This window comes from Halioxenophilus aromaticivorans, assembly GCF_042850945.1.
Classification (GTDB): Bacteria; Pseudomonadota; Gammaproteobacteria; order Pseudomonadales; family Cellvibrionaceae; genus Halioxenophilus; species Halioxenophilus aromaticivorans.
Window position 1 is genome coordinate 4,088,138 of the sequence record NZ_AP031496.1, and the last position, 57,671, is coordinate 4,145,808.

General features: G+C 50.2%; 53 protein-coding genes (2 of these 53 running past the window's edge). 18 read left to right on the forward strand and 35 right to left on the reverse strand.

Annotated features, from left to right (window positions below; genetic code table 11):
- Together ACGHM3_RS17530 and ACGHM3_RS17535 are read right to left on the reverse strand one after the other, a co-directional pair.
- Positions 1–832: the 5' portion of an aromatic ring-hydroxylating dioxygenase subunit alpha gene (locus ACGHM3_RS17530; RefSeq protein ID WP_345425769.1), read on the reverse strand. It extends 563 nt beyond the left edge of the window; only the first 832 of its 1,395 coding nucleotides appear in the window; it begins with the start codon at positions 830–832; its stop codon lies off the left edge, out of view.
- A 59-nt stretch (positions 833–891) separates the two neighbouring features.
- Complete coding sequence (locus ACGHM3_RS17535; protein ID WP_345425772.1) at positions 892–1,881, reverse strand: fumarylacetoacetate hydrolase family protein; 990 nt, start codon at positions 1,879–1,881, stop codon at positions 892–894.
- A 230-nt stretch (positions 1,882–2,111) separates the two neighbouring features.
- Here ACGHM3_RS17535 and ACGHM3_RS17540 point away from each other — a divergent pair, with 230 nt between their 5' ends.
- The 3 genes from ACGHM3_RS17540 to ACGHM3_RS17550 all read left to right on the forward strand — a co-directional run bounded on the left by ACGHM3_RS17540 (position 2,112) and on the right by ACGHM3_RS17550 (position 4,604).
- A complete protein-coding gene (locus ACGHM3_RS17540) occupies positions 2,112–2,510 on the forward strand; it encodes an OB-fold domain-containing protein (protein WP_345425775.1) in 399 nt (132 codons plus the stop codon).
- Positions 2,507–3,700 carry a thiolase family protein gene (locus ACGHM3_RS17545; RefSeq protein WP_345425778.1) on the forward strand — a complete coding sequence of 398 codons (1,194 nt, stop codon included), beginning with the start codon at positions 2,507–2,509 and terminating at the stop codon, positions 3,698–3,700. Before ACGHM3_RS17540 ends, ACGHM3_RS17545 begins: the two co-directional genes overlap by 4 nt.
- Positions 3,701–3,779: 79 nt before the next feature.
- Positions 3,780–4,604 (forward strand): SDR family NAD(P)-dependent oxidoreductase, encoded by an 825-nt coding sequence (locus ACGHM3_RS17550; protein ID WP_345425781.1) that lies wholly within the window; start codon positions 3,780–3,782, stop codon positions 4,602–4,604.
- A gap of 1,763 nt (positions 4,605–6,367) precedes the next feature.
- Here the strand turns inward: ACGHM3_RS17550 and ACGHM3_RS17555 are convergent.
- A complete protein-coding gene (locus tag ACGHM3_RS17555) occupies positions 6,368–7,381 on the reverse strand; it encodes an NADP-dependent oxidoreductase (protein WP_345425784.1) in 1,014 nt (337 codons plus the stop codon).
- A 516-nt stretch (positions 7,382–7,897) separates the two neighbouring features.
- Between ACGHM3_RS17555 and ACGHM3_RS17560 the strand changes: the two genes are divergently transcribed.
- The gene (locus ACGHM3_RS17560) at positions 7,898–10,330 is read left to right on the forward strand and encodes a TonB-dependent receptor domain-containing protein (protein WP_345425787.1); all 2,433 of its coding nucleotides are present in this window, start codon (positions 7,898–7,900) and stop codon (positions 10,328–10,330) included.
- Positions 10,331–10,436: 106 nt separating this feature from the next.
- Here the strand turns inward: ACGHM3_RS17560 and ACGHM3_RS17565 are convergent, their stop codons facing one another.
- Positions 10,437–10,766 (reverse strand): Rieske 2Fe-2S domain-containing protein, encoded by a 330-nt coding sequence (locus ACGHM3_RS17565; RefSeq protein WP_345425790.1) that lies wholly within the window; start codon positions 10,764–10,766, stop codon positions 10,437–10,439.
- 287 nt (positions 10,767–11,053) lie between these two features.
- Between ACGHM3_RS17565 and ACGHM3_RS17570 the strand changes: the two genes are divergently transcribed.
- The 3 genes from ACGHM3_RS17570 to ACGHM3_RS17580 are packed head-to-tail and all read left to right on the forward strand — an operon-like array spanning position 11,054 to position 13,902.
- Positions 11,054–12,841, forward strand: coding sequence for an FAD-dependent oxidoreductase (locus ACGHM3_RS17570; RefSeq protein ID WP_345425793.1), 1,788 nt, complete (start codon positions 11,054–11,056; stop codon positions 12,839–12,841).
- A 5-nt stretch (positions 12,842–12,846) separates the two neighbouring features.
- The gene (locus ACGHM3_RS17575) at positions 12,847–13,284 is read left to right on the forward strand and encodes a hypothetical protein (RefSeq protein ID WP_345425797.1); all 438 of its coding nucleotides are present in this window, start codon (positions 12,847–12,849) and stop codon (positions 13,282–13,284) included.
- A 39-nt stretch (positions 13,285–13,323) separates the two neighbouring features.
- On the forward strand, positions 13,324–13,902 hold the full coding sequence (locus ACGHM3_RS17580) for a TetR/AcrR family transcriptional regulator (protein ID WP_345425800.1): 579 nt from the start codon (positions 13,324–13,326) through the stop codon (positions 13,900–13,902).
- Between the two features lie 87 nt (positions 13,903–13,989).
- On the opposite strand, the gene ACGHM3_RS17585 is transcribed toward ACGHM3_RS17580, so the two are convergent.
- The 11 genes from ACGHM3_RS17585 to ACGHM3_RS17635 form a co-directional block, all read right to left on the reverse strand.
- Entirely contained in the window at positions 13,990–15,162 is a 1,173-nt protein-coding gene (locus ACGHM3_RS17585; protein ID WP_345425803.1) for an SRPBCC family protein, read from the reverse strand.
- 38 nt (positions 15,163–15,200) lie between these two features.
- Positions 15,201–15,527 (reverse strand): putative quinol monooxygenase, encoded by a 327-nt coding sequence (locus tag ACGHM3_RS17590; RefSeq protein ID WP_345425806.1) that lies wholly within the window; start codon positions 15,525–15,527, stop codon positions 15,201–15,203.
- A 180-nt stretch (positions 15,528–15,707) separates the two neighbouring features.
- Complete coding sequence (locus ACGHM3_RS17595; RefSeq protein WP_345425809.1) at positions 15,708–16,562, reverse strand: TIM barrel protein; 855 nt, start codon at positions 16,560–16,562, stop codon at positions 15,708–15,710.
- 8 nt (positions 16,563–16,570) lie between these two features.
- The gene (locus ACGHM3_RS17600; RefSeq protein ID WP_345425812.1) at positions 16,571–17,020 is read right to left on the reverse strand and encodes an SRPBCC family protein; all 450 of its coding nucleotides are present in this window, start codon (positions 17,018–17,020) and stop codon (positions 16,571–16,573) included.
- Positions 17,021–17,042: 22 nt separating this feature from the next.
- Entirely contained in the window at positions 17,043–17,858 is an 816-nt protein-coding gene (locus tag ACGHM3_RS17605; RefSeq protein WP_345425815.1) for a ThuA domain-containing protein, read from the reverse strand.
- Positions 17,855–19,321 (reverse strand): FAD-dependent oxidoreductase, encoded by a 1,467-nt coding sequence (locus ACGHM3_RS17610; protein WP_345425818.1) that lies wholly within the window; start codon positions 19,319–19,321, stop codon positions 17,855–17,857. The genes ACGHM3_RS17605 and ACGHM3_RS17610 overlap by 4 nt, the downstream gene beginning before the upstream one ends.
- Before the next feature lie 56 nt (positions 19,322–19,377).
- Complete coding sequence (locus tag ACGHM3_RS17615) at positions 19,378–19,740, reverse strand: EthD domain-containing protein (protein WP_345425822.1); 363 nt, start codon at positions 19,738–19,740, stop codon at positions 19,378–19,380.
- Positions 19,741–19,775: 35 nt separating this feature from the next.
- A complete protein-coding gene (locus tag ACGHM3_RS17620) occupies positions 19,776–20,792 on the reverse strand; it encodes an NADP-dependent oxidoreductase (protein WP_345425825.1) in 1,017 nt (338 codons plus the stop codon).
- Positions 20,793–20,814: 22 nt separating this feature from the next.
- Positions 20,815–22,677, reverse strand: a complete 1,863-nt coding sequence (locus ACGHM3_RS17625; RefSeq protein ID WP_345425828.1) for a PQQ-binding-like beta-propeller repeat protein — start codon at positions 22,675–22,677, stop codon at positions 20,815–20,817.
- A 156-nt stretch (positions 22,678–22,833) separates the two neighbouring features.
- The gene (locus ACGHM3_RS17630) at positions 22,834–25,068 is read right to left on the reverse strand and encodes a TonB-dependent receptor (RefSeq protein ID WP_345425831.1); all 2,235 of its coding nucleotides are present in this window, start codon (positions 25,066–25,068) and stop codon (positions 22,834–22,836) included.
- Positions 25,069–25,176: 108 nt separating this feature from the next.
- Positions 25,177–25,590, reverse strand: coding sequence for a nuclear transport factor 2 family protein (locus ACGHM3_RS17635; protein WP_345425834.1), 414 nt, complete (start codon positions 25,588–25,590; stop codon positions 25,177–25,179).
- Positions 25,591–26,207: 617 nt separating this feature from the next.
- On the opposite strand from ACGHM3_RS17635, the gene ACGHM3_RS17640 reads away from it, so the two are divergent.
- Positions 26,208–26,672 (forward strand): nuclear transport factor 2 family protein, encoded by a 465-nt coding sequence (locus tag ACGHM3_RS17640; protein WP_345425837.1) that lies wholly within the window; start codon positions 26,208–26,210, stop codon positions 26,670–26,672.
- A gap of 125 nt (positions 26,673–26,797) precedes the next feature.
- Here ACGHM3_RS17640 and ACGHM3_RS17645 read toward each other — a convergent pair whose 3' ends face one another.
- A complete protein-coding gene (locus ACGHM3_RS17645) occupies positions 26,798–27,370 on the reverse strand; it encodes a nuclear transport factor 2 family protein (RefSeq protein WP_345425840.1) in 573 nt (190 codons plus the stop codon).
- Between the two features lie 14 nt (positions 27,371–27,384).
- A complete protein-coding gene (locus ACGHM3_RS17650) occupies positions 27,385–29,610 on the reverse strand; it encodes a TonB-dependent receptor (protein ID WP_345425843.1) in 2,226 nt (741 codons plus the stop codon).
- Between the two features lie 399 nt (positions 29,611–30,009).
- Between ACGHM3_RS17650 and ACGHM3_RS17655 the strand changes: the two genes are divergently transcribed.
- The 3 genes from ACGHM3_RS17655 to ACGHM3_RS17665 all read left to right on the forward strand — a co-directional run bounded on the left by ACGHM3_RS17655 (position 30,010) and on the right by ACGHM3_RS17665 (position 33,303).
- The gene (locus tag ACGHM3_RS17655; protein ID WP_345425845.1) at positions 30,010–31,425 is read left to right on the forward strand and encodes an aromatic ring-hydroxylating dioxygenase subunit alpha; all 1,416 of its coding nucleotides are present in this window, start codon (positions 30,010–30,012) and stop codon (positions 31,423–31,425) included.
- 3 nt (positions 31,426–31,428) lie between these two features.
- Entirely contained in the window at positions 31,429–31,893 is a 465-nt protein-coding gene (locus ACGHM3_RS17660) for a VOC family protein (RefSeq protein WP_345425848.1), read from the forward strand.
- A gap of 63 nt (positions 31,894–31,956) precedes the next feature.
- Complete coding sequence (locus ACGHM3_RS17665) at positions 31,957–33,303, forward strand: aromatic ring-hydroxylating dioxygenase subunit alpha (protein WP_345425851.1); 1,347 nt, start codon at positions 31,957–31,959, stop codon at positions 33,301–33,303.
- A gap of 333 nt (positions 33,304–33,636) precedes the next feature.
- Here the strand turns inward: ACGHM3_RS17665 and ACGHM3_RS17670 are convergent, their stop codons facing one another.
- From ACGHM3_RS17670 to ACGHM3_RS17710, 9 genes are all read right to left on the reverse strand, one after another.
- The gene (locus ACGHM3_RS17670; RefSeq protein WP_345425852.1) at positions 33,637–34,239 is read right to left on the reverse strand and encodes a nuclear transport factor 2 family protein; all 603 of its coding nucleotides are present in this window, start codon (positions 34,237–34,239) and stop codon (positions 33,637–33,639) included.
- Between the two features lie 91 nt (positions 34,240–34,330).
- Positions 34,331–35,119, reverse strand: coding sequence for a glucose 1-dehydrogenase (locus tag ACGHM3_RS17675; protein ID WP_345425854.1), 789 nt, complete (start codon positions 35,117–35,119; stop codon positions 34,331–34,333).
- A gap of 216 nt (positions 35,120–35,335) precedes the next feature.
- Positions 35,336–36,079, reverse strand: coding sequence for an SDR family oxidoreductase (locus tag ACGHM3_RS17680; protein ID WP_345425856.1), 744 nt, complete (start codon positions 36,077–36,079; stop codon positions 35,336–35,338).
- A 5-nt stretch (positions 36,080–36,084) separates the two neighbouring features.
- Complete coding sequence (locus ACGHM3_RS17685) at positions 36,085–36,855, reverse strand: SDR family oxidoreductase (protein ID WP_345425859.1); 771 nt, start codon at positions 36,853–36,855, stop codon at positions 36,085–36,087.
- 81 nt (positions 36,856–36,936) lie between these two features.
- Complete coding sequence (locus ACGHM3_RS17690; RefSeq protein WP_345425861.1) at positions 36,937–37,698, reverse strand: glucose 1-dehydrogenase; 762 nt, start codon at positions 37,696–37,698, stop codon at positions 36,937–36,939.
- A 69-nt stretch (positions 37,699–37,767) separates the two neighbouring features.
- Positions 37,768–38,553: an SDR family oxidoreductase gene (locus ACGHM3_RS17695; protein WP_345425862.1), complete on the reverse strand. Its 786-nt coding sequence runs from the start codon at positions 38,551–38,553 to the stop codon at positions 37,768–37,770.
- A gap of 32 nt (positions 38,554–38,585) precedes the next feature.
- Positions 38,586–39,341 (reverse strand): glucose 1-dehydrogenase, encoded by a 756-nt coding sequence (locus tag ACGHM3_RS17700; protein ID WP_345425865.1) that lies wholly within the window; start codon positions 39,339–39,341, stop codon positions 38,586–38,588.
- Between the two features lie 101 nt (positions 39,342–39,442).
- Positions 39,443–40,204 (reverse strand): SDR family oxidoreductase, encoded by a 762-nt coding sequence (locus ACGHM3_RS17705; RefSeq protein WP_345425868.1) that lies wholly within the window; start codon positions 40,202–40,204, stop codon positions 39,443–39,445.
- A gap of 36 nt (positions 40,205–40,240) precedes the next feature.
- A complete protein-coding gene (locus ACGHM3_RS17710) occupies positions 40,241–41,050 on the reverse strand; it encodes an SDR family oxidoreductase (protein WP_345425871.1) in 810 nt (269 codons plus the stop codon).
- 406 nt (positions 41,051–41,456) lie between these two features.
- On the opposite strand from ACGHM3_RS17710, the gene ACGHM3_RS17715 reads away from it, so the two are divergent.
- Positions 41,457–42,494, forward strand: coding sequence for an NADP-dependent oxidoreductase (locus tag ACGHM3_RS17715; RefSeq protein ID WP_345425874.1), 1,038 nt, complete (start codon positions 41,457–41,459; stop codon positions 42,492–42,494).
- 28 nt (positions 42,495–42,522) lie between these two features.
- Here ACGHM3_RS17715 and ACGHM3_RS17720 read toward each other — a convergent pair whose 3' ends face one another.
- The 9 genes from ACGHM3_RS17720 to ACGHM3_RS17760 all read right to left on the reverse strand — a co-directional run bounded on the left by ACGHM3_RS17720 (position 42,523) and on the right by ACGHM3_RS17760 (position 51,672).
- Complete coding sequence (locus tag ACGHM3_RS17720) at positions 42,523–43,290, reverse strand: autoinducer binding domain-containing protein (RefSeq protein ID WP_345425877.1); 768 nt, start codon at positions 43,288–43,290, stop codon at positions 42,523–42,525.
- Positions 43,291–43,348: 58 nt separating this feature from the next.
- A complete protein-coding gene (locus ACGHM3_RS17725; RefSeq protein WP_345425879.1) occupies positions 43,349–44,008 on the reverse strand; it encodes a TetR/AcrR family transcriptional regulator in 660 nt (219 codons plus the stop codon).
- A 52-nt stretch (positions 44,009–44,060) separates the two neighbouring features.
- Positions 44,061–44,819 carry an SDR family NAD(P)-dependent oxidoreductase gene (locus ACGHM3_RS17730; protein WP_345425882.1) on the reverse strand — a complete coding sequence of 253 codons (759 nt, stop codon included), beginning with the start codon at positions 44,817–44,819 and terminating at the stop codon, positions 44,061–44,063.
- Positions 44,820–44,876: 57 nt separating this feature from the next.
- Positions 44,877–45,638: an SDR family oxidoreductase gene (locus tag ACGHM3_RS17735; RefSeq protein ID WP_345425885.1), complete on the reverse strand. Its 762-nt coding sequence runs from the start codon at positions 45,636–45,638 to the stop codon at positions 44,877–44,879.
- 54 nt (positions 45,639–45,692) lie between these two features.
- On the reverse strand, positions 45,693–46,811 hold the full coding sequence (locus tag ACGHM3_RS17740; protein ID WP_345425888.1) for an acyl-CoA dehydrogenase: 1,119 nt from the start codon (positions 46,809–46,811) through the stop codon (positions 45,693–45,695).
- Positions 46,812–46,834: 23 nt separating this feature from the next.
- On the reverse strand, positions 46,835–48,022 hold the full coding sequence (locus ACGHM3_RS17745; RefSeq protein ID WP_345425890.1) for an acyl-CoA dehydrogenase family protein: 1,188 nt from the start codon (positions 48,020–48,022) through the stop codon (positions 46,835–46,837).
- A gap of 136 nt (positions 48,023–48,158) precedes the next feature.
- On the reverse strand, positions 48,159–48,989 hold the full coding sequence (locus ACGHM3_RS17750) for a ThuA domain-containing protein (RefSeq protein WP_345425892.1): 831 nt from the start codon (positions 48,987–48,989) through the stop codon (positions 48,159–48,161).
- The gene (locus ACGHM3_RS17755) at positions 48,989–50,623 is read right to left on the reverse strand and encodes an AMP-binding protein (RefSeq protein WP_345425894.1); all 1,635 of its coding nucleotides are present in this window, start codon (positions 50,621–50,623) and stop codon (positions 48,989–48,991) included. The genes ACGHM3_RS17750 and ACGHM3_RS17755 overlap by 1 nt, the downstream gene beginning before the upstream one ends.
- Before the next feature lie 353 nt (positions 50,624–50,976).
- Positions 50,977–51,672, reverse strand: a complete 696-nt coding sequence (locus ACGHM3_RS17760) for a TetR/AcrR family transcriptional regulator (RefSeq protein WP_345425896.1) — start codon at positions 51,670–51,672, stop codon at positions 50,977–50,979.
- 537 nt (positions 51,673–52,209) lie between these two features.
- Between ACGHM3_RS17760 and ACGHM3_RS17765 the strand changes: the two genes are divergently transcribed.
- The 6 genes from ACGHM3_RS17765 to ACGHM3_RS17790 all read left to right on the forward strand — a co-directional run.
- Positions 52,210–53,181, forward strand: a complete 972-nt coding sequence (locus ACGHM3_RS17765) for a thiamine pyrophosphate-dependent dehydrogenase E1 component subunit alpha (RefSeq protein ID WP_345425898.1) — start codon at positions 52,210–52,212, stop codon at positions 53,179–53,181.
- Positions 53,182–53,191: 10 nt separating this feature from the next.
- Positions 53,192–54,238 carry an alpha-ketoacid dehydrogenase subunit beta gene (locus ACGHM3_RS17770; protein ID WP_345425900.1) on the forward strand — a complete coding sequence of 349 codons (1,047 nt, stop codon included), beginning with the start codon at positions 53,192–53,194 and terminating at the stop codon, positions 54,236–54,238.
- Between the two features lie 3 nt (positions 54,239–54,241).
- Entirely contained in the window at positions 54,242–55,750 is a 1,509-nt protein-coding gene (locus ACGHM3_RS17775) for a 2-oxo acid dehydrogenase subunit E2 (protein ID WP_345425902.1), read from the forward strand.
- Between the two features lie 8 nt (positions 55,751–55,758).
- Positions 55,759–57,147 carry a dihydrolipoyl dehydrogenase gene (lpdA, locus tag ACGHM3_RS17780; RefSeq protein WP_345425904.1) on the forward strand — a complete coding sequence of 463 codons (1,389 nt, stop codon included), beginning with the start codon at positions 55,759–55,761 and terminating at the stop codon, positions 57,145–57,147.
- 90 nt (positions 57,148–57,237) lie between these two features.
- The gene (locus tag ACGHM3_RS17785; RefSeq protein ID WP_345425906.1) at positions 57,238–57,663 is read left to right on the forward strand and encodes an OB-fold domain-containing protein; all 426 of its coding nucleotides are present in this window, start codon (positions 57,238–57,240) and stop codon (positions 57,661–57,663) included.
- Positions 57,664–57,665: 2 nt separating this feature from the next.
- Positions 57,666–57,671 carry the start of a thiolase family protein gene (locus ACGHM3_RS17790; RefSeq protein ID WP_345425908.1) on the forward strand. The gene runs 1,137 nt beyond the window's last position, so 6 of the gene's 1,143 nt are visible here — the first part of the coding sequence; its start codon is at positions 57,666–57,668; the stop codon falls past the right edge of the window.

The window sequence follows — 57,671 nt, forward strand, 5'->3', positions numbered from 1 at the left end:
GATCTTTACCCGTTAATTTAACGATTTTTCGAGCCAAATCGATACAACGCAGTGCATGACCATGGGGAGAACTGACTTCAGCGCCCAACATCTCTTTAGCCAACTCACTGCCTTGTGTGCCTTCATCAGAAGAATAGTTACCCATCTCGCCAAGCCAACGGTGTAAGGTTAGCGTGTGGTAACCATCCGCAGCCGACTGTTCCCCTGCTGTTTTCCAGTTAGCGCGAATAATAAAACGCTGTGGGGGACCAGCTACTTCCAGACCTTTCTTTGAGCGACAATACAGCATGTCGTAATACCACTTGGTATCCCCTAAAAACTCTTCCAGTGATGGGCCGTTTATATTCCAAGTCGCCCAAACTAAGCCGCCGTATAACGTTACTCGTGCTTTGGTTAAGCCCAACTCTTCTTTACCACGCATTTTGCCGTGCATGCACTGATCTGCAACCGGAGAACCGAGAAAATCCCCGTCAGATTTAAACGCCCAGCCGTGATAGATACAGGTATGGACGTTGGTATTACCACTTTCATGGGTCGTAATTTTCATACCACGATGAGGACATACGTTAAGCATGACATGAACTTCGCCTTTGCGATCACGACTTACAATAACGGAATCTTCGCCCATATGGCGCTGCATAAAATCGCCTTTGTTCGGTATTTCAGATTCATGACCAAGTAACAGCCAAATCTTTCCGAAGATTTTTTCTTGTTCTATATCGTAAATTTCTCGATCTGAAAGCGTGCGCAGCTTAACTTCACGCATTTCCAAATCCACCAAATCACTAATGGCAGTGCCATCAGCCAGCCTTCTGCCCGTTTTCTGTGTCATATTATTCTCCTAATCAGAGCCTCTGTTGGGTGCCTAGCGGCGCCCAAACGGTAAGATCATTATCCTTCAGGCTTTATAATTTTACTTCGCAAAATGCCAATTTGTTCAATCTCAAGCTCGACCACATCGTTTGGCTTGAGATAGCGTAATTGTTCCAGGCCGCAACCATTGCCAACGGTTCCAGAGCCCAGAACTTCTCCAGGATACAGCGTCTCATCTTGCGAAATGTGGGCAATTACATCCTCGAATTGCCAGTGCATTTCTCGAGTATTACCGCGACCCCACTCTTCACCATTAACGCGCGCGATCATAGTTAAATTATACGGATCTTCAATTTCATCAAGGGTAACCAGACACGGCCCCATGACATTGCCTGTATCGAAATCTTTTCCTTTAGCGGGACCTAATTTCCCGGGCATTTCTCGTCCCTGCGCATCCCGCGCACTCATATCATTAAAAATAGTAAAGCCGGCAATGTAATCTCGCGCTTTTTCTCGTGCGATGTTTTTACCTTTTTTAGCAATATAACAACCAAGTTCTAATTCAAAATCCATCAAACGGCTGTAGGAAGGCCAGATCACATCTTGATCGGCACCAATCACTGCAAAACGATTTGCCTTGTAATAAATGGGCTGGCGGCGAAACGCCTCGATAACACGATCGTCTTCGCTGGTATCAATTTCTTTGAGGGCGGCTTCCGGATCAGGCTCACGAGCAACCTTTGCTCTTCTGGCTGCTTGGTAACACTGCTGTAAATGCAATTCAAAGCAGGAACAATCCCGTATTTGGGGTGGCGGCTGAATGGGTGCCAACAGTGTGACTGTGGCGCGCTCGATTACCGCAGCCGTTGGCGCTTTAGCGACCAGCGCTCTGGCTGCCGCAAGAGCACCCTGGCCCGCATCTAGCAGACTCTGGATGCTACTAAATTCTGGCCCAGCTGTACCGCTTGTACTGGCTGCTTGCTGTAGATCAACAATCAGCTGATCCTGTTCGATAAAAGCGCCCGCACGCTGTAAACCTTGCTGATCTTGATAGGTAACAAGCCGCACTTAATACTCCCGAAGATTGTTATTGGTCTGCTCGATCATCAATGCGCCTGATTCGTTGTTGTGTAGCTTTTTAACACTTAAGGCAGGCAACGTTACGAGAATCAAAACCATTTTTATAAAATTATTGATGGAAAATACTAAACAGATTCGTATATTGTGTCTACAAACCATAAGTTAAAGATGCTTTACTCTTGGTAAAACAATATAAAAACAGGCTTAGCGATCAAACTATGACCAGAAAACTACCGGCGTTAACTCCCGAAAACAGCTCCTTCTGGCAAGGAGGGAAAACCAACCAACTTATGATGCACTTTTGTCGCCAATGTGACCGCTACTTTCACCCTCCAGGACCGGTTTGTCCTAGTTGTGCCAGTGATGCCGTCCACCCAAAAGCCGTTTCAGGTAACGGCCGGATTCTTTCCTTCACGGTGAACTACCAACCCTGGGCAAAAGATCTCACTGTGCCATACAGCATAGCCATTATCGAACTTGACGACCAACAAGGCCTTCAGTTTATTAGCAACGTCATTAACTGCGACCCCGAAACACTTAGTGTTGGTTTACCGGTAAAGGTTTGCTTTGAGCAGCACGATGATGTTTGGATTCCATTGTTCGAGGTAAACCAATGAACGTAGCAAATATAGGCGAGAAGAAAGTCGCCATCACTGGAACCGGGCAATCAGAGGTGGGCCGCCCCTCTAACCTTTCTGCACTAAAATTAACCACGGACGCCTGCTTGGAAGCCATTGCAGACGCCGGCTTGACCAAAGCCGAGATCGATGGCGTTGCCTGTTGGCCCGGCGATAATAACAACGGCAGTGCCTTCTCTCCGGTCGGCCCTAACGCCTTAATTTCAACGCTGGGCTTAAACGTCAACTGGTTTGGCGGCGGTTATGAAGGACCAGGCCCCTTGGCCGGAGTGATCAACGGGGCCATGGCCATTGCCGCCGGCTTTTGTAAACACGTATTAGTCTTTAGAGCCATTACCGAGTCAACCCAGCGACAAACCGATAAAACCGCCAGTGCGCTCAACAATAAAACCGTGGGCCGAGACACCAGCTTTTTTTGGCAATGGTATACCCCATTTGATGTACGATCGGCCATTAACCTAGCCGCACTGTACGCCCAACGCCATTTTCATCTTTACGGAACGACCCAAGAGCAACTGGCCCAAATTGCGCTCACTTGCAGAGATAATGCCGTCTTAAACCCAAAGGCGGTATTTCGCACACCGTTAACGCTTCCTGATTACTTACAATCCAGAATGATTTCCTCCCCGTTGCGATTGTACGACTGCGACGTTCATTGCGATGCCGCTACGGCCATAATACTTTCCCGCAGCGATGTCGCGAAAGACACGGCGCATGCGCCTATTCGTATCGAAGCGATCGGCTCAGCACTGAACCAACCCTGGAGCTGGGATCAAATTGATTTAACCGGTATGGCCGCCATCGATGCGGCCAACATGATGTGGTCCAGAACCGACTACCGCCCGGAAGACGTTCAGCAAGCGCAGTTATACGACGGTTTTTCGATCTTCACTCTACTGTGGCTGGAAGCCTTAGGCCTGTGCCCAACAGGTGAAGCCGGAACATTTATTGAATCTGGTGCCAACATCAGCCGGCAAGGCCAGCTTCCCATCAATACCAATGGTGGCCAACTGTCTGGCGGCAGAACCCATGGCTTGGGCTATGTAATGGAAGCCTGTGAACAGCTTTGGGGGCGTGCTGGAGACCGACAAATCAAGCCACACCAGGTCGCCGTTGCCGCATCAGGCGGTGGCCCACTGGCCGGCAGCCTACTGCTGGTAAAAGATTAACAGCCTCGATGAAAAAGAACTACTTAACCTCAAGGCTCAGCTTAAAACAGTCTAACTTAAACACAATAAGGAAAATAAAATGCCCGATAACAGTATAGACTTTTCTGCTCAATACGGCCCCTGGGCGCTCATTGTTGGCGCCTCACACGGCACTGGCGCCGAGTGCGCTCGACAACTGGCCGCCCAGGGTCTCAATTGTGTGCTTGTGGCCCGCAATAGCGCGGCGTTGCAAGCATTGAAAAACGAATTGGAATCGAGCTTTTCTGTTGAAGCTCGGGTCATCAGCGCTGATTTATCAACGAACGACGGCGTGAAAAAAACATTGGCTACCCTTGAAGATTTAGACCTTGGCCTTCTGGTGTACAACGCGGGCGCCCCGGCCTACCCCAGTACTTTTATCAACGCGCCGTTACAGACGTGGACCGATTTAATCAACCTTGGCGCTAATTCACTAATGAGCATTACTCATGCAGCGGCCAAGCGACTCAGCAACCGTGGCCGAGGCGGCATTCTATTTATCGGCTCACAAGCCGCTTTAGGCGGTAATAAAAAGTTTGCAATGTACACGGCGACCAAAGCATTTATGCTGAATTTAGGCGAATCTTTATGGATGGAACTTAAAGACAGTGGCGTGGATGTTCTAAATTTTTTAATTCAAGTCGTCGACACACCCACATTGCGCAAAGAAATGCAGCGTGCCGGAATAGAAGGCAGCGATGCCGAAACCATTCCTGGTGTGTATCCAGCCAAGACAATTATAGAACTCGCCTTGCGAGAGCTACCCAACGGCCCGACCTTTGTGCACCCGCAAGACGAAGAAACCAATGCTGGCATTGGCATCCAGCGTAAACGAGATATAGAAGAGCGATGGGAGCACACAGCGCCTTATGTTGGCGAGGATTAATTTAGCGCCGAACAGCAAATATAATTCAGCGAGCTTTCGCTTGTAGAAATACAACTTTTGGGCCCAAAGATTCACTTCCTACATTTTCGCAATTCAAAAGAAGATGGATCTAAGGGCTAAAGTAAATTAGTTCAGATCAAAAAAACGGGGCTTCTAGAGTCTATAATTATGGCCTGACGATCAATCTGGTTATTGTGTTCAGATCTTCACGAGCATTTGAATTGAATTTCTCTAATCTACTGATTTATGAGTTCTGTCAAATTATGAGTTAAATGTGCCCGAGATAATTACCAGGAGCCCCGCATGAAAGAATCAACATTCAGCAATGACAAGATTATCGCCTTCTTCTAATAGGAGGGGGTCGGGGTAATAGGAGGCGGTCGGTGGCCGTAGGCACTAATTCTGGTAAAATCGATGTTTATGGAAATCAGAAATTTGCCATTCAAAATTATCGGACAACTACCGCCTTTATATCGATATAACAGAAAACACATATAGGAAACTTTAATTTAATGACAAGAAATAAGATGCTAATCAGACCACCTACCTGAGCTTAGCAAATTTTTGAAACAGCAAAGCCTAGACACCAGTGGATTCGAAAAATACCGTAAGGAAACTTGTAAATAGCTATTTTCGGATTTAATGAATGAAGTTCGTCTTAGGGTTGGTTTTTGTACAGAGATTGATCTTTTCATTCAGAAGCTTCAGCGATATTTGGCCGTACGGCAGTTTTGATAGAGAGATTACTACACACCCACCTTCCACAGAATTGGTTTGAGGCATCTGATCCCGGAGCGTAAGAAGCGCTCTACAAATCTCGAGCTATCCGCCGATTTGTCGACATCGATTTAGGCAAAAAACCTGTAGAAGTCGAAACCACCATCTGCAAATTTCGCCCACTAAGTTATGACCCTTCATTAGGTGGCGATTTATTTCAGCTAGTGAGTGTGCAGCTCGAGGAAAATGGTCTCAAGCTGAACCTTGGCACTATCGTGAATGCGACTAATATCGCTGCACCGTGCTTAATGAAAAACAAAAAACGTTAGATTGACCACGACATAGACTCTACGCCGACAGCCAACCAGTTACATTTTTTCATGAAGGTGTATGTTGTCGTAGATAGCCAAATGATGCTAATCCATTCCGTCGATATGATTTTCATGAGAGTTCATGACTTAAAAGTGCTTGCAGATTTATTGCTTTGCAGCGAGAAACGCATCTACTGAATTTCAGCTTATATAGGCCAAAGGGCGCAAATAAAAGCCAAAGTGGAAGACGCAGGGAATTTTACGCACAATCGAGGGCGAAAAAAATACCCTTTGAGCGAATCTCCACAAAACCAAAATTTGACCGGGAGTCGAGCACTTATTTTGAGTAATCTACCACCAATTCGGCTATCGTAAAGTTCGATATAATGGCTTAACGAAAACCCACAGGCAGTACTTACGAAATTCACTTTGGCCAATGTGGTGATCACAAAACGATAGTTGTTGGCCATTTAGAATGGCGAGGCCCGCCTGAAAACTGTACATCGCCTATGGAACTATGGCAATAAGAGAATTTTCAGCTTCAAATACTATTGGCTACTGAATTTCATATACGAAGTGATTAATACTTCGAGTTAATTAATGATTTTCATACTAATGTACAGGTGAGCCATAGCGGAACACACCCGCTAACGCGTTATCAGCGGGTGCTGTTAGTGGCCGAAGAAACGGTAAATTAAAAACCAGACTTCGGCAGTTTTAACAACAAGAAGAAGGTTAGTCTACCTTCACTAAAGCTTTACCCGTGGTAGCGCCGGACATCAATCGGCCAAACGCCTGTGGCGTGTTGGCCAAGCCCTCGGTGATATCTTCCACCACTTTAATTTTGTCGGATTTTATCCAGCCTTCCAGTTCTGCCAGTGCCGCTGGCACCTTGTCGTGATAGGTGAATTGCAAGAAGCCTTGCATGGTAAGTTGCCGAGCGACCACCTCCCACAAATTGGTAATGGGGTTACGGTTGTCGGTTTGATTGTAGTCGGCAATCATGCCGCAACACACGATTCGTCCGTATACCTTCATGGTGGTTAGCATGGCATTAAGAATCGCGCCGCCAACGTTATCGTAGTAAACATCTACACCGTCGGGCACCAGCTCGTTTACCGCTGCAGCTAGATCTGGGGCGGTTTTGTAATTGATGGCGGCATCAAAACCAAATTCTTCGGTAATCAATTTGGCTTTTGCGTCCGAGCCCACAAATCCAATCACTCGGCAGCCCCGCTGCTTGGCAATTTGACCCACCATACTGCCGGTTGCACCCGCCGCAGCACTTACCACCACGGTTTGCCCTGCTTGGATTTGGCCAACTTCATGCAGGCCGCAGTAAGCAGTTGTGCCAGAACCTCCCAACGGCCCCACGTAATAGGACAGCGGGATGCCCTCTTTGGGGGACAGTTTTTCCAGTAAAATCGCCGACTCATCCACCACGGAATAGTCTTCCCAACGGTTCAACGCGAAAATAATATCGCCGGGTTGATACTGGCTGTTTTTGGATTCCACCACGCGACCCACGGTTGGGCCCTTTATAACACCATCAATGGGGATGGGCGGGAAGTAGGATTCTTTGCCTTCCAACCAACCGCGAATGGCCGGCTCTAACGACAAATACAAGTTACGCACCAAGAACTCACCTTCTTCAATAGAGGGCATAGCGCTTTCTACCAATTTGAAGTGTTCCGGTGTGGGGTTACCGTGAATTAAGGAGGCCAGTGTTATTTGACGATTTACGGGCATAGTATGGCTTCTTTTTACTTTTATAGTTGTTTGAGTATGTGTCTATCTAATAAGCCAATCTATTAAACCAAGCCATTAAGCCAAGCGCTCGGGCCTAACGATTAGGCTTAACGATAAACACACCATTCTCTACTACTTTACTGTGCCAGCTGGCTTTGTTCCACCTCACCGAATAGTTAGGCCCAAGGTGTGTATTCCGCCCGCAACCGTGCCGCCCTCTTATTGAGTAAGTTTACATGAGTACTATACCCGCAAGTTGGCATATCGCGGCTTTCTTCGCAATTAAAATATAGTTATTTGAGTTTTTATTTCGTTTTGGTTTAAGAAGCCACTAAATATAGCAGCCCTTTTTTATAGGTAAAAAACATGTTTGTTGGTTTTTTTGAATCTTGGTGATAGAGTAATTTTGCCGTTTAGCCAAGCTAGAGATTTTTATAACGATAAATTAACGGCCTCAGAAACTAACAATAAACCGCAATATCTCGCAATAAATTTAATAACAACGGGGTTCTTGAAATGAAGAACAAACTCTCGCTGCATATCGCCATGGCGACGTGCACAACCATGACTATTGCTCCCTTTACACACACCTTTGCCCAAAGCGAAAACCAACCCTCAGCTCGCGGCGGCCTGGAAGAAGTGGTTGTTACTGCCCGTAAACGGGAAGAAACCATGCAAGATGCTCCAGTAACTGTGACGGCTATATCACAGGATAGAATTCAGAAGTTCGATGTTTCGAGCCTGGAAAAAATTGCCGCCATTTCACCCCAGTTTTTCGTCGGCCGCTCGTCCAATGGCTCCGGCGCGCAGATGACCCTGCGAGGCATCGGCTCCAGCTCCACCAGTATCGGTATTGAACAATCGGTAGCTGTGATATTAGACGGCGTTTACTACGGCCAAGGCCGGGTCTTAAACGAAGGCATGTTCGACCTCGCCCAAATTGAATTACTCAAGGGGCCACAGTCGCTATTCTTTGGTAAAAACGCCACCGCCGGCGTGATATCACTCACCACCGCTAAACCCACCGACGAATTCGAGGCGACAATCAAGGCCGCCTACGAAACCCAGGCAGAACAAACCCGAATTGAGGGGGTAATTTCGTCGCCCATTAGCGACAGCGTTGGTGTTCGCCTCGCCGTGCGTTACAGCGATATGGACGGCGGCTACTTTGACAATAAATCCACTACCCAACCCTACAATGCCTTTGACGTAGCTACCGGTAATATCGTTTCCGATACCGCACCGGCAGATAACCGCGATGCGCCGGGCGAAGAAGAAACCCTTGCCCGATTGACCGTTACGGCGGACCCAACGGACGACCTATCCATGACGTTTGTTGCCGCGATGAGTGAATCCGAGGTTACCAATTCCTCTTGGAACTACACTCATTTTAACTGCCCCGGCGGTGTGGGAGGCCTAAACCCTAGCTTGCGTTGCGGCGATAACTTTGTGATTACTCAAAACCGCATGCCATCAATATTGGCCAATAGCTTGCCCAATGCTCGCAGCAATGGTGATCTGTTTAACGAGTACGAATCCACCTCGTTTACCGCCAATATCGAGTACGCACTGGATAACCTGACAATCACCTCGGTAAGTAATTATCAAGAGAATACCAATACATTTGGTTTATCCGGTGATTTCCAGTCTTTCCCTACAGCCACCTTTGCCACCGAAGAAAGTACATGGAATGCCCTTTCTGAAGAATTGCGACTGTCCAGCGATTTTGACGGCAAGTTCAACTTTTTACTGGGAATTCTGTACCAGAAAACCGAACGCGAATTCGATCAATGGGTTGCTACTGCAGGGCTTATGAATAGCCTGGCACCAGACCCAAGCTTGGTACATGTGGCCAACCAAAAAAGCAGCTTTACCGATGGGGAAACCATTTCTCCATTCTTCCAGTTGATGTTTGATGTGTCTGAAACCGTAGAACTGAGCTTGGGTGCACGCTACAGCGACGAAACCAAAGAATCAGAGTTTGTACACCCCTACAACAACCCCGGCCTGGGCGGTATTTGGCGCACCAATGAAGTGGCTGTGGGCGACCAAGAATTTACCGAGTGGTCACCCGAGGCAACCCTTAGCTGGCAAATTAACGACGACGTGTTGGGTTACGTAGCCTATAAAACCGCGTATAAATCCGGTGGCTTCTCCAACAGTGGTATTTACTCAGCCGATTTTATGGGCGGATCTGAGTCCGACTTTACGTTCGACCCGGAAACCGCCGAAGGCCTTGAAGCCGGCTTAAAGTCAACACTGATGGAAAATCAATTACGACTGAACTTTACTGTGTACGCCTACGAATACGAAGACCTACAGGTGGATTTCTTTAACTCGCCAACCTTCGCATTCATTACTCTTAACGCCGGTGCCGCGACTACCCAAGGGTTTGAATTCGATACCGAATATGCCCCCTACGCTATCCCTGGACTAAGCGTACGCAGCACAGTGGCGTACAACAAAGCTCTTTACGATAACTTTATCGCGCCTTGTTGGGCGGGACAAACTGCTGAACTGGGTTGTAACACAACGGTTCCTGGTACCAATGGTACACCTGGCCAAGATATCAGTGACGAACCCACAGCAATGGCGCCGGACTGGACTTTCTCCTTGGGCATCAATTACGACAACACACTGGAAAATGGCTGGGAGTACGGCATTAGCGCCGACGCGCTTTACACCGACGAAACCAACCCATCGGCTTTTGCCAATCCTTACGCGCAACGCGATGCCTACACGACGCTGAACGCCAGTATGTATTTGGCCGGCGTGGATCGTCAGTGGCAATTGCAATTGTTGGGTAAAAACCTAACCGATGAGCATATTGTCTCGGGCGTAGTGGACGGCCCAAGCACACCGGTTGCCGGTGGTGAATACGCCGATCAATTAGGCTTCACTTCTCTGCCCAGAACTGTTGCAGTGCAGTTAACCTATCGTTTTGACTAGGCATTTCACTTAGAAAGCTAAAAAGCGCAGGCATTCCGGTGCCTGCGCTTTTTTGTGGTTTTTAAAGCTCTTGGCTTTAGTCCGATTGCTCTGACGGAAATAGCGACTAAGCCAAGGTATTATCTTTTACGCAAACCTCTAGATGCTCATCCACCACACGTAGATCGTAGGTTTTTAGCGGTATGGTTGTCATTGTACCTTTGGGAACACCTGTTTTTAAATCGAACATGACACCGTGTACGGGGCAGGAGATAAAACAATTGCGGATGCGGCCGCCTTCTAATTTCGCTTTTTGATGGGTACACATATTTTGCACCGCGTAAAAATCGCCTTTAGCATTGCACACCAACAAATCTACCCCATCGATTTCTACTGCCTTAGCTTGGCCTGGGGATAAATCTGCCACGGGGAAGAGACGAGTGTACTCTGAATTCATTAGAACCACCTATTACGAGAATTAATTATTGTTTTACCGGGCATTGCCCATTTCGCCTGCACAGACTATCACAAACAGTCTGGACTGTCTTTTATTTTGAATCGCTAGAACCTAGCTCAATCACCAGCTAGCTATGGACTCGCTTGACATTTTTTTAGAACAAGCGTAAAAAATAAATCATTGGGCCAAATCATAATTATCCCAATGGCGATAATCGCCTGAGGCCCTAGCGATACTCATCTTTAATATCAGCCCGTTCTATAACAATAAAAAATCAGGAGTTTCTTATGTCTAAGCAAGACGACCATAAAACCGAGCCTCAAATTTCTCGCCGCAAGCTACTTGCCGGCATTGGCTCCACGGCAGCCTTAGGAGCCACCGTTGCAGGAATATCGGTAACTAGCCAGGCACAAGCACAAAGCCAAACCGGCCTACCCAAACACTGGGATGCCGAAACCGACATCGTTTGTGTGGGCAGTGGCGCAGCGGCCCTCACCGCCGCCGTTACCGCTACCGCCGGTGGTGCCAAGGTTATGGTTGTTGAGAAGGCCCCAGTGGCCGGTGGTACCACGGCTAAATCCGGCGCTGTATTTTGGATACCAAATCATTACGGCCTAAAAGCCCGCGGCATTGACGACAAACGTGACGAGTGCTTGGAATATCTGTGTCGTTACTCCTACCCTACCGCCTTTGACGCCAAGGCCAAAAACCTGGGTTTACCCGAGGCAGACTACGCCAAAATTGCCGCCTTTTACGATAACGGATCGGACATGGTGGATTTTATCCGTGAGCAGGGAGCCCTTAATGTTGGCGAGTGGCGCCTGTGGGATTTGGACAAACCAGCACCGGATTACTTAGAGCACGTACCAGAGAACAAGGTGCCGGCTGGCCGACCGTTGACCGTGTACGATGAAGACGGCAACGCAGCGTGGGGATTTGGCATGATCGAACAGTATGAAAACTGGTTAGCCGAGCGCGGTGTTAACATTATGACCGAGGCCCCGGTAACCGAAATAATTCAGAGCAAGGGAGAAGTGGTCGGCGTTAAGGTGAATCATGCCGGCATCGAGAAAACCATTCGTGCCCGTAAGGCCGTTATATTTGGTACCGGCGGCTTTGCTCACAACGAACAGCTCCTGCGTGAAAACCAAGATGTTTTTGCCTATGGCTCCTGCGCCCAGCAGGCCGCCACCGGTGATTTTATTTCTCTTGTTAAACCCCTAAAAGCACAACTGGGTAATTTAGGTGGCGGCTGGCGCGGCCAGGTGGTGTTAGACCAAGCCCTGGAAAACCGAGCCGTGGGCACGGGCATGTTTGTGCCGCCAGGCGATTCCATGGTGCTGGTGAATAAATTTGGTAAGCGGGTGGTAAACGAACACCGCAACTACAACGATCGCACCCGCGTGCATATGGTGTTTGATGAAACCAACGCCGATTATCCCAATCAGTTATTAATGATGATTTATGACGCCCGCGTGGCCGAAACCACCGGTAAAGATAACGGCCTACCGCCGGTTAGCAGTGATGCTAGCCACGTGATTGGCGGTAAAAATTGGCAAGACCTGGCTAAAAATATTCGTAAACGACTGGATAAATTCAGCGCCCATACCGGCAATTTCCAACTGGACGACAGCTTTGCCAAAGGCCTAAGCAAAACCATAGAGAACTTTAACGGTTACGCCAAAGCTGGCAAGGATGAAGAGTTCCAACGAGGGGATTACGACTACGACCGTGAATGGCACCCGGTATGGACCATGTTCCAAACCGGCAAGGGCCATAAAGAAAACCCCTACCCCAATAGCACCTTACACCCCTTCAGCGATAAAGGCCCTTACTACGCCATAATATTGGCCCCAGGAGTGCTGGATACCAACGGCGGCCCGGTGACAAACGACAAGGCCCAAGTGGTAGACGACCAAGGCCAGGCCATTGCCGGTTTGTACGGAGCCGGAAACTGCATCGCCAGCCCGTCACATAACGCCTACTACGGCGCCGGCGCCACTATCGGCCCAGCCATGACCTATGCCTACATTGCCGCCACCAACGCCTTAAAAGAGCCGGTAAAAGAGGTTTAATAGGCATGCTAAGACTACAACTCTTGGGCTCACTGGGTATCGCATTGGCGGTGCCCTTGGCCCAGTTTGCCAATGCATCTTCATCAGTAACAGAAGCCACCACCTCTGCGGCGGCCGAGGAAGTGTCTTTTAATAAAAAGGTGGTGCCAATTCTTAAGCGTCGCTGCGCCGTTTGCCATATTACCGGTAACGAACCCGGCAATATGGCGTTAACGCCTAATAGCGCCTATGACTCTTTAGTCAACCAACGCTCGGTGCAAAGTAATTTGCTACGAGTAAACCCCGGCGCCCCCAGTGAAAGCTATATTGTGCACAAGCTACAAGGCAGCCAAGCCGAGGCCGGCGGCATAGGCGACCGTATGCCCTATATGGCTCCGCCATTATCCAGTAAGCAACTGCAATTAATTGAAACCTGGATTAGCCAAGGTGCGCAAAACAACTAACCAAGCTAAACTGCAGCCAAATGTTGTTTGGAATACGCTATGCCCGCCATTATTGATCACGACCAACGCCGCCTGGAGATCGCCCAGGCGGTAGAAAGTATTGTAGCCGCAACCGGCGTGCAAGCAGTAACCATTCGCGAAGTTGGCAAGGTGGCGGGTTTTAGCCCAACAGTCATTACCCACTATTTTCAAAACAAACTGGAGCTAATGACCTTCACCTATGTGAACGCACGGCTGCGCTCCACCAGCCGAGTGGAGCAACAACTCGCCGCCGAGGCAGGCCCCTTGCAATGCATCAGCCAGTGCTTTCCCACTACGGAAGATCGCCAAACCGAATGGAAGGTATGGTTTGGTTTTTGGGGAATGGTGACTGAGAACCCCAACCTGAAACAAGAACAAAGCCGAGGCGTCGAAGACTCATTAAATTTATTTAGCCGGGTCTACCATGCGGCAGACGCTCGTGGTGAACTGTCTGGCCGAGCTGACATCAACGCACTGGCAACACGAGCACAATATTTGGTAGATGGTATTGCTTGCTTGGCTTTACAGCAGCCAGAGATGTGGACGGCGGAGAAACAGCTCGCAACACTGGAAGCAGAGCTTAAGTTAGTTCAATAATCTTGGGTTAATTTAGGCCAAAAAAAACCGGCCGAAGCCGGTAGAGTTAGCAGTTACACCACGCACACTAAATTCTGGCCAAGCCTCTTACATTACTGGTGGCTCGGTTGTTGGATCGTCGGCTAGCAGATAGTTAACCCAGTTGTGAAAGTACTGGTTACCGCGTTCGTTGCGACCAAAAACCACGTTTTTGATGGCCCCGGATTCAAGGCCTTGTTGCACTTTAAGCCCTAATCCATAATCCTCTTCTTCCACCACCTTCCAAATCCAATCAATGGTTTTAATAAGCTCTTCTCGCGCTTCGCCTTCGATGTTGTCTTTGTTGAGGTAGTACACCACAGTCCGATTTTCCGCCGGCGTTGGGCCGGGAATAATCTGGGCAATTTGGGTTAATTCCGGCGCTACGAATATAGACACGTTAGGGAAAAAGGTACGAATAAAATCGTAGCCCTGATTCTCGTGTTTGTGCCGTTCGCTTTCCGGTACCTCTTTTAATTGGCCAATACAACGTTGCGGGAAACCAATTAAAATATGCGGCCCGTAGCAGTCAAACTCCATAATATTGGAGAAGGTACGCGGAAAGATAGTATCCGGGTGAGCCGCCGCAAAATGATAACCCTCTAGGTAGCCGTCGTAGGCGACTTTCCAGTTGGCGCCATGCATATCGCGCTGGCCGTAGTAGGTGTAGTTGGCAAAATCCAACAATTCTACGTCTTCGATCATTCCGCCTAAAAAGGCCTCAAAATCGACTTCTAAACCGGGGGTTAACACCGCGAAGATCAAACCCGCGCGTTCGTAAGTTGGCAGCTGGGTTAGCCCCAAATCGGTTTTATCCACCTCGCCAAACTTTTCTCGATCGGCAACGCCGCGCAAGCTACCATCGCCGCTGAAACTCCAGCCGTGATAAGGGCAACTAAACACCGCTTTGTGGCCGCAGTCTTCGGTTGCGATCTTCATGCCCCGGTGCGGACAAACGTTCAACATCACTTTGGCCGAGCCATCACGCTGACGCACCACCAACAGGGGCTTATCCAAAAAGGTAATGGTTTTGTAGTCACCCGGCTTAGGCAGCTCGTGGGAGAGACCAATCAAGACCGGTTTTCTGCGGAAAATTAGCTCCATTTCTCGCTGATATTGATCCTCGTTAAGGTAGGAATCAACGGGCACTTGCATGGTAGAGTCAGCCTGGTCTGTGGTGCCATCATCTACGTGCTCGATCATACGAGTAATAATGCGGTTATAATTTTCTTGGATAGACATGGGTTATTATCGCCTCTTACGACTTATTATTTTACTTGTTACGCGTTAGTGGCGGGCGGCATTTCCACATGCCCCACGCTGGAAACCTCGTATTTTTTGTCTTCCATAGAAACGATATTCACGTTGGCCAATTCACCTAAAAACTGGGCGATATGGTCTGTGCGCAGGTGAGCATCCAAATGGGCATTGCTGTCCCACTCTTCGCTAATCCACACCACGCAGTCATCAGCGATATCTCGGGCCATGGCATAGAGAGTACAACCGGGCTCTTGGCGGGTAGGTTCAATTAAACCAACGGCCAGCTCGCAAAAGCGTTCGGTATCCTGTGGGCTGGCAAGTAATACGCGGGCAGAAACAGCAATCATGTGAGCAACCTCTTATATTTATTTGGCTCGGTAAGGATTGAAATACATCAGCTGAGCAACAGTATAACCCTGGGCCGGGCCGTATCTGAACCTCTCTGATTAGTTAGTGCTCTTGTTAGGTTGGAACCCACCATTGGCAATTATAAAACGCGAGCCCCAGCAAGCATTTGAAGCAGCGCACTAGTCCGCACCAGCGGGCCAATCGTATTCGGGAAACGTTGCCTGGCACGCTTTGGCCACGCGCCGGGCGGCTTGCTCGGCTTCCAGACGGTCAAGCACATTCGAAAACACCTCCGGCCCGATGCTGTGCACACGCACCTGTTTGCGCAATATTTCGCCAACCTTAGCCAGAGGTAAATCACCCTCCCCCGGAGGCCTCCTATAGCCCAAGCAGTCTTCCATGAGTGGCATGTGCTTAGTGGAATGGGCGGCGTCGGCCAATTGCACACAGGTGATGGCATCGCTGGGCAGCTGGCTAAGCAATGTGAAATCGGCATCGCCACGTAAAAAATGCCATGTATCAAATAGGATCCCTGCGTTTGCTGCACCGGAGGCCTGCACAATGCGCCAGGCCAGGTTGAGATTGGCAACGCCCCACATGGGGATAAACTCTAAATCAACACGAATGTTGAATTCGGCGGCCTTTAAGCAGAATGCGGCAAAGCCATCACTCAACTGGTTTACCGAAAACTGGCCCAACAAAAACGCCCCCGTAGCGCAGATGCTCTTCAGGCCCAGTTGATTACAGTATTCCAAACATTGCTCGGCGCTGAAATCAAACACCGCCTGGGCGGCCTCGGGTAGGCTAGGATCAAAGCGTACGGGTGCCCAATCGGTAAAGCCGTCGTAATGGCCAAGCTGAACACCGGCGTCCAGCGCTTGTCTCCGAATATCGTTTAGGGACTGGGACTGCAACAGCTGCCTTATGGTGAAGCCGCCAATGGGCAGATGGGTGAACCCCCCGGCCCGAGCGGCGGCTAATTGTTGGGCGTAGCTGTGTGTTTTCACACAGGCCGGCCAAAGGGAGTATTCCATAACTCGGTTCAAGCAAGCTGGCGCTGGGCTGCCTGCTCTAAGCCGGTAAACATTAATTGGTAGGCGGCCAACAAAAAGCCACGGGCTTCTTCTACTCGGCCCGGCTCAGTTTCAAACTCGGAGTGGTAGGTTAACCGGCAGCGGTCTTCGTTCAATTCGGTTACCTTGCCAGTGGCTCGGTATTGCAGCAAGCCGGCCGGGCGATCACACACGATGGATAACTTCAGCGTGCGATTGGCTGGGTCTAGGTAGTCCAATTGTTCGCTTACCGCATTGGGCATGCCGTGGTTATAGATATGGCGAATTAAGCCAACGCCTTCGCCTTCTATCTCCACGCGGTCGATATCCACCGGCCCATCTTTGGGCCACCAAGCTTGAATATCAGCGTAGTTTTCTAAAAATGCCCAAACAGTCTCCGCTGGTGCGTTGAGATCGTGATGTATATCGATGGTTTCCATAATTATCTACCCCGGCTCTGTATTATGCGTTTTCTGCGGCTTGTTTTTTGGCTTGCTCAAAAGCCGCCGACGTTTCTTCATCCACGGGCTCTACGGCCCACTGGATGCCCCGGCGAAGCAATGTGTAGAACACAGGCAAATCCCAAGCGCAGCGGTCTACGGTTGGCCAATAATCCAGTAGCGGTTGCATATCAAAATGGTGGCGGCAGTGGCCCAGGGTTAAATAGAGTACTGCCCCTTCGCCCATGTTGTGGATGTAAAACACCGGGTGTCGACCGTGCTGCCATTGGTCTTCCTCAAAGCCTGGAGCCTCGCCTTCAAATTCGGCATCCAGCAGCACATCCAGGTCACCATAGGTTTGCATTAGGTATAACTCATCGGTGCTTTCAAAAGGCTCTATGCCGGCCACTAGAGGGTGATCGGCATTGGCCACTTCCACTTTATAAGGCGCTATGGGCGGGTGCGAGCGGAACATGGAACCCAGGGTTTCAACAAAGTGCGGCGCCCAATCCGGGGTGCCGTATAAGCCACTGGACATTAAGCGAATAATTGAGTTGGTGCCGTGTAAGGCGTACCAACGGCCGCCGGCTTTTACCCACTCGCGCAGCGCTTCTTGGGCGACCATGGACGGCACCACGTTACAGGTGTAGGTAATGAGCATATCGGCGTCGTTCAACGCCTCGAGGTTTTCGTAGTCTTCAAATACGCGCACTCGTATGCGCTGGTCTTCAGCCAGTAATTTTAATAATTCTAAGCGGGCAAAATCGATGTCGTGCCAATCGCCGCTGGCAATTAATACGCAATTAATTCGTCCGGCTCTGGATGCGTGTTTGCTCATGGTGTGTCCTCGTTACTACTCATAATATGGCGGCCTGCTACTCGGCCAAAAAAAGAGCCCGGGCCTAAACTCATGCCACTGGCATAGCTGGCGCCCGACTTGGGAATATGCGCACTGCAGGCGCCGGCGGCGTATAGCCCTGGTATGGCAATGCCTTTACTATTCAGCACCTGGGCGTTGGCGTTGGTTTTTAAACCGCCAAGTGTCATATATAAATAAATAGACTGGCTGAAAGAAATATAGAAAGCCGCATAGGGGCCTTGGTCTAAGGGCTTTAACCACTCTGGGTGTTTCATAAAATCGGGATCTACGCCATCGCGGGCGGCGGTGTTGTACTGATTAAGCGTGGCCACCAAGGCATCTTTAGGCATGGCTAGGGCCTGCTCCATCTCCTCGATGGTTTCGTAGCCATCAATTAATTGGTGGCGGGCGGTTTCGATCTCTGGATAGGCAAATATTTCGCTGTCGACAATTAAAAAGGCTCGCTGATTACTTTGCTTGGCGATAAACTCCGCCGTGCGGCCGTGGTAGCTGTCTTCGGCCACAAAACGCTGGCCACTCTCATTAACGATGATACCTTTAATTAATTGCCCCGGCGGGTAGATAGAGGCAGTGGCGATGTAGTTTTGCATGGCGTCAGTATCGGCACCGGCCGCCACGCCCAGTTGTATACCGCTACCATCAGAGTAGGCGCTGCCTAGGGCTTCCGCGGTTGCGCTCAGCCCTTGCAAATGCAGCTGCACCATATCGGGGTTCATAGCAAAGCCGCCGGTGGCCAGCACCACACCCTTGTTCGCTTTTAAGAAGCGAGTGTCACCACCCTGCTGAGTTTTAACGCCAACAACCGTACCGGATTGATCGGTAATGAGCGCCTGTACTCGCGTATCGTAATAGCCTCTTACGCCCAACTCGGAACACACCTGCAGTAACGGCTGCATGGCTGCGTTACCGGTGCTTTCGCCCTCCCCGGTTACCTGATGGCCTCGGGGCACGGGCCTGGCCAGTTCTCTGTAGGGCCAAACTTTTTCATTACCGGTACTGAGCAGGCCTTCGGTGCCCATTAAAAATACCGCTTTATCTTTGTAGCAACTGCGCTCAAAGGGAACGCCTTGTTGCTCTAGCCAATTAAAATGCTCTACGTTTTGATCACAGTATTGGCGCACCGCCTGGGCGTTGTCGCTGCCCATACTGGCGATCATAAATTGGTACATATTCTGGGCGTCGTCGCTGTAACCACAGGCTTGCTGTACAGCCGTACCACCGCCCAGGTAGAACAAACCTGAGGACAGAGCACTGGCACCACCACCGGCGCTGGCTCGCTCCACGGCAATCACATCACCACCAGCGCGTTTGGCCTCTATCGCGGCACAGGCGCCGGCAATACCCAAGCCCACCACAATCACATCGGCACAATCGTCAAATTGTGTTACACAGGTTTCATCTATCACATCAAACGGATTCATGCGTCGCTCCCCTGGATAAATTTTTGGATCAACTTTTGGAAAAGTTGTTTGACTAGTTACCGGGTTAATTCAGATTCGTGCTCGTCCAAATAGAAAAAGGCGTTTTTATCTCGATCAAACAGCTTGTCTTCGTCGGCGGCTATTTCTGCCGCCACCTCGGGCGCAGCCAATTCCACGCTGGTTTTCTCAAAGGTGGCTTTATCTGGGTACCAAATCTCTAACACAACATCGTAGGGCTGCTCGGGTGTTTTGCCGGTAATAATATCCGGAAAGCCGGTTAAGTAGCGGCGCACGTATTTTACCGCTCGGCCGGTGAGGTATTTCTCACCGATGACGCGGTGGTGGGATTCGTAATACTGTTTAAACTCTTGGTGGGTAAGCCCCGGTTTACGTTTTAATAAACCGATCATTTTAAACATTGCTTAGGCTCCGATTATTAGCGCGGTACAAGTGGTTACACCCGCACCAATTGCTTACCAAAATTATTGCCTTTAAATAACCCCGCCAGTACTTGGGGGCATTGTTCTAGGCCATCAACGATATCTTCTTTTACTTTAATTAAACCGGCGTCTACCCAACCCTGCATCTCGGCGATGGCTTGCGGGAATTTATCCAGGTAGTCCAACACCAAAAACCCTTCCATGCGCGAGCGTCGAATCACCAACTGCATATAATTGGCTGGCCCCGGCGGCACCTCTTTGCCGTGGTAACCACTGGAAATACCACCGCACAGCACTACCCGAGCGCCGATGGCGATATTCACTAAGGCCTGGTCTAGAATGGCTCCGCCCACGTTATCAAAAAAGATATCGATTTTATTTTTGCACAGCTCATTCAGCCGTTGATGCACGTCTTCATTGCGGTAGTCGATGGCTTCATCAAACCCCAACTCTTGTTTTAGCCAGGCGCATTTTTTCTCGCCGCCGGCAATACCTATCACCCGGCAGCCTTTGATTTTGGCCATTTGCCCAACCACCGATCCGGTTGCGCCGGCGGCACCGCTGATTACCACGGTATCGCCACTACTGGGTTGGCCTATATCGAACAATCCGAAATAGGCGGTCATGCCGGTTAGGCCATAGATGTGCAAGGGGTAGCTAATGGGGATATCGGGCTGGACGGTTTTAATGGGGAAGACTAGTTCCTGGCCATCACCGCGATAATAATCTTGCCAGCCAAAGCCTCCCATCAAGCGATCACCAATTTGGTAATCCGGGTGCTTGGACTCAACCACCGTACCTACTGCCATGGCCCGCATAACCTCACCCAATTTAACCGGGGCAATGTAGCTGGGCAGGTCGTTCAACCATCCCCGTTGCGCCGGCTCAAACGACAAGAATTCGTTTTTAATCAATACTTGCCCGGATTCTGGTGGCTCCAATGTTGTGGTGACTAAATCGAAATGATCCTGAGCCACTTCCCGCTCCGGACGCTGCTTTAATAACCACTGCCTATTCACTACCGTATTCATGCTTTACCTACTGCTTTAAGGATTATAGGGCTGGTGCCTCGGCCAATTTAAAGGCAATAAAGACATTGCCGGGCATATAGGGGTTAAAGAAGTAACCCGAATTTAAAAACATCATGTCGCCATCCAAGGCCGCTGAAGCTCCGCCTTCCAGGGCACCGCCAAAAGCTTTTACACCATTAACGGTGGTAAAATCTTTGGCGGTATTAAATTGCCACAATACCTTGCCTGTGCGGGTATCATGGGCGCGAATATAGCCGTCTAAGCTGCCGGCAAATACCAGCTCGGGTGTGGTTGAAATTGCAGCGCCATTGCCGGGCATGCAATAGGGTTTATCGCCGCAAACGCCGGTAACGGCGTGCCACTGCCACTGATAACGGCCGGTTTTTATATCCAACGCGAACAATCCTGGGTTGGGTTTTCGAGGAGCGTGGTGCTGGGATTCCTGAGCATCTGAAATAGGCACAAAAACCGTATCGCCGCTCACAGCCATTCCAAAGTGAATGCCGCCTACCAAGCCGCCTTTACTGACTTGCCGCTGCCATAGGAGTTTGCCGGTATCCGGTGCCAGCGCCCACACGATGCCGGATTTTTGGCCGGCTAAAACCAGTTCGCTGCCGTCGCTGTGGGTTGCCAAAATAGGCGGAGCGCCAAAGTCGTAGTCCGGGCCTACCGGTTGCGGGCAGTTAGTTTGGTCGGCCATTTCACAGGCGCTGTTCCAGGCATCGTTAGCGGTAGCTTGGAACACCCAGTTAATTTTACCCTGATCTAAATCCATTGCGATGATGGCATCGCTGGTCTCGGTGGTGGGCCGGGAATAGTTTTCTCCGGTGCCGACTAATAATTGGTTTCGCTTTGCATCGGTGGCCGGGCTATTCCAAATAGGCGCTCCAGAAGGCCCCACTCGGTCGGTGCCAGCGCTGTTTTTACCTCTAACATTAGGTCGCTCAGCAATGGTGTAGGTTTGCCATACCTTTTCTCCGGTTGCCGTATCAAAGGCCACCACGGAGCCCCGAAAAGTACAGCAGGCGTAGTCTGGGTCGGCGGCGGCAAGTACCTCTAAAGACGACACAGGAACATACAGCCGATTTTTAAACAGCGTGGGCGAACCGGTAATGGTGGCGCTGGGATGTGCATCCGGCCGCACCTGCCAACGTAGCTTACCCGTACGTGCGTCTAACGCGTAAACGTTGCCCAGGTAATCGCCAAAATACAGCCCCGGTTGCGCAGTTTTGTCGTTCTTATCCCAGCTACTTAAAATAATAGCAGTACGCACCTCGGCCTTGGCGCGATAGCTCCAACGCACGCAGCCGGTGGTTTTATCCAGGGCAAATACTCGCCCGTCCTGGCTGCCCACGAAGACCGCGTCGCCGCCAATGGCCGGGTGAGATCGCGCTCTAACGGCATCGGGAAAACCAAACGCCCAGGCAACATCGAGCTGTTGAATATTGCTGGGGTTGATGGTTGTGGCTTCGGCATCAAATACTCGGGTATTCTGCGGTTGCGCCCCCCAACCCACCACTGCTGGCACCTGGGCGCCGTCAAACTGGGCGGATTCACCCTGGCATTGCGGGAAGGCTTTGGGCTTTTCGGTGGATAAGGGTTGGCCAGTTAAGTATTCAGCAACGGCCTTTTTTTGCTGCAGGTTTAATTGCGGAACTCGCGGCGCCATCACCCCTTCGGTTAATGCATGATAAATCGATGCCGTGGACATAAAGCCTAGCATGCCTTTAACCGGCGCCTTGGGCACTCCGGTTTCGTGGCAAGCAGCACACACAGTGCGATAAACCTCTTCACCGGTGGCTAGAGCCTCCGGCGACAACAAAGACGTGTTGGTGTTGATCTTTTCAGCAAACGCCGCCGGCCAAATGCCCACTAAGCAATTCAACCCTGCAAACCAACAAACCCGTAGTAACGCATTTTTTTTCATTATTATATTGGCACAAACATTGACTCGCTTAGGTCGAGCCAGAAAGGTGAAAACAACGTACAAGTAAAAAGCAACAATGCCGTGAAATCACGGCATTGTTGTTCACTATCGCATTTAGAAATTGAAGCTCACTTCGGCGCCGTACTCTCTTGGCGCGCGAGGTATGGAGAATCGCCAGAAAGAGGTATCGCCGGTTCTGGAGGGGGATACCACGTAATCGTGTGAGTAGGCATCTTCATCGGTTAGGTTTCGGCCAAAAATAGCGACCTTCCATTTTTCCATCTCGAAACTAAGGCTGCTGTCCAATAAACCGAATGCCTCAACCGTGGAGCCGGGGTGATTGGTTAGCGTGCCTTCATAGTCGTCACGCCAGCTGTACCCTAAGCGCCACATGACAGAGGCATCCGCAACCGGAAACTCCATGACAGATTGCAAGGAATAGGTCAGCTCTGGCGCTCGTCGTAAATCCAGGTCACTTTCGTCGGCAATAATCCCGTCACCGTAGATGTCGGCCTCAAATTCATTGTACTGTGCATCCAAAAACCCGACGTTACCGCTAACCCGCCAAAAATCCGTAAGCACCGCTTGCATTTCCAATTCCACGCCACTGAATTCAGCCTCACCCACGTTACGAATGGCCAACTGATTCTGCGTAGCGAGGTTTGGCGCGGGTATGGATACTTCGATTTGCATATCGTCATATACCATATGGAACAAGGTAGCATTAAGCTGCAACTTGCCATCCAGCCAGTTTGTTTTTGCGCCTAATTCGTAGTTGGTAAGTGTCTCTGGGCCGAAACCTTCGCCTAGCACATCTGGCGTGGAAGCTCGCGGAGAGAAACCACCACTGCGGAAGCCGGTGGAATTGGTAAAGTACAACATGGCATCGTCGTTGAAGGCATAACGCACACCCCAACGATAGATCCAGTCGTTATCTGTTCTGTCTCCACCGGCGTTGGGGCCGGCCAACACCGCACCTGTGCCTGGGTCGGTAACAGTACGGCTCATGCGTTTGGTTTCGGTGATGTAGCGAGCGCCCAACGTCCAAACTAGCTTCTCGTCCATCATTCTGTAGTCACCTTCTGCGAAGATGGACTGGGATTCACCACTGGTGACGGTGTCTTCCAGGGGTGTCCAAACGTCGCTAAACGCTTGGGTCAGCTGGAAAGTCGTGGCGTCTGCGGAAGATGAGAACAAACCCGCTTGCCAAGTGAGGGCATCCCCGGCGTCCCGGGAAAGCCGAATTTCGTTGGTGCTTTGTTCGTAATCGCCCCAGCGACTAACGTGGTAAAGCGTAGCGCCGATGCCGTCCATATCGGCTTTGTATTCATCGTCTGCGGTTAAAAAGCTGCCGATGTAAGTTAACGAATATTCGTCAGAGATTTCCACGCTCATACGAGCCGTGCCCTGTATTTTTTCTAAACCAACATCGCCAATCCAATTAGCGTCGTTTTTCAGCCGATCCCCACCAATGGGTTCGCCGGACTGATCATTACAGGAATAACCATACAAGCTGTAGAAGGTACAGAAGGCATCTTGGCCGGCGGTAGACGTGGCTAACACCGCCGCCGTTTTACCCTCCATATTGCTGTAGCCAAAATCCAGCTCTCCGGTAAAGGTGTCCACCGGCTGCCATAGGAAGTGCACACCAGCACTGGTGGTATCCTTTTTACTCATTTCGCCACCGAGACGGCTCTTAGTATAGCCCTCCCCCTGGTTCAAACTGGAGGCAGTTAATTTTACTGCCCAGTCATCACTGCCGTAGTTGTACAACAAATCCAAGTCGGCTTTTTCATAGGCGCCTAAACGGCCACGCACCTTACCAAAGGATTGATCCAGCTCTGGCTTGGTACGAATAATATTAATCAAACCACCAACCACGTTTTTACCAAACAACGTACCCTGCGGACCCCGCAGAACTTCAATGCGCTGAATATCGATCAAATCGAAGACATTACCGGTACCGGTTGCTAGGGGCACACCATCAACGGCAATTAAAACCGTTGGGTCAAAGGCTTTTTCAACGTCCTGGTAGCTGATACCACGAACAGAAAAGCCGCCGCCGGCTGGCGTACCTGCTTCGATGGTGTCGAGAATAACATTGGGGGCGAACTGCGATATGGAAGTCACATCCAGCGTATAAGAGTTTTCGATATCAGCGCCTGAGATAGCACTTACTGCAACAGGCACATCCTGCATGCCTTCCTCTCGTTTTCGCGCGGTAACGACGACTTCTTCGAGAGTCATACCTTGGGCCGCTACGCTATTAGAAACCGCAACACCTGAGGTAGCCAGAGTTGCTAACGCCAGGCAAAGCGTTGTTTTTCGATGGTTACTGGTTGTGTTCATGTGATCCTCATTATTATTTATTGTTTTGTTGATCAGATATTATTTAATCAGACTTGATTGTTTTTATAAGTCTTAAAAAAACGCCCTCACAGCGGGCTGCTGCAAAGTTTATTCCCCGTGTAGCGACTGAAAACTGCGCTGCACAAACAACCACTGACCGTCGATGCGTTGCAACTTATCATCGTACTGCCCGCTAGGCCGTAGCTCTGTACCATCAGCTAACACGGCAACTTCAGAGGTATAGCTGCGCATGGTCGCAGTATTACCTTGAATATCGATAGAGCCCGCGGATTGAATCATAAACACAAATGGAAAATGCTCCATGGCCTGGGTCCAGGCATTGACGATGTTGGCCTTACCCTTGATTTCTTCCATACCCGGCACCACTGGCAGATTCCATTCGGAATCCTCTGCCCAGGTACTACCCCAAATATCGGCGCTGCGCTGGTTTACGCCATCGGCGTAGATATCCAGCAATTCTCTAATGGCCAAACGATCTTCTGTGGATCCAGAAAACGACATGAAACGCTCCTCGCTTTATCTTTTATTATTCTCTACTGCGCTTTGCACAGTAGAGTCTATCTTCCTGGGCAATATTTGTTTACCTGTGCACAGGGTCAAATACAGCAATATCACTCGTTGCGCCGAACATGTCACTCCTACATTACAGCGCCTGCATTGCAGCCCAAAAAACCAACCGTAAGCACTATGTTTTGGCTTTGGGGTTACGGTTCTCGGATTACGCTTAGAGCAACTGAGAATAGCCTTAAACTCCAACAAACTGCCCACTTATAGTTAACGTAATTGGGCCTTAATACACCTTATTGCAACCGAATTACCTAGTCTTTGCTACTCCCCATTTTGTTAGGTAGAAGTGTGAGCTAATACATCGGATAAATTAGCCTAATACGAGAAAGACCGAAGGCCTATATAAACATACCTGGCTGTCTTTAATCTACCAGCATACCGACAAACTTAAACCGAACGCTTACTAGCAATACCACACGCTAACCGCAAAGGCCAAAAGCGGTAATCCGTTCTACCGAAGCCCTGCGAGCATTAGCTACAGGCAGATAACTCGATGCTTAATCCGACCAACCGGAAACCAATAACTATTCGAAATAATAAAAGGAGCATTTATGACCAATACAACCAGTAAGGACCAACTCAACAGCGAGCTACTGCACAGGCTTCAACGGCTGGAAAACCATCAAAACATACAAGCAGTAGTAACGGATTACTTAATTGCAGTGGACGACCTGAATGACGTTGAGGCGGTTTTAGATTGTTTTACCGAAGACGCCGTATTTGATATGTCCGGCATTAACTACCCCACGTTAACCGGCAAGCCTGCCCTGCGGGACTTTTTTAGCAATGTATTTGACAGCATGACGCATCATGCCCACTACGCAACCAATTTTAAACTGGATTCCGTAACTGACAACACCGCCAAATGCCGCACCCATGTAATAGGCATGGGTAAGACTAAGCAAGGAGAGGATGTACTGTTTTATTTGCAATACCACCTGGATATGCAGTACGAAGATGGACGCTGGAGAATGTCGCGTTTCAAAGGGATGGCGCTAATGCCTTTAGAAGGTTAGCGAGTGCTTGCGGAGGTTGCAGGGGCAACCTCCCAGCCATTAGGTAACTTATGGTATTGGAGACTGGAAAGGATGCCTCTCTGTTAACGAGAAACTTACAATCGATGAACTTATAAACGATGAATTTATAATCGAGAATAACTCAAGTCTTCTTTGCCACGGCTACCATGGTTGGTAAACATCGCAAACACCGAATCGCGCCAAACCTGCTCGCTATTAAATGTGTTTGACCAATCCACCACAAATAAACGGTGGTAAAACTTCCATAGGCCGTCGTGCTTTACAAATTTATCAACGTAGCGCCCACCCACCAAGCGCTCTACCTTTTCGCCATCTTCAATTAAGGTTACTGCCGCAGTCACATAGGCTTCCCCCTCTGCCGTTTCACCATCAATGTTGTATAACTCATTGGTAATCGCGTGGAAGCTACGCTCCATTACATCGTTGGGCTGGGTAATAATTTCGGCGTAATCTGCGGCAGCGCCGGCAAATACACCAACATCCACCGTGGCATCCGGGTGCCAAATGGACTGCATCAGTGGCGTGTCGCAGCGGTCCACCGCGCGGCAGTACTGAGCGTTGAGATCGTGAATTGCTTGCTTTGCAATTACCGCCTCTATGGTTAATGTCTCTTGGGTTAACGCCTCTTGAGTTAGCGCCTGGGATGTTTCAGAACCGGAATTAGAAGAATGTGCCATACAAAATCTCTTAGTTAAAAATTAAATCCTACCTCTAAGGCCAGAGTTCGTCTGGGGCCATTGGAGGCAAAATTCATAACGCCCGGAGCATAAAACCCAGATGCCCGGTATTTTTCGTCGGTGATATTTTTCCCGCGCAGGGCCAGCGACCAGCGATCGTCGTTGGCGCGCCAGCGAATACTAGCGTCTAGTAAGTCTAACGCGTCGATTCGACCGATGGGATGGTTTCGCGTATCCGTATCACGCTCACTGGTGTGCATCCATACCAAATTAAAAGTGCCTGTGCCTGGGCCCAAACCAAACTCCAAGGCCGCACCTAAAGAAGCTTGAAGTTCTGGCGCATTGCGCAGATTAAGACCGGATGCGTCCTCTTGGCCATTGGCGGGATTTGCGTCTAAATCGAATTCAAAATTATCGTAGCTCGCATCTAAATAACTCAATGAGGCATTCAGCGTTAACGCTTCCGTTGGCAAATATACCATTTCCAATTCGGCGCCAGATATTTCCGCACTGGCCGCGTTCTCCACCCGTGTTACCGGCGTGGCACCTACGTATGCCAGTTGATCCACTTGTAGGTCTTGGTAATCATTATAAAATAGTGCCAGGTTAGTACGCAGCAGCCCTTCTAGCCAGTCGGCCTTTAAGCCCAACTCCCAAGTATCCACGATTTCTGGGTCATACGGGCCAATATCTTCAGGGAAGGTAATCCGAGCATTAAAACCGCCGGATTTAAATCCCCGGGCTTGGTAGCCGTACAACATGGCATTATCGGATAACGTCCAATCAAAGCCCAGACGCCAGCCTAGGTTTTCCCACTCGTCTTTACTTGCGGCCGGGGTTAATCCTAAAGATACGCCGGAAAACTGAGTTTCATTGACCAAACTGAGTTCTTTTTCCTGCCAGGTGTAGCGAATACCGGCTTGCAAGCGCAGCTGGTCTGCCACCTGCCAGTAGCCTTGGGAAAAAATCGACCAAGCCTGATCGTCTTGATCCGGGTTGGCCAGCAACACCAAACCTGGGCCAAAGGCATCCACCGCGCTGGTGCTGCCTAACTGCCAATTTTGATTAAAATAATACAGGCCCGTCGTTAGCTCGGTAGCATCGGTTGGCGTAAAGCTGGCCCGTAATTCTTGTGAAAATTGTTTATTATCGGTGATGCGACGAGTGCTGTAGAGCTGCACAGGTGTGCCGTCTTGATCGGTCCACTCGTCCAGCGTGAACTGTCGACCGTTGGTGATGGAAACCCAGTCAGCGCCGGCCATCGCCCAATTCATGGTTAAGGTAGCGCCTTCGATGTCGAAATTAGAGAAATTGTTAAATTGGCTAAAGCTACGAAAGCTAACGTCACTCATAGGTACCGAGTATTCAGGCACATACAACGCCATACCCGGGTCCGACTGGTTTACCACCATGGGCGAGTCGTTACGGCCCCGACCATATTCCAGCTGAAGCGTTGCATCAAACACCTCACTGGGGGTAAATTTTAAATACCCCCTGCCCGAGGTAACCTCCTGTGCGCCGAGATCATCACCGGACTGCCAATCCTTGTAAAAGCCATCAAAAGACTTGCGCATCATGGCGATCTTGCCCGATACCGAATCAGACAACGGCAGCTCTATGGCCGCAGCCACATCTTGTCGGCCATAGTCTCCCAGGGTCACCCGGCCACGGCCATTGAGCTCACCTGTGGGTTGCTTGGTGATCACATTGATAACGCCGCCAATAGTATTGGCACCAAACAACGTACCTTGCGGCCCTCGCAATATCTCCACCCGTTCAATATCAAATAGATCCAACAGTGCGGTGGTGTTACTCCCCTGATACACACCGTCTACTACCACGCCAACAGACGGGTCTATAAAGCCATCGGCCTCTTGCACACCAATGCCGCGGATACTCACCGCCGCCGTCATACTGACGTTAACCACATTGGTAACCACAAGGCTCGGTACCGTGCCACTGATATCGCGCAGATCCGCGGCGAATGCACGCTCTAACATATTGCCCGTCATAGCGGTTACCGCCACCGGCGTTTCTTGCAAGCTCTCTTCGCGCTTTTGGGCGGTAACGATAATTTCTTCTAACGCTGCGCTAGCCACGGTTGGAATTGCGAGCGTGGCCAAGGTTGCCGAAACAAAGGTGGCCGGAACAAAAATAGCCTGAGCAAAACAATGGGGTATTAATTTTCGAGCTTTGTGTGGGCCGGAACGGCCTATGGAGAAATCGGGAGCGTAGTTCATAGCTAACCCTTATGTTTGGTTTATTTTTTATTAATTATTTTACAACGCCACCCTTAACCGGTTTCCCTGCCGTTTGCGGGACAGCTTAACGTCTTTAATAAGTGCTCAAAACATTATCTAGGCAAGTAATCAAATGCTAAACCTAGTAAAAAAGGTAGATTTGAAGTTACCTATAGTAACAGCCCTACAGCACGCTTAATTCGACTCTAGCCACCGTAGACCGGTCAAATATTTTACAGTCAGTTTTGATTGTTTTATTTTTTAACTAGTGATACCTTGACCATTCACGCTGGCATTAAGCTCTTAGCTAGCGCGTCATATTCTAGGTCAGAATCTCGCAGCAATACCCAACGCTGCCCTAATACAATAATAAACAGCCTTATCTGGAGTGAACGGATCGTGACAACTCAGTCCCCGATTAAACCCGGTAGCGCTCGCTGCCCGGGCCACAGTACCCGAGATATCATTGCCGCCGACAACGACGGTGCCCCTGAACATATACTCGAAGAAACCTACGAGTTTTTAGGTGACGAAGATATTCCATTTCAGCGCTACACGTCGCCGGAATTTTTCCAGCAAGAAATGGAACATGTGTGGCTTAAAGCCTGGCAATGGGCCTGCCGGGAGGACGAAATCCCAGAACCAGGTGACTACACCGTATACGATATAGGCGACAAATCTGTACTCATAGTACGCAACAATGAAGGCACCATAAAAGCTTACGCCAATGCCTGTCTACACCGCGGCACCCAGCTAAAGCCCGCCGGCAGTTCTGGTTGCTCACCGAACTTGCGCTGTCCGTTCCACGGTTTCACTTGGAATCTGGATGGGGCGCTAGAAGATGTGCCTTGCGATTGGGATTTCCCACACGTTAAATATCGAGATTTCAATCTCCCCCAACTCAAAGTGGAATCCTGGGGAGGCTTTGTTTTTATTAACTTCGATATAAACGCGGTGCCTTTACACGAATATATGGGCGTATTGCCAGAGCACTTTAGCAACTGGAAGCTAGAAAACAAATTCACCGCCATGCATATCCGCAAGAAGCTACCAGCCAACTGGAAAGCTTGCCTAGAGGCCTTTTTAGAGTCCTACCACGTATTAGAGACCCACCCACAAGGGGTGGCCACGGTGGGCGATGCCAACAGTCAATACGATGTTTACGGCGACCACGTATCACGCTTTGTGCATCTGGTTGGTTTTCCCAGCCCACACCTACAAGAGCAACACACCGAACAACAAATACTGGATGCTCTACTGGCAGAAGGCGTGGTTGAGGGCGTGGGTGAAGATGGCCAGCAGAGCAATAAATTAATGGTGCCCGAGGGCGGTAAGGCGCGAGAAGTATTCTCTGAGCATTTAAAATCCATGCTGGGTGAGGCCTATCAACGAGATTTTTCGCACTTGTCTATCACCGAAACCATTGACGCTATCGAATACAGTATGTTTCCCAACACCTGTATTTTCCCATCGCTGTTGTTCCCGATGATTTATCGCTTCCGCCCTAACGGGGTTGATCCGGATACCACGATTTTTGATTTACTCTATTTACAACCGGTACCCGAAAATGGCGAGCGCCCCGACCCGCCGGAACCCATCGAATTAGACTACCACCAATCGTTCCACGATGTGCCGGGCTTTGACCCAGGGCTGGCGACCATTTACGACCAGGACACCGGGAACTTAATAGCGCAACAACGCGGATTTAAAGCCAGCCTTAAGCCCGGCCAAACCCTGGGCAATTACCAAGAGGTTCGCATACGCCAATTCCATCAAACCATCGATAAATACATTGCTAATAATAAACGAGGTTAAATCATGATTCGCGGAGTTCACCACGTGGCGATATCCACGCCATCATTGGATAGGTTGTCTGAGTTTTACCAAAATGCCATTGGCTTTGAGTTAGTAGCACAAACCTCCTGGCCCGTAGGTATCCAGGCCATAAATCAGGTTTTGGGATTAAAGGATTCCAGCGCTCGCCAGGCCATGTTAAAGCTGGGCAATATTTGCCTAGAATTATTTGAATTTGAAACGCCCACACCGGAACCCATGGACCCAAACCGGCCGGTGGCTAACCACGGCCACACCCATTTGTGCTTGGATGTAACCAATATAGAGCAAGTTTATGAAGATTTGGTCAAACACGGTGTCACCTTCCACACGCCACCACAAGACTTCGGCACGGTAAAAGCCACCTACGGCAGAGACCCAGACGGCAACGTGTTTGAAATTCAGGAGTTACTCACCTCCGACGACCCCAGCAAAATTTTTAATAATTAACCTCATTGATTTTACGAGGCCCAATAATAACTAACGCAGGAATAACAACCGCAGGAGCCTAACATGTCACAAACCGCAAAAGCGTATACGCTCGCCCCTGACCTAGACAAACCTGAAAAACAACCGGAGCCTACCCTAAGAGGCGACGGCGTTACCGCAGACCGCTACATCGATGCCGATTACGCCAAACAAGAATGGCGTAAGGTTTGGATGCGCACCTGGAACCTAGCCGGCATGGCATACCATGTTAAAGAGCCGGGTGAATACATCACCGTAGATTTGGGCCACGAGTCCATTATTGTGGTGTGTGGCGACGACAACGAAGTGCGAGCCTTTTACAACTCTTGCCCCCATCGCGGCACACGCATTACCAGTGCTGAGGAAGGCTTTGCACAAAAGTTCTCCTGCCCATATCACGGTTGGGAATTCGATAAAATGGGCGTCACATCCTACGTGCCAAACGAAGAGGACTACCCCCAAGGCGGCCCCTGCGGTAAAAAGCGGTTAAAACAAATACAATGCCGTATTTTATTCGGTATGGTTTGGATTAACATGGATGAAAGCGCCGAGTCTTTGGAATCGTTTTTAGGTGAAGAAATCGTCACCGAGTTAGATTCGTACCACATTGAAGACATGATTCGAGTCCTCAACATCACCGCAGACAGCCCCTGCAATTGGAAAATTATCACCGATAATTTTAACGAGGCCTACCACGTACAGGTACTACACCCGGGCCTTATTCCCTATATTGAAGCCAACTACAAAGCCTGCCAGTTCGACTTAATGGACACCGGGCATAACCGCGGCTGGTTCCCCTCACATAACCCGTCGATTTTGCACACCGAAGAGCATATTGGCGAACACTTGGCGGCGATTATGCGTCAGTGGGACCTTAACCCAGATGACTTTAAAGCCAACGAGAACCGCCCCCTTATTCGCAAGGCGATTCAAAGCTCCAAGCGCGAACTGGGTCAATCCAAGGGTTACAACCACTATCAAGAATACGCCGATTATCAATTTACCGACTATGTAATCTATAACATATTCCCCAACACCGTAATTACCGTAGGCCCCGATGGCGCGCAATTGTTACGTCCAAGGCCTCACCCCTCCGGCGACCCACAGCGCTGCCTGTTTGATCACTGGTGGATGGTGCACAAAATTGAAGGTCAAACAGAAACTCCCTCCCCCGCCGGCGGCCCAGATCTACCGGTAGAAGACGCTGAACATGAGGTGGTGATGTACGGTGAAAAGAGCCTGGGCACCACCGCAGATGAAGACTTGAGTATCGCTAAGATGCAACAGGAAGGTTTGTCCTCGGCAGGTTTCCAGCAATTTTATATGCCTCACCAAGAGCGACGCGTTCAACACTTCCATGAGGTATTGAACGACTATATGGCGAAAGAGTAGTCTCTTAATAGTATTCCTTACCAAGCGAGTGTGCTGCATTGGTGTTTATAGGGTATCCATTGGGTACCCTTTTTTTATGCCCCTAAAAACACATAAAAAGAAAATAGATAAAAATGAACACGTAAAAAACATTACATAGAAACAAAAACCATAAAAAAACCCAAGCAGTCTGCAGCCTATGGTTGCATTCTGGCTTGGGTAATATGCGGTGATCTGTAGCGTTTTCAGTATCGCCTTAAACCAATTTTTCCGCCACTGGCTTAATCGATAGGCTATTTTTTAAGGTATTTAATCGACGGAATATCGAACAAGTTATTTTTTTGCTATGTAAACTTACTTCTCAACCACTTCACCGGAGATTTTTTCTAGCGTCATATCGTAAATCTGCCAGCCAACACCTGGGGTGTACTGCATTTTATCGTGGTAAACGCCAATAAATATATCCAGCTTTTCGCCCGGCGCATCGTGCCAGGCTTGTAGGTAGCTGCTCATAGAGGCTTGCCCGCCCTGCCCTTTTTTATCCGGTAATTGCTCTATGGTGACCAGTTGAGTACCGATCAAATGTTGGGTATTGGCAAATACTTTCAATGCTCCTGCGGCCACATCCACCCATGCATCTGGACCCTGGGCTTCAAAGCCCACTTCACCGCCATCCACGGTGCGAATTTTTGCATCCGGTGTAAACACTCGCTGATATAGCGCGCGGCCCTGGGCAATTCCCTCGGGTGTATTCAGCCCAATCAAATCCGTAGCTCTGGCGTATTGCCGACGTAAGTATTCGATTTTCTGTGTGGCAACGGTCTCAGCCATTTTCTGTTTCAACGATGAGTTGTGCGCAGACGCAGCCTGGCTTGGCACGGCGATAATGGGTGCGGTAAAAGAAAGAAAAGCCAATAACACCAGTGATCGCCGGCGTTTGGTCAATGAGAAGAACATGATAAATTCCTTATTATTTTTTTGACTTATATTGGACAGCTTGATAATAAACCGCCCGTGGAATACGGGCTGTTTATTAAGGTAGAGATCATTAATACGCTTGAGATTGCCCGCCGTCGATGGGAATAATAGCGCCGTTAATAAATTCGGCTTCCTGTGATAAAAGGTAGGCTACCAGTGATGCTACCTCCCTCGGCTCGCCAAAACGACGCATGGGGTTAACGCTAACAAACTGTTTACCGGCTTCTTCCCAACCATCCTCACCGCCGATTTGAATTAGCGAGCCTTTTACCATCGCCGTCATAATCGCACCGGGCGCAATCGCGTTGATGCTCACACCAAACTGGCCGTACTCTATGGCGGCGTCTTTTGTCATACCGGCTACGGCGTGCTTGCTGGCACCATAACCCACTTGGTTAGGCACCGCTCTAATACCACCCACAGAGGCGGCATTGACGATAGCGCCGGACCCCTGGCTTTTCATGTGCGGCAAGACGTGTTTTAAACTGTAAAAAACGCCTTTTAGGTTAATGTCGATAACCCGGTCGAATTCTTCAGAGCCGTATTCTGCCAGGGGCGCTTGCTTACCCTCCACGCCAGCGTTGTTGTAAAGGCCGTCTATACGGGAGTACTCGGCCACGGTATCGGCAACGTAGGCCTCCACCTCTTGTTCGTTGGCCACATTTGCGGTCAGTAATAATACGGCAGCCTGTGGAGCGGCATCCAATATCGCCGCTTTGGTGGTTTCTAACGCTTGCCTATTTACATCGACTAACGACAAGCTAGCGCCTTCTTCAGCCAATCGTACAGCCACTGCTTGGCCCAGGCCGGAGCCCGCGCCGGTTACAATAATGGCTTTATTGGCAAAACGAGCATTCATATTACACCTCTTTCTCAATAAACAAATAGCCGGTGTCCAAGGCGGCAAATCTCAACCACAATAAAAGACACCACTGTCTTTTTTAAGACAAACGATACACCAATAAATTCGATTTTCTGAGCCACTTAATTTAGCGACGCACACAAAGGGTTTGCAAAGGCCTTGCAGGCTGCCCTTCTTTCCTGCCCGTCTTTCCTGCCCACCTTGCCCGTGCGCTTAATTAATACCCAGGCCGCCATCCACCGTATAACCACAACCGGTGATAAAGCTGGCTTCGTCGGAGGCTAAAAATGTGGCCATGGCACCTATCTCGGTTGGCTCACCAATACGGCCGATGGGGTGCATTTTTTTGTAGCCGTCCATAAGCTCTTCACCGTTTTCTACTTGGCTGACGACCTTTTCTAACATAGCCGTTTTAATGACACCGGGGTTAATGTAATTGGCTCGCACATTGTAGCCCTGCTGCGCGCAGTGCAGTGCAATAGATTGCGTCATTAGCGCAACACCGGCCTTGGCGGTGTTGTAGGCGACCAATTCGGCTTTCGGTTTAAAAGATGAAACAGAAGCGATATTAATAATAGAGCCACCGCGCTGTTTCATCAGGGGCAGCATGGTTTTGCAGCCTAAAAACGGGCCTTTCACATCCACGTCCAAGGTGCGGTCAAAGGCTTCAATACTAATGTCCTCAATACTGCCCATCAATGTGATACCAGCATTATTAACCAATATATCCAAGTGGCCATGGCGATGTTCTATCAACGCCTGCAACCGCTGCAAATCCTCCAAAAGACACACATCGTGGGGCTCAAAATGGACGTCCGCTTGGCTGGGAGCCTCCTCGATATTTATGTCGGTGGCGATGACCGTAGCGCCTTCCTGCGCAAAGCGCTGGGCAATGGCCCACCCCAAACCCGAGGCAGCACCGGTTACCAGTGCCACCTTGTTCTTCAGTTTCGCCATATTTGTTAGGCTCCGCCCATCATCTCTTGCTCTGTGGGTGTGCGGCGTAGGGATTGGCCACCGGATAAATCAATCACCTGGCCGGTAATAAAGGCTTCGTCGGAGGCCAACCAAAGCGCGGCGTTGGCGATGTCATCCACGGTGCCCAAGCGCCCTAACGGTGTTTCGTTGATAAAGGCCTGGGGTATGGATGGGTATTCAAAGTAGCCCTCGGTCATAGCAGAGCGGGTAAATCCGGGCGCAATCGCGTTTACCCGAATGCCCCGTGCACCGTATTCAACGGCGGCAATCCTCACCACCTGATCCACGGCTTTTTTACTGGCCGCATAAGCTGACAAACCGGGAGGGGCCAAGAGCGCAGTCAGCGTGGACGCAGTGATCATAGCGCCGCCCTCGCTTAAGCATTTGCCCATGTGCTTAAAAAACAGCGTTGAGCCGATAAAATGCACGTTGCAGGCTTGCTGTAAAATTTCTGCGGTAACCTCATCGATACTAGAGGATGAGTTTACGCCGCTGTAATTGATGGCGATGTCCAATTTACCGTAGATTTCCACCGCGCTTTGGGCCAAGTTTTGCAGATCGGTTTCGGACGTAATATCACAGGCCACGGCGATACCACCAACGCTGTCAGCAATGGGCTGAAGTTTATCCAAGCGGCGCGCGGCCAATACCAATTTGGCGCCTTCTTGGGCAAATCGTTTGGCAGTAGCCGCCCCCATGCTGCCTTCTTCCGAGGCACCCAATATCACTACGACTTTATCTTGTAAACGGGCCATTTTTTCTTCCTAGTTTAATTCTGATTGCACCAAACAGCAGGTTTTAAACCGCAGTACGAGACTTGCGGACCTTGCGATCCTTTACTGGGCCACCATGCCGCCATCCACGGTTAACTCTGTACCCGTTACATAGCTGGATTCGTCGCAGGCTAAAAACAGCGCACAATTAGCCACTTCTTCTGGTTGCCCCATGCGCCCCATGGGCACGGATTCGTTGATAATTTCGTATTGTTCTGGGTTATCTCGAATGGCATCTTGCTGGATGTTGGTCCAAATCACCCCGGGGTGAATGGAATTGCAGCGAATATTTTCGCGAGCATTTTCCAAGGCAACGGTTTTGCTTAACATGCGCACGCCGGCTTTACTGGCTCCGTAGGCGCCGGTACCAGGGATACCCACCAAACCGGCCACCGAAGATAGATTTACTATGCTTCCGCCGCCGGTTTTCTTCATACTGCCAACGCCGTATTTACTGCCCAAAAATACACTGGTCATATTGACACTCATTTGCCGGTCGTATTCGGCCATCGTCATATCGTGCACGGTTCGTAAAACGGCGATGCCAGCATTGTTTACCAGTACATCCAAGCGGCCAAATTGGGTTTCAATACGCTCTATAGTGTTGAGCCAATCCTGCTCTGAGGTAACGTCTTGATGCCAAAAAGCAACCTCTACCCCCAGCGCCTTAATGTCCTCGGCGGCCGCCTTTAAGCCTTCTTCGTTGATATCTGTAATGATTAGCTTGGCGTCCTCTTGGGCAAACCTAAGCGCTATAGCACGGCCTAGGCCGGGATTCGAGGCCGCACCGGTAACCAATGCGACTTTATCTTGGAGACGAGACATACATTACCTTTTTCAGTTTTTGTTATTTGTTTGGTTAGGAAATCGAATACTGTTTTCTACGCGGGTAAACTAGGCCCCCTGGCCAGACGGATAGGGCTTGGCCAATACACCACCATCCACGTACATTTGGTGGCCCGTCATAAAGCTGGATTCATCGCTGGCCAAAAACAATACGGAATTCGCCACTTCCTCTACGGTTGCTATGCGATTAAGCGGCTGCATACCTGCGTAGATTTTTTCCAGGGCCTTTGGGTCCGGTGCGCTTTCTAAGTATTGCTGTAAAAGCGGCGTGTAGGTGGCCGCCGGGTGAACCGAATTACAGCGGATATCGTAGCCCATCTCGCCACAATGTAAGGCTACCGTTTTAGTGAGTGCATCCTGGGCTGCCTTAGCGGCACCGTAACAGGTAAATAACGGGCCCGGTCGAATACTCTCCACCGAAGAGATATTGACGATGCTACCAGCGTGGTTTTTCTTCATACTGGCGATGGCCGCTCGGCAGCCGAGGAAAGCTCCTTCGCCGTGGACTTTCATGTGCTCTCGCCAATCGTCTAGGCTCGCATCTTCGATACTGGCAGGGCGAGAAATACCGGCGCTCTGTACCAATATATCCAGCGGGCCAAACACTTCCTCGGTGGCTTGCATGGCGCGTTGCCAAGCACTGGCTTCGGTAACATCCAAGTAAATATATTGGCATTGCTCGCCTAGCGAATCCGCCAATGCATTGCCTGCATCGGCGTTGTTATCGGCGATGACGACTTTGGCGCCTTCATTAATAAACAAACTCACGATACCGGCCCCAATGCCGTTGGCACCGCCAGTAACCATGGCTACCTTGTTGCTTAACCTGTTCATATCCCCTCCGTTATTATTGTATTGAGATCGCGCTATTGCGCCGTCCAACCCCCATCTACGGGTAAAATGGTACCGGTGTTAAACGAGGCCGCATCGGATGCTAAAAACATTACCGCACTGGCGATTTCCTCGGGTTCTCCCAAGCGTTTCATGGCGTGCACATTAGCCAGCTCTTTAAGCATTTCTGGTGATACGGTGTTTACCACTAAAGGCGTTGCAACATTGCCAGGGCAAACCGCATTAATGCGAATGCCAGACTCAGCGTATTCCACAGCCGCCGTGCGTGTTAAACCGGCAACGGCAAACTTGCTGGCAACATAAAAAGAACCTCCGGCAAAAACCCGGGTAGACAGCGCAGAGGCCATATTCACAATGGCACCCCCACCTTGTTTTTCCATTTGCTGTAGTTCAGCCCGCATGCAGAGCCATACACCTTTCAGATTAACCGCCATTACGCGATCGAAATCTTCTTCTTGGGTTTTCGCCACCGGATTAAGCGGTGACGAAATGCCTGCGTTATTCACGGCAATATCCAGTCGTCCCCATTGCTCCACTACGCTGGTGACCATTTCGTCCACTTGATTGGCTTGGCTCACATTACACACCAAGCCGATAACCTCGCCGTTAAGTTGTTGCAGGGTATCTACCGCTTTATCGATGGCCTCCTGGGATAAATCCGCTATCGCTACTTTTGCGCCCTGACTACAAAAGGCCTGGGCGCACGCCAAGCCTAGGCCAGAAGCACCACCGGTAATTAACACCACTTTATTGGAAAAATCGAAAGACATTACGCCCCCTAGTTATCGTTATAATTTGTTCAACCAATCACATAGCATGACCGATATTTTACCGCCGCAGAAAACAGCGGTTCTACATTCTCAGACGTTGGCTAGGTAGCGTTGCCGCCGTCAACCATATACACAGAGCCGGTACAATAACTGCTCTCATCAGAGGCTAAAAACAGCATCAGGTTGGCCACTTCGTCTACCTTACCGTAACGCCCCATGGGGGTTATTGCCTCTAATTGATTACGGAAATCGTTGGCGCTGCCGGGCACCAGCCCCTCAGCTATGGAGTCCATCATGCGTGTTTCGATGGGGCCGGGGTTCACGGTATTCACTCGGATATTGTATTTAGTGCACTCCAGGGCCGCGCAGCGCATCATGCCAATAACCGCGTGTTTACTGGTGTTATAGGGCACCATGCCCGCTGCGCCTTTAACACCAGCACCAGAGGACGTAATCACAATACTGCCGCCACCGGCGTCTTTCATGGCCGGGATAACATAGCGCAGCCCCAACCAAACGCCCTTAACGTTAACATCCAAAACTTTCATGAGGTTATCAACGTCGGAATCGATGATCTCGCCCATTTTTCCTTCAATACCGGCATTAGCCACAAAAACGTTGATGCCGCCGAAGGTTTCGACGGTGCTACTGGCCAACGACTTCACCTGCTGTTCATCGCTCACATCCACGGCCATATAAGCGACCTTATCGGTGGCCAGCTCTTTAGCCACTGCGGCAAGGCGCTCTTCGTCCATATCCGCCATCATCACATTAGCGCCTTCTTGTAAAAAACGCTTCACTGCCGCTAGGCCAATGCCTCCGGCAGCACCGGTGATCAGGGCCGTTTTGTTTTCGAGTCTCACAGGGATCTCCTTCCTATTTTTTCTTTTAATAACCCGTTAAGCCGGCACTTCGCCTGCAGCCACCATAGCTTGGTGCATTTCGGCACCGCGTGGATTACGGCGTAAACATAGACCACCATTTACCTGTAAGTTTTCACCGGTCATAAAACATTCGTCACTGGCGAGATAAACCGCCGCCGCTGCAATATCCTCGCTGGTGCCAATGCGCTCCAGCGGGTAGCACTTGCGGAACTCCTCTACCAAAGCCTTACTTTGCATGGCATCGGATGTCATAGGCGTGTGGGTTAACCCCGGAGAAATACTGTTGGCGCGAATACCCTGGTGACCAAACTCATTGGCAACGGTGCGTATTACGTGGTCGGTACCGGCTTTGGTGCCCATATAAGCTGCGTGGTTATCTAACATAATTTTGGCGGTCGCCGAAGATATTTGAATGATTGAACCACCGGTAGACTGCATTGCTGTAACCACCTTCTGCAGCCACATAAAGGGACCTTTAAACTGCAAGCCAATGATTTTGTCGAGGTCTTCTTCTGTATTTTCCGTTAGGGGTACAAGTAGGCCCCATCCGGTACAATTCAATGCAATGTCCAATTTGCCATGGCGATCGAGGATGGTGTCCACCATGGTATTGATGGAGCTCTTTTGGCTGATATCACAAAGAACGTAGTCACCTTGAATTTCGTCAGCCAAGGCTTGTAGCTCTTGTTCATTGCGACCGGAAACAACAACCTTGGCACCTTCTGCGGCGAAACGGCGGGCAATAACCTGCCCCATGTTATCTTTACCCGCAGCACCGATGATGGATGCCACTTTACCTTGTAAGCGACCTTGAGACAGACTCATGATAGATAGACCTCGATTTGATTATAATTATTTAACGGGTTTTACTGTTATTGTGGTGCAGGCTTAATAATGACATCAGTAACAAAGTCTCCAACATCAATAACGCTAAGCAGCACACTGATTTTGTCTGAGCGGTATCATCTAGGTGATTTCGCTCGGATTAAAAGTCATCGATGTAACAGTCATTCGACGGCTTAGAGCTAAGATCAGAACCAACATTAGAACCAACATTAGAAACAACAATAAAGACACAAAACAATCTCTCTTGTCTTTTTAATGTTGCCGTAAAAAAAAACGAATAGCAACACTAAAAGCCACAACACGGCGCAGGGTAAAAAAGCCTATTGTTAACAATAGGTATGAGTGCTCCGCGTATCATTTCATAGAGTTATATAAGAGGTTAACAATGACCAAAACTCAGCACATCACCGCCCGGCATGTGGTAATAAAAAGCCGGCCCGACAGCGCCTTAATGCCCGAGCATTTTGAAATTACAGAAACACAGCTGCCAGCGTTAAAACCTGGCGAGTTCCTAATATGCAATCACATTCTTTCTTTGGATGCCGGGTTTCGCCAGTGGATGAACGCCGGCGCATCTGACAATTACCTCTCAGAGATGCCCTTGGGCGAAGCCGTGCAAAGTATCATACTAGGCCAGGTGGTGGACTCCTTAAACGAAGATTATCCCACGGGGGTTTACGTGGTTGGGCGTACCGCTTGGCAAGACTACAGCATCGCCGATGGTAGCGATTTAATGTCCATCATCGATATTGATAACGGCGTATCACCGGAACAGTATTTGAGCGCCCTGGGCCCATCCGGCATGACGGCATACTTTGGTTTAACCGGCATTGGCCAACCCACAGCCTGCGATACCATTGTGGTCAGTGCAGCAGCCGGCGGCGTGGGTAGCTTGGTAGGGCAAATGGCCAAAATCTTAGGATGTAAAACCATAGGCCTAACCAGCTCCGATGAAAAATGCCAATGGTTAACCACCGAGCTCGGCTACGACATTGCCATTAATTACCGATCCGCAACGCCTTTACTGGAGCAAATTCAACAAGCCGCCCCGGACGGGGTAGATATCTATTTTGATAACGTCGGCGGCGAAATGCTGGATACCATCATGCAGCATTTAGCACTCAACGCCCGCTTGGTTTTATGTGGTGCCATTTCTCAATACGACGCTGACAAAGACACGGGTATTTACAACCTATGGCAACTGGTGACCAAACGCGCCCGCGCCGAAGGCTTTATGTTCTCAGACTATGTGGACCAATACCCTCAGGCCAGCCAGCAATTGGCACAGTGGATCAACGATGGGCTGCTTAAAGCGCCGCTAAATTTAAGCTACGGATTGGAAGCCACAGCACAGAGTTTTTGCGATATGTTAGAAGGCAAAAATACCGGCAAAAGCCTTGTGATACTAAAAACCCCGCAATAGCGGGGCTTTTAGATTCACAATGATCATTCTAGAAACAAGAACTTATCAGCCCCATGCTGCAGGCTTTCGCCACGGCATGGGTGCGGTTGCTGGCATTTAACTTACTGATTGCGTTACGCAAATGGAAACGAGAAGTGGCCTGCGAGCGCCCTAAAATCATACCGATTTCTTCTTCGGTTTTGCCACGGCTGGCCCATGTTAAGCACTCCAACTCACGGGCCGTCAGATTCACTTTATCGCTGGGCTTCTCAGGCTGAATATGATCGTAACGCTCATCAAACCACTGTACGTAGTAATGGGCCGCTAAAAATAAAAGATCCCGATGATCGCTATACAGCTGCTGGGCTTGATCTTTAGAGCGCGATATCCAGGTTACGTAAGCCGCCCTGCCCTGGGGGCGATGCACAGGCACGGTAACGCCTGCGCCGGAGTAGGAACTGTAATGGCGTAGCGCGTTTTTTTGCTCCTCGCGTAATGCGCCCACATCCCAGGCCTCAGAGCCGCCCACATCCCAATAAAACGGGGCCATGGTGCGCTTACAGGCCTGGGTGACCGGGCAGTCTTCCGCCAACCGTCGATTTTCCCACTCGGTTAAAATATCTGGCGACCAGCCCATACTGCGAGCTAAATACTGGCCCTTTTCATCCACCGGCAAATGGTGGTTACTGATATCAGCATTAAAAGCCACCTCGTCCCAGCCGATATACTGCGCCATTTGTACGAGACACTGGCCGCTTGCTGCCAGGTTTTGGTTTACTAACGCGTGCTTGAAATCGTCTAACATTGCTTGTGCCATCACAGTCACCTTTTATTATTATCAATGTCAGGGTAATCCCTGTACTGGTACTACTTGCTCATACTTCTACTACATCTTGCGTGAGTTCTTCTTTTTTGCTGCTTAAATTAGCTAAGGCGTACATCGCCTCTATGTTATCCGCTAGAGCGGACAACACCTGGTCGATCCGTTTTTGATCGATCACCTGTAACGGGCTACTCACCATGCCTAGTAAGGGTAAATGCACTAGATCGTGGGCAGTCTCGAGTAATTGGCTGTCTTGCCACTGGGGAAAGAGCACCCGAATCAACGATAAAAAATGCCGCTCGAATTCATCCACCAACGGCTGCAAGATCGCCTGAAGATCTTTGTCGGTTCTCGACGCAGTGACCACCTCCATAAAGGCAATGGACGCAGGTAGATTGACATATTGCCATGTCCGCTCGATACATCGCTCAATAGCCGCCCGGGTCATTCCACCCGACACATCACCGATATTGGACATTAAACGGCGATATTCAGCCAACCTAATTTGATGAATGTGCTCTATGGTTGACTCCAACACAGAGGCTCGCGACGGAAAATGATGCATCATCGCCCCCCTGGACACATCCGCATACTGAGCAATCATTGCCGTGGTTGTTCGGCAGTAGCCAAAGTCAATAAAACAGCGAATGGCAGAGTCCAAAATCAATTTTCGAGTCTGTTCACTTTTTATGGCTTGTTTACTGATGGTCATCACCCTTCAGGTATAGGATCCGTAAAGGGGTGGCTCACCACCCCACGATCAATTAACCTAACCGCACCGAGTGTCCAGCATCAATGGTAAACACTGAGCCACTCATATAGCTGGACGCATCACTGGCCAACAGCAGTATTTGCCCGTCTAACTCGCTCAATACACCCAAACGGCCCAAAGGCAAACTGGCCACATCTTTTTTACCCGCTTCGGTCTCGTAGTAATCCGCCGTCATATCGGTGAATAAATACCCCGGCGCAATAGCATTAACTCGAATATTATGACTTGCCAGCTCCTGGGCCATGATCTTAGTCAGTTGGTTCACACCGGCCTTAGACGCACCGTAATGGGTTAAACCAGGAAAACTGCGGTCACCAATGATGGACGAGATATTGATAATACTGCCTTCAACACCCGCCGCTACCATGCGCTGTGCAGCTTCTTGGCCAACCTGCCAAACGCCGTTTAAATTCACATCAATGACATTCTGCCAAACCGATTCTTGCATTTCCAAAAACGGCTGACCACCGGTAGCGCCCGCGTTACAGACTACGACACTGGGTACCCCGAAGGCCTCAGCGGCGGCGTCAAATGCGGCCTTTACCGTGCCGCGGTCGGTTACATCCATGGCCACGGCAATGGCTTTGCCGCCCTCACTTTCAATTCGCTCCACTAATGTGTTGAGCCGATCTAAACGTCTTGCGCCGCAAATCACGGATGCGCCCGCTTTGGCAAACATTTCAGCGAGATGTTCGCCCACACCACTGGACGCGCCGCTAATTAAAATAACTTTTCCATCTACGGAAACCATTATTGTTCTCTCTTATTGTCGGTTGGATGGAGCGCTGCTATAAGCAGCGCATGTGCATTAATACTGAATGCGTTTAGTGAAGCTGCCATCGATAACAATATTCGCACCAGTGGTAAAACCAGCAATAGGACTCAGTAGTAACAGCACTTGGCTAGATACTTCTTCAGCTTTGCCTAACCGCCCAAATGGAATAGCCGCCTTGGTAGACTCATAAACCTCAGGCATAGCTTGTTTGATCTGATCCCAAGCGCCGTCTTTAATGAAAATAGGACCAGGGCTGACGGAATTAACACGGATACCTTGCGGCGCAAGCTGGTTTGCTAGGTTACCCATGTAATTAAGCATGGCCGCCTTCATAGCGCCAAAAGGAACGGGGCCTGCAAAAGCCTCCAGCGCAGCGGTGGATGACAAGGCCACGATGGAACCACTGCTGGATTTTTCCAAATAGGGCAAGACCGCGTTAACCGACTTCCACGTTGCCAATACATCGGTTTCAAAATTACGGCGCCAACCCGATTCTTCGACATCAGCCCCGCCAGCGCTGGCATTGGAAACAAAGCCATCGATTCCACCCAACGTTTCTGCGCAGCTTGCCACCCATTTTTCCAAAGATTCTGAGTCGGTGATATCAACTACCTCACCGTGTGCTTTCACCCCTAATGCCTGCATTTTTTCAACCGTTGCCTTTACCTCATCAGCATTGCGCGCGCAAATACCGACGTTACAACCTTCGTTGGCTAAAGCAGTAATAATATTTAAACCAATCCCCTTGGTAGAGCCAGTTACCAGTACGGACTTACCTTTAAGTTGAAGATCCATTGCCGCTCCTAATCATGTTTTTTGTTATGAATTATGTTGGTAAGTCACTACCAACTATGAAACCTTTGCGTACTCGGCCAGGTGATAATCCCGAGCACCCAGGGTGTTATCGATAATGGCTAAGCGCTTAAAGAAATGGCCCACATTGAGCTCATCGGTAACGCCAATACCACCGTGCAGCTGAATCGCACTTTGGGTTACAAATCGCCCTGCACTGCCCACTTTAGCTTTTAATGCAGCAACAAACTGCGCGCTTCTTTCGCTGTTACTATCCAAATGCCAAGCACAGGCACACACCAGCGAGCGCGTAAGCTCAACTTGCATAAACATGTCTGCCATTCGGTGCCGTAAAACCTGAAACCGGCCAATGGGCTGGCCAAACTGATTGCGCTGGGCGGTATAAGCTACGGTTGCCTCCAACGCTGCCTCCATTGCGCCAAGCGCCTCTGAGGATAAGAACAATAAGGCCTGGTTCGATACTTTCTGAACGATCTTTTGCGTTTGTGTCGCCGGCGCCACCAAAGCAGACTCCAACACTTCAACGTCTTTTATCGTTAGCTCGCAGCCGGATTTTCCATCGTAGGTTTTATAGGATGTTTTACTGAGTCCCGCTGCGTCGGCAGGCACCACCAGTAACAACTGGTCCTGGGTGTTTTCAAGCTGTGCCGTTACGATGTAGAAATCAGCACTAGCACCGTTCAACACAGTGTTCTTATTGCCGTTAATGCTAAATCCATTTGCCGTTTTCTTGGCTGTGGTGGTAACGGAGGATAATGGCAATCCACAACCGCGCTCGGCGTAGGCAAAGGCACCCTGCTGGCTGCCATCAATAATCCCACTGAGCAAGGTATCTTTCAGCTGGGCATTGTCACCGGCCTCTATTAACCCACCCGCCAGCACTACGGTTTCTAAGTAGGGTTCTATAACTTGGTAGCGGCCAACTTTCTCTGCCAACAGCATAAGTTCCAGCGCGCCCCAACCAAAGCCGCCGCTATTTTCCGAAAAGGGCAATGCCAGCCATCCGAGCTCAGCAAAGGTTTGCCAAACTTCAGCGCTAAAGTTAGCGTCGCTTTTGACTGTTTTCTGACGAGCATCAAAGCTGTAGTTGTCACGTAAAAATTTATCTGCGCTGTCACGCAGCATAATTTGTTCTTCATTAAAATCGATATGCATGTCGTTTACACCTGTGTTATTCGCTATAGGCCAAGGACATGCTTGGCAATGATGTCACGCTGAATTTCCGCTGTACCGCCATATATCGTAGAGGCACGGTTATTAATGTATTCCGCCATGGTGGTTAGGCCATAGTCCGGGCCCACGGTTTCACCTTGGTACTGCGGCCACAGCGCATGCTCTTGGTAAGGCGCGATATTTAGCCCCATTACCTCTGCGGATAATTCGTTAAATTTCTGGCCCAACTCGGTGCCCATGATTTTGGTCATGGACGAAAGCGCGCCGGGGTTTTGGCCCGCCAGCAAAGCGCCCTTAATGCGTAGCTCAGTGTACTCCAGGGCCAACGCATCCACTTCTACTGCTGCTAATTTAGTAGCGAACACAGGGTCATCAATTCTTGGCGTGCCCTGGGCGGTACATTCATCGGCAATTTGTTTTTTTAATTTGGCAATTTGTTTTTTATGATCGATGGTGAAGTTATGGCCACCACGCTCAAACTCCAACAGATATTTGGCCACCGCCCAACCTTGGTTTTCCTCGCCTACCAGATTTTTTGCCGGAACTCGAACGTTGTCAAAAAACACCTGGCACTGCTCTACCCGTCCATCCAAGCCAACGATTGGATCAACCTTAATACCGGGGCTCGCCATATCAATCAAAATAAAGCTAATGCCACGCTGGGGCTTGCCTTCTTTTGAGGTGCGAACCAAGCAAAAGATTTTATTGGAATGCTGGGCATAGCTGGTCCAAATTTTTGAACCATTAATTAGGTAGTCACTGCCATCGGCGTTGGCAGATGTCGATAGAGACGCTAGATCCGATCCGGCGCCTGGTTCGGAATAACCTTGGCACCAAACATCTTCACCGGATAATATACGAGGCAGATAGTGTTCTTTCTGCTCAGCGGTGCCGTAGTGAATCAACATTGGGCCAAGCATTTGCAATCCCATGGGCAGTAGAGCCGGCGCATTGGCCAACTTACATTCCTCTTGAAAGATATAGCGCTGGCTAAGTGTCCAACCGGTACCACCGTATTCCTGGGGCCAATCCGGCGCCACCCAACCTTGTTGATACAAAATTCTGTGCCACTGCATGGTGGCTTCATACTCAGCAAATACGCTGGTCATTAACTCACCGGCACGGCGTAGATCCGCACTTAAATGCGACTTTAGAAATTCTCGAACTTGTTCACGGAATTGCGTATCGTTCATGGGTTGCCTATTCAATTATACTTATTAAACAGTCAGGCCTGTTTATTTTATGACTGAAGTCACACAAAAGCAATGTGCCAATACAGTCTCTCATTTCGGTGCTAGCTATTCGACGCTGTTTTTTCGACACCGGCTTTCACAAGTCATTACGCAGACAAGCGCGCCTCGCCCACTGCTTAGCGTCATCACTGGCCACCCAGCGCACGGCATTGGCCAACAGCGCTTGATAATTTGAATTACTGTAGGCGCTCGGCGTATCCCCCATTTGCAGATAAACAATGGGACTGTTGCGATAGGATTTTACCCAACCCACTAACGCGCTACCGTCTGGGTGAGGCCATTGTTCTGGCGCATCGTCGGCCACCGCAGCGTAGGCAGAGTTAAAGTGCCCGGCGTCAAACCGATAGTCGGAGCGCAATAATGACGTTACGGAATCTTCAAATATCTGACAAAGATAGAGCTCATCCGTAATTTCAAAGCTAGGCTCGACGCCGGCGGTAACCGGGTGTTGTGCCAGCACACTGGCTTGATAGGTAACCGCGTGCTGATAGCCTGAATCCAGGGCAGGTTTATTACGTACTTCACCGGGGCGGTATAAAAAGCGGCCGCCAACAATTTCACTGTACTCATTCCAGGTGGGCCAAGCGGCAATGGCATGGTGCAGAAACACCACCCCCACACCGGCCTCCAACATCGCCATAAAATTGGCTTTATACTGCGCGGAGGGTTCTACAAAGCGAGGCGGCCGAGATTGAAAATCCAAACCGGGCATATCGTAAAACACCACACTGTCGAATTCAGAGACCACGCTTGGAGCCAGAAGGTGTTCGGTAAGCGGCTGTTCTACCGCAGAATAACTCACCCCTGGCATGGCCTCGAATAAGTCAAAGAATTCATCCCGCTGGTAGGGGTGACCTTTTACGCTGAGCAATAGCTTTAACGGGCTGTTGTAGTCGATAACCGACATTAGCTTTGTTCCACCACAGCGTCAGCGGGGGCTATTATTTCATTGCGCAGTACATCTTTTTTAACCTTTCCGGAGGCAGTCATAGGTAAGCTGCTTTTAATGTGCAGCTTTTCCGGCCATTTTTGTTTTGCTAATCCCGTAGTGGCCAAAAAAGACTTCAAACTATCCAAGGTGAGCTCTTGCTTAGCACTTAACACCACACAGGCACAAACCCCCTCGCCCAGCCGCTCGTGCGGCATAGCCACAATGGCAACCTGCTCTATGCTCGGGTGAGCATGCAGAACGTCTTCAATTTCCCGCGCACTGAGGTTTTCCCCACCTCGAATAATAATGTCTTTTTTGCGATCGGTAATCACAATAGCACCATCATTGGTTATATGGCCAATATCACCTGTGCGGAAAAAGCCATCCTCAGTAATTGCCTGCTGTGTCTGCTCGGAATTAGCATACCCCTGCATCATAGCCGGGCCACGTACCAATACCTCGCCATCCCTACCTAGCGGTAAAGCATTACCATCGTCGTCTTCGATACGAACCTGCCAGTTAAAAATGTAACCGTCAGTTTCTGCGGCTAGAGTTTCTTGTTCAGGCAACCGAAAGCCCACGGTCACCAAGGGGGACTCGGTGCTACCGTACACCCGAAACGCGCGGCAATTTTCCAGCACTCGGTGGGTGTCGTAAATTAAGCTCGGTGGCACAGAAGCACCGCCGCAGGCAAACATGCGCAATAGCGGCAACCGCTCGCCGGATTTAGCGCAGGCATTAACCAACTCTTGCAAAAATGGAGTGGCACTGATGCAAGCAGTAGCATCAATGCGTTTCATATAAGTGATGGCTGCATCAACCTGCCACTGCTCCATAAAAGCCGCCTTGGCCTCACTGAAAAAGGGCAACTCTATGCCATTCACAAAGCCGGTGATGTGGGTAACGGGGGAAGGCATTAACATAACGTCGCCACGTCCTAACTGCCACGCCTCGGCTCCGTTGTCGAATGCTTTGGTTAAGCTGTTGTGGCTATGACGCACAGCCTTTGGGTTACCGGTGGTGCCGGAGGTATACATCACAATTTTAGTACTGGAACAATCGACCTCCGCCGGTACCAACGAATGAGCAGCAGCGCCCTCTAGGTATGCGATATAATCAACAAAACCATCGCCCTGCGAGGGTGCATCGCCACGCACCACAACCACCTGCTGCAAATTCGCTAACTGAGGCCACAGGCGCTCGATCATTGCCGGAAAGTCATAGCCTCGGAATCGCTGGGGAATCAATACCACTTTGGCTTTGGTGTCAGTCAAAATAAAACCGACTTCTTTATCTCGGTAAATTGGAATAATTGGGTTTACGACTAGGCCAAGCAAAGCCGCAGCGATGTCCAGCGCCGCCGACTCACGCCAATTGGGTAGCTGAAAACTGACAATGTCACCCGCCACTAAACCGCTATTTTGGAGCGCGGCCGCCAGCATTAGTGCTTCCTGGTAGACGCTACCAAAGGTAATGTGGTTGTCGTCTTCTACGTAGATCGCCACCTCATCTGGTCGCCGGTCAGCGAGTTCTGCAGCCACTTGCGCAATGGTTTTTTGACGATAATCACCACTGCTCTGAGCGCTGTGTGACGTAGAATTAGAAACCATCGGTCCCCCTTTGCGCGTTAGCCTATCTGCCCCAGGGCGGTGCGGAATTTGATTTGGCTACGCGCTTTTATGATTAGTATTGCAGGCAAAAGTAACCCATTAATATAAAACAATCAACGCTGTTTTAATTTATATCAAAGGTAACACTAACGCTGCGTATTTGAGACTAGCTTTAAATAGAGGTAACCACAACAGCACTGAACACTCGTGCAATGGGCTAGAAAAACAGCCTGGAAATAAGAGTGGGATCGGTTATTTCTAATCGCAATAACACGCCAATTAGGGAGAATCGATCAGGCACAAAAAAGGCCGCCTAGGCAGCCTCTTTTTGAACACTGCAACCAATCAACACCTCAGGTATTTCCCTCCAGGTACATTTGCTGCAACACTAGGGTTAAGTACTCCATAACCTTCTGCGATCTGGCTTCTCGCCGCATGGACATATGGCTAAGAGACATACCCTTCATTAAAAATTGCACCATATCGTGAGCAGCTTCTAATACAGTAGGGTCGGTATAGGCCCAATGTGGAAAAATACCGCGCACCAGCTTTAAAAATTGCTTTTCAAAATCTTTTTCCACTGGAGCCATAATTTCTTTGAGTTCGTCATCGGTACGCGATGCGGCTAGAAGCTCTTGGTAGGCCACAAAAGATGGTAGGTTGACGTATTCCCACGCAGCGGTGACGCTCTCTTTGATGATCTCTTTGGTCAACGCCCCAGAGGGGTTATCGATACCTGACATCAACTCTCGATATTCTTTTAACCGTAGGTCGTGCAGATAACCAACCACGGCCGAGATCACCGACATACGGGATGGAAAGTGGTGCATCATGGCTCCGCGAGACACACCGGCGTATTCGGCAATAAGTGATGTTGTGGCTTTGGTGTAGCCCAACTCTATTAAACATTCCACCGCAGCCTGCATAATGGCCAGGCGAGTCATAGCGCTTTTTTCGGCCTGCCACCCGGCCTCACCAGGCCTGACCGCACCGGCCGACCTAACTTTTTTGTTTTTCACCGCCTTTGAGGTGGTTGTTGCTTTAGCCATACAAATCCCAAACGGTTGTACTTGTTCCCAAACATTGCAGCAATAGTACCTAAGTTACTGATTTTCTGCACCCTTTAAACAGCATTGTTGAAACCCATCGCCTACCAACTAAGCCACTGATATCGTTACTACTATTGGCATCCTACTGTGATACGCCCTACCAATAGATTCAACCAACACGATAAAATTAAGAAATCAAAAAAATGTTTTATGTCCAATGTTGATAAACGCGTCATACTGCCATTGAAACCAGCCCCCATCTTTGAGCAGAATTTGCCGAGCCTGACATCCAACACCCCACCTGCCAGATAAGGCAGTACCGAGCCTGGCGTCAAATCACGTTAAATGCCTAATACCCATTTACCATGGCCGCCAACACAACGTGCCGGCGGTCTATGCAACGCCGTAAACCGCAGAAGCTTTTTTAGCGCTGGATGAACTTCAACAAAAAAGCAATCAAACAGGTTTGTTTTTGTTATTTCATTGTTTTAGACTCAGTCAACGCCTAAAAAATAATTAATAATGAAGGGGGCACCGATGCCATATCAAACAGATTTTCTGTTGCGCGTCTACCGCGTGATGAAAACCATCCGCGAGTTCGAAGAGCGCTGTATCAAAGAGTTCGAAGCAGGGACCATCCCCGGATTTGTCCACGCGTCCAACGGCCAAGAAGCCGTCGCCGTCGCCGCGTGTATCGATCTTTCCGATAAAGATATTATTGGCAGCACCCACCGCGGCCACGGCCATTGCATTGCCAAGGGCTGCGATGTCAGCGGCATGATGCAAGAAATCATGGGCCGGGCTACAGGCCTGTGCAAAGGCAAAGGTGGCTCCATGCACATCGCCGATTTCGACAAAGGTATGATTGGCGCAAACGCCATCGTAGGTGGTGGCCCGCCGCTGTGCAACGGCGCGGCATTGGGTGCTAAAACCCGAGGTACAAAAGATATAGCCCTGTCGTTTAGCGGCGATGGCAGTGCCAACCAGGGCACAGTTTTAGAAGCGCTAAACTTGGCGGTAGTACTGAAACTGCCCCACGTATTTATGTTTGAAAACAACGGCTACGCCGAAGGTACCTCAGCCAACTACGCCCTGGGATGTGACAGCCTAGCCGAGCGCAACCGCAGCTTTGGTATGCCCAGTGTGTGTGTGGATGGAAACGATTTCTTCGCCGTATACGAGGCTTGCAAAGAGGCCATTGCGCGGGCGCGCAACGGCGAAGGCCCCACCGCCATTGAAGCCACCACGGTACGATTTGACGGCCACTTTATTGGTGACCCCCAACTCTACCGCGGCGATGGCGAAGTAAAAGCCGCCCGCAAAGAGCAAGACTGCTTGCAGTTTTTCCAAGCCCGAGTTCTGAAAGAAAAGTGGCTCAGCCAAGAGCAAATGGACACCATCGATGCCGAGGTTATGGAGCTGATCGAGCAAGCCGTACAAGACGGCCTATCCGCACCCAAGCCCAACCCCGCCACCGACCTGCTAGCCGACGTCTACTGCACTTACTGAGGAAACCGCAATGAATAAACCAGCGATTATTACCCCTGTTGCCGGGTCTACCTCGGTAAAAACCTATCGAGAAGCCATCAACGACGCGCTGCGCCAAGAAATGCGCCGGGACCCTAACGTCATCATTATGGGTGAGGAAGTCTCCGGTGGTGCCGGCTGCCCAGGGCAAGACGACGCCTACGGCGGCGTATTCGGCGTTACCAAGGGCCTCATGCCTGAGTTTGGCCGCGAGCGCGTTATTGATACCCCCATCAGCGAATCCGCCATTATCGGCGCCGCCGCCGGTGCTGCCAACAATGGCCTACGCCCGGTGGTAGAACTGATGTTTTTTGATTTTATCGGCGTTTGCTTTGATCAAATATTCAACCAAGCGGCCAAATTCCGCTATATGTTTGGTGGTAAGTCACGCACACCCATGGTTATACGAGGCACCGTTGGCGCCGGCTGGCGTGCAGGCGCCCAGCACTCCAATATGCTGCATCCTGTGGTGACCCACATGCCGGGGCTAAAGGTTGTTATGCCCAGCAACGCCTACGATGCTAAGGGATTGATGATCGAAGCCATCCGCGATGATGACCCGGTGATCTTCCTCGAACACAAGATCATGTACGACAATAAATGCGAAGTGCCCGACGAGAGCTACTCCATACCATTCGGTGAAGCAGCCTTCCCTCGTCAGGGTAACGACGTCACCATCGTTGCTATGTCCAATATGGTCAATCGCGCCATCGAGGCCGCAGATCAACTGGCCAAAGAAGGCATTGAATGCGATGTTATTGACCCACGTACCGTATCGCCACTGGACGACGAAGCCATACTGGAAAGCGTGGAAGTCACCGGCCGTTTAGTCATCGTTGATGAAGCCCATGAACGCTGCAGCCTGGCCGCAGACATCTCCAGCATAGTGGCCGAAAAAGGTTTTCACAGCCTAAAAGCGCCTATCCGCAAAGTCACCGCACCCCACACCCCCGTGCCCTTCGCTCCGGAATTAGAAGACGCCTACGTACCCAGTGTGGAAAAAATCATTGCCGCCGTGCGCGATGTTTTGGAGGCGTAATATATGTCTAGCATAGTAGCCATTCAAATGCCCAAGTGGGGCATGGAAATGTCCGAAGGCGTTATAAACGACTGGTATTTTACCGTGGGCGATAGCATCAATGCCGGCGACGATGTGGTTGACGTTGAGACCAGTAAAATCGTTAACACGGTAACCGCCACCCACTCCGGCGTGCTGCGAGCCATTATAGCCAACAATGGTGAGACCCACCCGGTGGGCGGCATGCTGGGCGTGTTGGCCGATGCCGATACCAGCGATGCTGATATACAAGCGTTCATCGCCAGTAAGGCCGGTTCTCCAGCACCGACAGAAGCTACACCGTCGGATGTAGCACCAGTGGCGGCACCAACCCAGGAAGAGCCAGCGGCCGCCACTGCAAAATCGGCTGAAGTGGTTTCCATTAAGAGTAACAACTTAGCAAGCACTAATCTGTCTGCACTGACCCAAGGCGAGGACGACAGTCTAGTGGCGGCATCTCCAGTGGCCAGACGCTTGGCCCAGCAGTACGGCGTTAACCTGCACAACGTAGGCGCTACCGGCCATCACGGCCGAATTTCCAAGGCCGATGTTGAGGCCGCTGTGAGTAGTGCTGGTGGTAAACTGCACAGCGCCAAACCCAGCCAGGGCGACGGAAAAAGCCGCACCAACATTGATGATAGTCTCATTAAAGCCACACCGGTTGCGCGCCGACTAGCCACGGAGCTGGGTATTTCCTTAGTGGATTGCCGCTCCAGTGGCGACCGCCAACGCGTGTGCAAGGCCGATGTGGAAGCCGCCGCGGCTCTGCAACGTAAACTGGAAACCTTTCCAGAGCTACCTGCCAACGAGCCTGCGCCGTTTAACGCAACTCCCATGAGCGGCATGCGCAAAACCATTGCCAGTCGTCTGCAACAATCCAAACAAACCGCGCCCCATTTTCGGGTCCACGTGGATTGCGAAATCGACAACCTGTTAGCCACCCGCAAACAAATCAACAGTGCTAGCAACGCTATAGTCTCAGTCAACGACTTTGTGATTAAAGCCGTGGCCTGTGCCCTAATGCAGGTACCGGCAGTCAACGTGCAACTGGAAGGCGACACCATAAAGCAATTCACCGATACCGATATCTCCGTAGCTGTTGCCATTGACGAGGGCCTAATTACCCCCATCGTTAAACAAGCTAACCGTAAGGGCTTGCTGGATATTTCTAACGCCACCCGAGACCTCGCCACCCGCGCCAAATTAAATCGCTTGCAGCCGGATGAATTCCAAGGCGGCAGCTTTTGTATTTCCAACCTCGGCATGTTTGGCGTCAAACAATTTGATGCCATTATCAACCCACCCCAGGCAGCTATTTTGGCCGTGGGCAGTGGCGAGCAACGGCCGGTGGTAAAAAATGGCGAGCTGAGTGTGGCCACCGTAATGTCGCTGACGCTATCCAGTGATCACCGTGTTATTGATGGCGCAGTAGCGGCACAGTTCTTAGCTTGCCTAAAAGCATTTATTGAGCAACCCGCCACCATGCTGGGTTAGAGGTAGCCATGACAAACTTTGATTTAATTGTCGTCGGCAGTGGCCCCGGTGGCTACGTTGCCGCCATACGCGCAGCCCAATTAGGATTTAGCACCGCGCTGGTAGAAAAAGCCGACATGGGCGGCGTTTGCTTAAACTGGGGCTGCATCCCCACCAAAGCACTGCTGCGCGGTGCCGAGGTGGCACATACCTTAAGTGAAGCAAGCCACTTTGGTTTTAACCTGGGTAACATCGAATTCGACCTTGGCAAGCTGGTGGACCACAGCCGCAGCGTGGCGGGTAAGCTCAGCCAAGGCATCGATTACCTAATGAAAAAAAACAACATAACTGTTTTTAAAGGTAATGCCAGCGTCGTTGATAAAGGCGTACTCCAAGTTGAGCTAAGCAGCAACTCAGTCACACTTACCGCACCGCATATTATTCTCGCCACCGGTGCCCGGGCGCGTGCCCTACCCGGCCTAGAGGTAGATGGCCAAACCGTTTGGGGTGTGCGCGAAGCCATGACGCCCAAAATGCTACCCAAGCGGCTGTTGATTATTGGCGCCGGTGCCATCGGTGTGGAGTTTGCCAGTTTGTATAACGACTTAGGCAGCGAGGTTACCTTGGTAGAAGCGGTGGACCGCATTGTGCCGGCAGAAGACGCCGAGGTATCTGCACACCTACAAGCCCAGTTCGCCAAACGCAAAATATCGGTATTAACCAACACCACCTTGCAATCCATTGACCGCACCGGCACCGAGGCAATAGCCACATTACAACAGGGAGAAGAAACCCTAACGTTGGCGGTGGATAACATCATTGTTGCCGTTGGGATTACCGGCAATATCGAGAACATTGGTTTGGAAAACGTCGGTGCACAAACCGAGCGCGGCTTTATAACAACCGATGCCTTTAGCCGCACCAACGTCGTTGGCCTATACGCCATTGGCGATGTTGCCGGCCCGCCTTGGCTAGCCCATAAAGCCAGCCACGAAGGCATTCTTTGCGTGGAAAAAATTGCCGGCATCGATGTTCAGCCACTAAAAGCCGAACGAATTCCTGGCTGCACCTACTGCCGCCCGCAAATTGCCAGCGTGGGATTAAGCGAGCAAAAAGCCAAGCAACAGGGCTTGGCCGTCAGTGTAGGTAAATTTAACTTATCGGCCAACGGCAAAGCGTTAGCCATCGGCGACAGCGATGGCTTTATAAAAACCGTGTTCGATAAAAACACCGGTGAGCTATGGGGCGCACATATGATTGGTCCAGAGGTTACCGAACAAATCCAAGGCTTTGGCATAGCGCAACAGTTGGAAGCCACCGCCCACGAGCTGGCCCACACGGTATTTGCACACCCCAGCGTTTCTGAAGCCATGCACGAATCCGTTTTAAGTTCGTTGGGTATTGCACTGCATCAATAAGATCTGCAGCCCTCAACATAGAACGCAAAACAACATAAGCAGAACAACGTTCTCAAAACAATTTTCGCTCACCCAACAACGAAAAAAACTATGAGCCAAATTCCAATACACGAAGGCCTATTTACGTGGCCCGCCGAACAGTCTCAACTATTGGGCAGCCGCTGCTTAAACTGTGGTGAAACAACTTTTCCTGCGCAATCAGACTGCCGCCATTGCAGTGGCCGGGAAACCGATGTGGTGCCATTGGGTAGCAAAGGCACCCTATGGAGTTGGACCATCCAAAGTTTTATGCCTAAAGAGCCCTACCACAGCGACGAAAACCCAGAGACCTTTCGCCCCTACGGCGTTGGCTATGTGGAGATGCCCGGCGGTGTAAGAGTGGAAGCTCGGCTGACCCCCAACCAGCGAGAGCAGCTGCGAATTGGTATGCCCATGCAATTGGAGATAGTGCCCTTTCGTACCGACGAGCAAGGCACTCAAATCATGACTTACTGTTTTAGCGCGCTGGAGGAATAACCATGGAC

Bases quoted from the DNA above. Each gene is read 5' to 3' on its own strand.
- ACGHM3_RS17540 (WP_345425775.1), top strand. From the start codon at position 2,112: ATGACCAGAAAACTACCGGCGTTAACTCCCGAAAACAGCTCCTTCTGG.
- ACGHM3_RS17545 (WP_345425778.1), top strand. From the start codon at position 2,507: ATGAACGTAGCAAATATAGGCGAGAAGAAAGTCGCCATCACTGGAACC.
- ACGHM3_RS17550 (WP_345425781.1), top strand. From the start codon at position 3,780: ATGCCCGATAACAGTATAGACTTTTCTGCTCAATACGGCCCCTGGGCG.
- ACGHM3_RS17555 (WP_345425784.1), bottom strand. From the start codon at position 7,381: ATGCCCGTAAATCGTCAAATAACACTGGCCTCCTTAATTCACGGTAAC.
- ACGHM3_RS17560 (WP_345425787.1), top strand. From the start codon at position 7,898: ATGAAGAACAAACTCTCGCTGCATATCGCCATGGCGACGTGCACAACC.
- ACGHM3_RS17565 (WP_345425790.1), bottom strand. From the start codon at position 10,766: ATGAATTCAGAGTACACTCGTCTCTTCCCCGTGGCAGATTTATCCCCA.
- ACGHM3_RS17570 (WP_345425793.1), top strand. From the start codon at position 11,054: ATGTCTAAGCAAGACGACCATAAAACCGAGCCTCAAATTTCTCGCCGC.
- ACGHM3_RS17575 (WP_345425797.1), top strand. From the start codon at position 12,847: ATGCTAAGACTACAACTCTTGGGCTCACTGGGTATCGCATTGGCGGTG.
- ACGHM3_RS17580 (WP_345425800.1), top strand. From the start codon at position 13,324: ATGCCCGCCATTATTGATCACGACCAACGCCGCCTGGAGATCGCCCAG.
- ACGHM3_RS17585 (WP_345425803.1), bottom strand. From the start codon at position 15,162: ATGTCTATCCAAGAAAATTATAACCGCATTATTACTCGTATGATCGAG.
- ACGHM3_RS17590 (WP_345425806.1), bottom strand. From the start codon at position 15,527: ATGATTGCTGTTTCTGCCCGCGTATTACTTGCCAGCCCACAGGATACC.
- ACGHM3_RS17595 (WP_345425809.1), bottom strand. From the start codon at position 16,562: ATGGAATACTCCCTTTGGCCGGCCTGTGTGAAAACACACAGCTACGCC.
- ACGHM3_RS17600 (WP_345425812.1), bottom strand. From the start codon at position 17,020: ATGGAAACCATCGATATACATCACGATCTCAACGCACCAGCGGAGACT.
- ACGHM3_RS17605 (WP_345425815.1), bottom strand. From the start codon at position 17,858: ATGAGCAAACACGCATCCAGAGCCGGACGAATTAATTGCGTATTAATT.
- ACGHM3_RS17610 (WP_345425818.1), bottom strand. From the start codon at position 19,321: ATGAATCCGTTTGATGTGATAGATGAAACCTGTGTAACACAATTTGAC.
- ACGHM3_RS17615 (WP_345425822.1), bottom strand. From the start codon at position 19,740: ATGTTTAAAATGATCGGTTTATTAAAACGTAAACCGGGGCTTACCCAC.
- ACGHM3_RS17620 (WP_345425825.1), bottom strand. From the start codon at position 20,792: ATGAATACGGTAGTGAATAGGCAGTGGTTATTAAAGCAGCGTCCGGAG.
- ACGHM3_RS17630 (WP_345425831.1), bottom strand. From the start codon at position 25,068: ATGAACACAACCAGTAACCATCGAAAAACAACGCTTTGCCTGGCGTTA.
- ACGHM3_RS17635 (WP_345425834.1), bottom strand. From the start codon at position 25,590: ATGTCGTTTTCTGGATCCACAGAAGATCGTTTGGCCATTAGAGAATTG.
- ACGHM3_RS17640 (WP_345425837.1), top strand. From the start codon at position 26,208: ATGACCAATACAACCAGTAAGGACCAACTCAACAGCGAGCTACTGCAC.
- ACGHM3_RS17645 (WP_345425840.1), bottom strand. From the start codon at position 27,370: ATGGCACATTCTTCTAATTCCGGTTCTGAAACATCCCAGGCGCTAACT.
- ACGHM3_RS17650 (WP_345425843.1), bottom strand. From the start codon at position 29,610: ATGAACTACGCTCCCGATTTCTCCATAGGCCGTTCCGGCCCACACAAA.
- ACGHM3_RS17660 (WP_345425848.1), top strand. From the start codon at position 31,429: ATGATTCGCGGAGTTCACCACGTGGCGATATCCACGCCATCATTGGAT.
- ACGHM3_RS17665 (WP_345425851.1), top strand. From the start codon at position 31,957: ATGTCACAAACCGCAAAAGCGTATACGCTCGCCCCTGACCTAGACAAA.
- ACGHM3_RS17670 (WP_345425852.1), bottom strand. From the start codon at position 34,239: ATGTTCTTCTCATTGACCAAACGCCGGCGATCACTGGTGTTATTGGCT.
- ACGHM3_RS17675 (WP_345425854.1), bottom strand. From the start codon at position 35,119: ATGAATGCTCGTTTTGCCAATAAAGCCATTATTGTAACCGGCGCGGGC.
- ACGHM3_RS17680 (WP_345425856.1), bottom strand. From the start codon at position 36,079: ATGGCGAAACTGAAGAACAAGGTGGCACTGGTAACCGGTGCTGCCTCG.
- ACGHM3_RS17685 (WP_345425859.1), bottom strand. From the start codon at position 36,855: ATGGCCCGTTTACAAGATAAAGTCGTAGTGATATTGGGTGCCTCGGAA.
- ACGHM3_RS17690 (WP_345425861.1), bottom strand. From the start codon at position 37,698: ATGTCTCGTCTCCAAGATAAAGTCGCATTGGTTACCGGTGCGGCCTCG.
- ACGHM3_RS17695 (WP_345425862.1), bottom strand. From the start codon at position 38,553: ATGAACAGGTTAAGCAACAAGGTAGCCATGGTTACTGGCGGTGCCAAC.
- ACGHM3_RS17700 (WP_345425865.1), bottom strand. From the start codon at position 39,341: ATGTCTTTCGATTTTTCCAATAAAGTGGTGTTAATTACCGGTGGTGCT.
- ACGHM3_RS17710 (WP_345425871.1), bottom strand. From the start codon at position 41,050: ATGAGTCTGTCTCAAGGTCGCTTACAAGGTAAAGTGGCATCCATCATC.
- ACGHM3_RS17715 (WP_345425874.1), top strand. From the start codon at position 41,457: ATGACCAAAACTCAGCACATCACCGCCCGGCATGTGGTAATAAAAAGC.
- ACGHM3_RS17720 (WP_345425877.1), bottom strand. From the start codon at position 43,290: ATGGCACAAGCAATGTTAGACGATTTCAAGCACGCGTTAGTAAACCAA.
- ACGHM3_RS17725 (WP_345425879.1), bottom strand. From the start codon at position 44,008: ATGACCATCAGTAAACAAGCCATAAAAAGTGAACAGACTCGAAAATTG.
- ACGHM3_RS17730 (WP_345425882.1), bottom strand. From the start codon at position 44,819: ATGGTTTCCGTAGATGGAAAAGTTATTTTAATTAGCGGCGCGTCCAGT.
- ACGHM3_RS17735 (WP_345425885.1), bottom strand. From the start codon at position 45,638: ATGGATCTTCAACTTAAAGGTAAGTCCGTACTGGTAACTGGCTCTACC.
- ACGHM3_RS17740 (WP_345425888.1), bottom strand. From the start codon at position 46,811: ATGCATATCGATTTTAATGAAGAACAAATTATGCTGCGTGACAGCGCA.
- ACGHM3_RS17745 (WP_345425890.1), bottom strand. From the start codon at position 48,022: ATGAACGATACGCAATTCCGTGAACAAGTTCGAGAATTTCTAAAGTCG.
- ACGHM3_RS17750 (WP_345425892.1), bottom strand. From the start codon at position 48,989: ATGTCGGTTATCGACTACAACAGCCCGTTAAAGCTATTGCTCAGCGTA.
- ACGHM3_RS17755 (WP_345425894.1), bottom strand. From the start codon at position 50,623: ATGGTTTCTAATTCTACGTCACACAGCGCTCAGAGCAGTGGTGATTAT.
- ACGHM3_RS17760 (WP_345425896.1), bottom strand. From the start codon at position 51,672: ATGGCTAAAGCAACAACCACCTCAAAGGCGGTGAAAAACAAAAAAGTT.
- ACGHM3_RS17765 (WP_345425898.1), top strand. From the start codon at position 52,210: ATGCCATATCAAACAGATTTTCTGTTGCGCGTCTACCGCGTGATGAAA.
- ACGHM3_RS17770 (WP_345425900.1), top strand. From the start codon at position 53,192: ATGAATAAACCAGCGATTATTACCCCTGTTGCCGGGTCTACCTCGGTA.
- ACGHM3_RS17775 (WP_345425902.1), top strand. From the start codon at position 54,242: ATGTCTAGCATAGTAGCCATTCAAATGCCCAAGTGGGGCATGGAAATG.
- lpdA (WP_345425904.1), top strand. From the start codon at position 55,759: ATGACAAACTTTGATTTAATTGTCGTCGGCAGTGGCCCCGGTGGCTAC.
- ACGHM3_RS17785 (WP_345425906.1), top strand. From the start codon at position 57,238: ATGAGCCAAATTCCAATACACGAAGGCCTATTTACGTGGCCCGCCGAA.